Origin of the sequence: Microbacterium sp. USTB-Y (genome assembly GCF_023703415.1) — a bacterium.
Lineage (GTDB): Bacteria > Actinomycetota > Actinomycetes > Actinomycetales > Microbacteriaceae > Microbacterium.
In genome coordinates this window covers 56,762-112,593 of the sequence record NZ_JAGMTU010000001.1, presented here as the reverse complement: position 1 = coordinate 112,593, position 55,832 = coordinate 56,762, and the positions used below count along the sequence as shown (strand labels likewise).

Annotated in this window: 51 protein-coding genes (2 of these 51 running past the window's edge); 15 read left to right on the top strand and 36 right to left on the bottom strand. The window is 71.4% G+C overall.

What is annotated here, in order from left to right; all coding sequences use genetic code 11:
• The 4 genes from J8G10_RS00505 to J8G10_RS00490 form a co-directional block, all read left to right on the top strand.
• Positions 1–327, top strand: the final stretch of a protein-coding gene (locus J8G10_RS00505) for an ATP-binding cassette domain-containing protein (RefSeq protein ID WP_251438520.1). It extends 507 nt beyond the left edge of the window; 327 of the gene's 834 nt are visible here — the last part of the coding sequence; its start codon lies beyond the left edge, outside the window; it ends in the stop codon at positions 325–327.
• 68 nt (positions 328–395) lie between these two features.
• Positions 396–983 carry a TetR/AcrR family transcriptional regulator gene (locus J8G10_RS00500; protein ID WP_251438519.1) on the top strand — a complete coding sequence of 196 codons (588 nt, stop codon included), beginning with the start codon at positions 396–398 and terminating at the stop codon, positions 981–983.
• Between the two features lie 46 nt (positions 984–1,029).
• Positions 1,030–1,755, top strand: a complete 726-nt coding sequence (locus J8G10_RS00495; protein WP_251438518.1) for an alpha/beta fold hydrolase — start codon at positions 1,030–1,032, stop codon at positions 1,753–1,755.
• A gap of 184 nt (positions 1,756–1,939) precedes the next feature.
• Complete coding sequence (locus tag J8G10_RS00490; protein ID WP_251438517.1) at positions 1,940–2,923, top strand: methyltransferase dimerization domain-containing protein; 984 nt, start codon at positions 1,940–1,942, stop codon at positions 2,921–2,923.
• A 262-nt stretch (positions 2,924–3,185) separates the two neighbouring features.
• On the opposite strand, the gene J8G10_RS00485 is transcribed toward J8G10_RS00490, so the two are convergent.
• A complete protein-coding gene (locus tag J8G10_RS00485) occupies positions 3,186–4,511 on the bottom strand; it encodes an amidohydrolase (RefSeq protein WP_251438516.1) in 1,326 nt (441 codons plus the stop codon).
• A 272-nt stretch (positions 4,512–4,783) separates the two neighbouring features.
• On the opposite strand from J8G10_RS00485, the gene J8G10_RS00480 reads away from it, so the two are divergent.
• The 3 genes from J8G10_RS00480 (at position 4,784) to J8G10_RS00470 (ending at position 8,130) form a co-directional block, all read left to right on the top strand.
• Positions 4,784–6,238, top strand: coding sequence for a glyceraldehyde-3-phosphate dehydrogenase (locus tag J8G10_RS00480; protein ID WP_251438515.1), 1,455 nt, complete (start codon positions 4,784–4,786; stop codon positions 6,236–6,238).
• Positions 6,239–6,410: 172 nt separating this feature from the next.
• Entirely contained in the window at positions 6,411–7,079 is a 669-nt protein-coding gene (locus J8G10_RS00475; protein WP_251438514.1) for a response regulator transcription factor, read from the top strand.
• 31 nt (positions 7,080–7,110) lie between these two features.
• Positions 7,111–8,130, top strand: coding sequence for a sensor histidine kinase KdpD (locus J8G10_RS00470; RefSeq protein ID WP_251438513.1), 1,020 nt, complete (start codon positions 7,111–7,113; stop codon positions 8,128–8,130).
• Here J8G10_RS00470 and J8G10_RS00465 read toward each other — a convergent pair.
• Genes J8G10_RS00465 through J8G10_RS00455 form a run of 3 tightly spaced genes read right to left on the bottom strand, consistent with a single transcriptional unit; the run spans position 8,114 to position 11,001 of the window.
• On the bottom strand, positions 8,114–9,007 hold the full coding sequence (locus tag J8G10_RS00465) for an FAD:protein FMN transferase (protein ID WP_251438512.1): 894 nt from the start codon (positions 9,005–9,007) through the stop codon (positions 8,114–8,116). The two genes, J8G10_RS00470 and J8G10_RS00465, sit on opposite strands and share 17 nt — an antisense overlap.
• A complete protein-coding gene (locus tag J8G10_RS00460; RefSeq protein ID WP_251438511.1) occupies positions 9,004–9,555 on the bottom strand; it encodes an FMN-binding protein in 552 nt (183 codons plus the stop codon). Before J8G10_RS00460 ends, J8G10_RS00465 begins: the two co-directional genes overlap by 4 nt.
• Positions 9,556–9,588: 33 nt before the next feature.
• On the bottom strand, positions 9,589–11,001 hold the full coding sequence (locus J8G10_RS00455; protein ID WP_251438510.1) for a ferric reductase-like transmembrane domain-containing protein: 1,413 nt from the start codon (positions 10,999–11,001) through the stop codon (positions 9,589–9,591).
• Positions 11,002–11,127: 126 nt separating this feature from the next.
• Between J8G10_RS00455 and J8G10_RS00450 the strand changes: the two genes are divergently transcribed.
• Entirely contained in the window at positions 11,128–12,198 is a 1,071-nt protein-coding gene (locus tag J8G10_RS00450; protein WP_251438509.1) for a winged helix DNA-binding domain-containing protein, read from the top strand.
• Between the two features lie 223 nt (positions 12,199–12,421).
• Here J8G10_RS00450 and J8G10_RS00445 read toward each other — a convergent pair whose 3' ends face one another.
• Positions 12,422–13,861, bottom strand: coding sequence for a helix-turn-helix domain-containing protein (locus J8G10_RS00445; RefSeq protein ID WP_251438508.1), 1,440 nt, complete (start codon positions 13,859–13,861; stop codon positions 12,422–12,424).
• Between the two features lie 110 nt (positions 13,862–13,971).
• On the opposite strand from J8G10_RS00445, the gene J8G10_RS00440 reads away from it, so the two are divergent.
• Positions 13,972–15,840, top strand: coding sequence for a phosphoenolpyruvate carboxykinase (GTP) (locus J8G10_RS00440; RefSeq protein ID WP_251438507.1), 1,869 nt, complete (start codon positions 13,972–13,974; stop codon positions 15,838–15,840).
• A gap of 106 nt (positions 15,841–15,946) precedes the next feature.
• Here J8G10_RS00440 and J8G10_RS00435 read toward each other — a convergent pair whose 3' ends face one another.
• From J8G10_RS00435 to J8G10_RS00395, 9 genes are all read right to left on the bottom strand, one after another.
• Positions 15,947–17,059, bottom strand: a complete 1,113-nt coding sequence (locus tag J8G10_RS00435) for a ring-opening amidohydrolase (RefSeq protein ID WP_251438506.1) — start codon at positions 17,057–17,059, stop codon at positions 15,947–15,949.
• Positions 17,056–18,348 (bottom strand): hypothetical protein, encoded by a 1,293-nt coding sequence (locus tag J8G10_RS00430; protein WP_251438505.1) that lies wholly within the window; start codon positions 18,346–18,348, stop codon positions 17,056–17,058. Before J8G10_RS00430 ends, J8G10_RS00435 begins: the two co-directional genes overlap by 4 nt.
• Positions 18,349–18,451: 103 nt before the next feature.
• Positions 18,452–19,582: a sugar phosphate isomerase/epimerase family protein gene (locus tag J8G10_RS00425; RefSeq protein ID WP_251438504.1), complete on the bottom strand. Its 1,131-nt coding sequence runs from the start codon at positions 19,580–19,582 to the stop codon at positions 18,452–18,454.
• Positions 19,582–20,406, bottom strand: coding sequence for an ATP-binding cassette domain-containing protein (locus J8G10_RS00420; RefSeq protein ID WP_251438503.1), 825 nt, complete (start codon positions 20,404–20,406; stop codon positions 19,582–19,584). Before J8G10_RS00420 ends, J8G10_RS00425 begins: the two co-directional genes overlap by 1 nt.
• On the bottom strand, positions 20,403–21,431 hold the full coding sequence (locus J8G10_RS00415) for an ABC transporter ATP-binding protein (protein ID WP_251438502.1): 1,029 nt from the start codon (positions 21,429–21,431) through the stop codon (positions 20,403–20,405). Before J8G10_RS00415 ends, J8G10_RS00420 begins: the two co-directional genes overlap by 4 nt.
• An 8-nt stretch (positions 21,432–21,439) precedes the next feature.
• The gene (locus J8G10_RS00410; protein WP_251438501.1) at positions 21,440–22,312 is read right to left on the bottom strand and encodes an ABC transporter permease; all 873 of its coding nucleotides are present in this window, start codon (positions 22,310–22,312) and stop codon (positions 21,440–21,442) included.
• Positions 22,313–22,324: 12 nt separating this feature from the next.
• Positions 22,325–23,365, bottom strand: a complete 1,041-nt coding sequence (locus tag J8G10_RS00405; RefSeq protein WP_251438500.1) for an ABC transporter permease — start codon at positions 23,363–23,365, stop codon at positions 22,325–22,327.
• A gap of 5 nt (positions 23,366–23,370) precedes the next feature.
• Positions 23,371–24,963, bottom strand: a complete 1,593-nt coding sequence (locus J8G10_RS00400) for an ABC transporter substrate-binding protein (protein ID WP_251438499.1) — start codon at positions 24,961–24,963, stop codon at positions 23,371–23,373.
• A gap of 219 nt (positions 24,964–25,182) precedes the next feature.
• Positions 25,183–26,427: a M24 family metallopeptidase gene (locus J8G10_RS00395; protein ID WP_251438498.1), complete on the bottom strand. Its 1,245-nt coding sequence runs from the start codon at positions 26,425–26,427 to the stop codon at positions 25,183–25,185.
• Positions 26,428–26,965: 538 nt separating this feature from the next.
• On the opposite strand from J8G10_RS00395, the gene uraD reads away from it, so the two are divergent.
• The 3 genes from uraD (at position 26,966) to J8G10_RS00380 (ending at position 29,599) form a co-directional block, all read left to right on the top strand.
• Positions 26,966–27,505 carry a 2-oxo-4-hydroxy-4-carboxy-5-ureidoimidazoline decarboxylase gene (uraD, locus tag J8G10_RS00390; protein WP_251438497.1) on the top strand — a complete coding sequence of 180 codons (540 nt, stop codon included), beginning with the start codon at positions 26,966–26,968 and terminating at the stop codon, positions 27,503–27,505.
• A gap of 84 nt (positions 27,506–27,589) precedes the next feature.
• A complete protein-coding gene (locus tag J8G10_RS00385; RefSeq protein ID WP_251438496.1) occupies positions 27,590–28,555 on the top strand; it encodes a hypothetical protein in 966 nt (321 codons plus the stop codon).
• 9 nt (positions 28,556–28,564) lie between these two features.
• A complete protein-coding gene (locus tag J8G10_RS00380) occupies positions 28,565–29,599 on the top strand; it encodes a S66 peptidase family protein (RefSeq protein ID WP_251438495.1) in 1,035 nt (344 codons plus the stop codon).
• 30 nt (positions 29,600–29,629) lie between these two features.
• Here J8G10_RS00380 and J8G10_RS00375 read toward each other — a convergent pair whose 3' ends face one another.
• The 7 genes from J8G10_RS00375 to J8G10_RS00345 are packed head-to-tail and all read right to left on the bottom strand — an operon-like array spanning position 29,630 to position 35,525.
• Positions 29,630–29,833, bottom strand: a complete 204-nt coding sequence (locus J8G10_RS00375) for an AsnC family protein (protein WP_251438494.1) — start codon at positions 29,831–29,833, stop codon at positions 29,630–29,632.
• 44 nt (positions 29,834–29,877) lie between these two features.
• Positions 29,878–30,330: a hypothetical protein gene (locus J8G10_RS00370; protein ID WP_251438493.1), complete on the bottom strand. Its 453-nt coding sequence runs from the start codon at positions 30,328–30,330 to the stop codon at positions 29,878–29,880.
• A gap of 49 nt (positions 30,331–30,379) precedes the next feature.
• Entirely contained in the window at positions 30,380–31,861 is a 1,482-nt protein-coding gene (locus J8G10_RS00365; RefSeq protein WP_251438492.1) for an aldehyde dehydrogenase family protein, read from the bottom strand.
• Entirely contained in the window at positions 31,858–33,105 is a 1,248-nt protein-coding gene (locus J8G10_RS00360; RefSeq protein ID WP_251438491.1) for a M20 family metallopeptidase, read from the bottom strand. The genes J8G10_RS00365 and J8G10_RS00360 overlap by 4 nt, the downstream gene beginning before the upstream one ends.
• A complete protein-coding gene (locus J8G10_RS00355) occupies positions 33,098–33,769 on the bottom strand; it encodes a DUF1028 domain-containing protein (protein ID WP_251438490.1) in 672 nt (223 codons plus the stop codon). The genes J8G10_RS00360 and J8G10_RS00355 overlap by 8 nt, the downstream gene beginning before the upstream one ends.
• On the bottom strand, positions 33,766–34,230 hold the full coding sequence (locus tag J8G10_RS00350; RefSeq protein ID WP_251438489.1) for a RidA family protein: 465 nt from the start codon (positions 34,228–34,230) through the stop codon (positions 33,766–33,768). Before J8G10_RS00350 ends, J8G10_RS00355 begins: the two co-directional genes overlap by 4 nt.
• The gene (locus J8G10_RS00345; RefSeq protein ID WP_251438488.1) at positions 34,227–35,525 is read right to left on the bottom strand and encodes an NAD(P)/FAD-dependent oxidoreductase; all 1,299 of its coding nucleotides are present in this window, start codon (positions 35,523–35,525) and stop codon (positions 34,227–34,229) included. The genes J8G10_RS00350 and J8G10_RS00345 overlap by 4 nt, the downstream gene beginning before the upstream one ends.
• Positions 35,526–35,650: 125 nt before the next feature.
• Here J8G10_RS00345 and J8G10_RS00340 point away from each other — a divergent pair, with 125 nt between their 5' ends.
• A complete protein-coding gene (locus tag J8G10_RS00340; RefSeq protein WP_251438487.1) occupies positions 35,651–36,574 on the top strand; it encodes a LysR substrate-binding domain-containing protein in 924 nt (307 codons plus the stop codon).
• Between the two features lie 511 nt (positions 36,575–37,085).
• Positions 37,086–38,429 carry an HNH endonuclease signature motif containing protein gene (locus J8G10_RS00335; RefSeq protein ID WP_251438486.1) on the top strand — a complete coding sequence of 448 codons (1,344 nt, stop codon included), beginning with the start codon at positions 37,086–37,088 and terminating at the stop codon, positions 38,427–38,429.
• A 394-nt stretch (positions 38,430–38,823) separates the two neighbouring features.
• Here J8G10_RS00335 and J8G10_RS00330 read toward each other — a convergent pair whose 3' ends face one another.
• The 10 genes from J8G10_RS00330 to J8G10_RS00285 form a co-directional block, all read right to left on the bottom strand.
• Positions 38,824–40,770, bottom strand: a complete 1,947-nt coding sequence (locus J8G10_RS00330) for a primary-amine oxidase (RefSeq protein WP_251438485.1) — start codon at positions 40,768–40,770, stop codon at positions 38,824–38,826.
• 25 nt (positions 40,771–40,795) lie between these two features.
• A complete protein-coding gene (locus J8G10_RS00325) occupies positions 40,796–42,343 on the bottom strand; it encodes an APC family permease (protein WP_251438484.1) in 1,548 nt (515 codons plus the stop codon).
• A gap of 169 nt (positions 42,344–42,512) precedes the next feature.
• Complete coding sequence (locus J8G10_RS00320; RefSeq protein ID WP_251438483.1) at positions 42,513–43,970, bottom strand: MFS transporter; 1,458 nt, start codon at positions 43,968–43,970, stop codon at positions 42,513–42,515.
• A 214-nt stretch (positions 43,971–44,184) separates the two neighbouring features.
• Positions 44,185–44,541, bottom strand: a complete 357-nt coding sequence (locus J8G10_RS00315; RefSeq protein WP_251438482.1) for a Fe-S protein — start codon at positions 44,539–44,541, stop codon at positions 44,185–44,187.
• A gap of 132 nt (positions 44,542–44,673) precedes the next feature.
• Positions 44,674–45,147 carry a 6,7-dimethyl-8-ribityllumazine synthase gene (gene ribH, locus J8G10_RS00310; protein ID WP_251438481.1) on the bottom strand — a complete coding sequence of 158 codons (474 nt, stop codon included), beginning with the start codon at positions 45,145–45,147 and terminating at the stop codon, positions 44,674–44,676.
• Entirely contained in the window at positions 45,144–46,433 is a 1,290-nt protein-coding gene (ribA, locus tag J8G10_RS00305) for a GTP cyclohydrolase II (protein ID WP_251438480.1), read from the bottom strand. The genes ribH and ribA overlap by 4 nt, the downstream gene beginning before the upstream one ends.
• Complete coding sequence (locus tag J8G10_RS00300) at positions 46,430–47,134, bottom strand: riboflavin synthase (protein ID WP_251438479.1); 705 nt, start codon at positions 47,132–47,134, stop codon at positions 46,430–46,432. The genes ribA and J8G10_RS00300 overlap by 4 nt, the downstream gene beginning before the upstream one ends.
• The gene (ribD, locus tag J8G10_RS00295; RefSeq protein WP_251438478.1) at positions 47,134–48,216 is read right to left on the bottom strand and encodes a bifunctional diaminohydroxyphosphoribosylaminopyrimidine deaminase/5-amino-6-(5-phosphoribosylamino)uracil reductase RibD; all 1,083 of its coding nucleotides are present in this window, start codon (positions 48,214–48,216) and stop codon (positions 47,134–47,136) included. Before ribD ends, J8G10_RS00300 begins: the two co-directional genes overlap by 1 nt.
• A gap of 283 nt (positions 48,217–48,499) precedes the next feature.
• Positions 48,500–49,375 (bottom strand): Fpg/Nei family DNA glycosylase, encoded by an 876-nt coding sequence (locus J8G10_RS00290; RefSeq protein WP_251438477.1) that lies wholly within the window; start codon positions 49,373–49,375, stop codon positions 48,500–48,502.
• Positions 49,376–49,503: 128 nt separating this feature from the next.
• Positions 49,504–50,073, bottom strand: coding sequence for a GNAT family N-acetyltransferase (locus J8G10_RS00285; RefSeq protein ID WP_251438476.1), 570 nt, complete (start codon positions 50,071–50,073; stop codon positions 49,504–49,506).
• Positions 50,074–50,499: 426 nt separating this feature from the next.
• On the opposite strand from J8G10_RS00285, the gene J8G10_RS00280 reads away from it, so the two are divergent.
• Positions 50,500–51,282 (top strand): hypothetical protein, encoded by a 783-nt coding sequence (locus J8G10_RS00280; RefSeq protein ID WP_251438475.1) that lies wholly within the window; start codon positions 50,500–50,502, stop codon positions 51,280–51,282.
• Between the two features lie 402 nt (positions 51,283–51,684).
• On the opposite strand, the gene trpS is transcribed toward J8G10_RS00280, so the two are convergent.
• The 5 genes from trpS to sdhA form a co-directional block, all read right to left on the bottom strand.
• Entirely contained in the window at positions 51,685–52,689 is a 1,005-nt protein-coding gene (gene trpS / locus J8G10_RS00275) for a tryptophan--tRNA ligase (protein WP_292881609.1), read from the bottom strand.
• A gap of 58 nt (positions 52,690–52,747) precedes the next feature.
• On the bottom strand, positions 52,748–53,641 hold the full coding sequence (locus tag J8G10_RS00270) for an exodeoxyribonuclease III (RefSeq protein WP_251438474.1): 894 nt from the start codon (positions 53,639–53,641) through the stop codon (positions 52,748–52,750).
• A gap of 9 nt (positions 53,642–53,650) precedes the next feature.
• Complete coding sequence (locus tag J8G10_RS00265; protein ID WP_251438473.1) at positions 53,651–54,868, bottom strand: YihY/virulence factor BrkB family protein; 1,218 nt, start codon at positions 54,866–54,868, stop codon at positions 53,651–53,653.
• A gap of 152 nt (positions 54,869–55,020) precedes the next feature.
• On the bottom strand, positions 55,021–55,794 hold the full coding sequence (locus tag J8G10_RS00260; protein ID WP_251438472.1) for a succinate dehydrogenase iron-sulfur subunit: 774 nt from the start codon (positions 55,792–55,794) through the stop codon (positions 55,021–55,023).
• On the bottom strand, positions 55,794–55,832 hold the 3' portion of the coding sequence (gene sdhA / locus J8G10_RS00255) for a succinate dehydrogenase flavoprotein subunit (protein WP_251438471.1). The gene runs 1,788 nt beyond the window's last position; 39 of the gene's 1,827 nt are visible here — the last part of the coding sequence; its start codon lies off the right edge, out of view; its stop codon occupies positions 55,794–55,796. Before sdhA ends, J8G10_RS00260 begins: the two co-directional genes overlap by 1 nt.

Here is a 55,832-nt window from a genome sequence, read left to right as displayed (position 1 = left end):
TGCGACGAGCCGGTCAGCGCCCTCGACCTCACCACCCAGGCGACGATCCTCGACCTCTTCATCGAGCTGCAGCGCGACACGGGCGTCTCCTATCTGTTCGTCTCGCACGACCTCGGCGTGGTGCGCCGGGTGTGCCACCGGGTCGCCGTGATGTACCACGGGGAGATCGTCGAGACCGGGGCGGGTGAGCAGATCACCCGCGCGCCGCGGCATCCCTATGCCGAGCGCCTGCGCCTGGCCTCGCCCGTCGCCGACCCCGTCAAGCAGCGGATCCGCCGGGCCGAGTGGCTGGCGCTGCGTGAGGCAGCGGATGCCCCGGTACGGTAGCAGGCAGCGATCCCGCAGCTGCGCGCCCCGGTGCGCGCCGTCGCCGGACGCCCCGTCGGAAGGAACCCATGCCGAAGATCATCGATCACGATCAGCGTCGTCGGGAGATCGTCGAGGTCGCCAAGGGGATCATCCTCAAGGGCGGGTTCGAGGCGGCGACCATGCGCAGCATCGCCGCCGAGGCGGGCTTCGCGAACGGGGCGCTGAAGCACTACTTCCCGGGCAAGGAGAGCATCGTCGCGGCGACGTTCGAGGCCGTGCTGCAGGAGCACGACCTGTGGCTGCAGGCGTCGATCTCGGCGGAGGTCGGTCCGGAGGAGATGCTGCGCCAGATGCTGGTCGGGACGCTCCCCAGCGAGCCCGAGGAGATCGCCAGCGGGCGCGTGCTGCTGGCGCTGTGGGAGTACGCGATGGCGAACGAGTCCCTCGCCGAGCTCTACCAGGTGCACCTGGCCCGCTGGAGGGCCATGCTCGTGGAGCGCATGGAGGCCGCCCGGGACGCCGGTGCGATCCGCGACCAGGACTACGTCGCCATGGCGAACGAGTTCATCTCGGTCGCCGTGGGCGCGACGGTGATCAACCTCATGTATCCCCAGGGCGATCGCATCCCCGACTATCAGGCCTACATCGACCGGTTCCTCGCGCGACTGCGCTGACCGCGTCGCCGGCGGCCTCCACCCCCGATCGAGAGGAGGGCGCCCGATGAGCGGTGCACCCGAGAACACCCTGTCCGTCACCCGGAGCGCCGGCTCCGGCCGCCCGGTCGTGCTGCTGCACGGCCTCGCGTCGCGGGCGACGCAGGACTGGCCCGCGCCGGTCTGGGAGGAGGCGTTCGCGGGTCGGCCCCTCGTCCGGGTGGACCTCCCCGCCCACGGCGAGAGCCCCGCGGTCGGCGTGCTCCCGACGACCGGCGTCGTCGACCTGCTCGCGCAGGCCGTCGCGGCCGTCGCCCCAGGGGAGGAGGTCGACCTCCTCGGCTACTCCCTGGGGGCGCGGCTGGCCTGGGCGCTCGCCGCGCACCCCGCGCTCGCGGTGCGGCGCGTGGCGCTCGGCGGGCTCAGCCCGATGGAGCCGTTCACGATGGTCGACCTGCCCGCGGCCCGCCTCGCAGCCGCGGGGGGACCGGCGCCGGCGGATCCGATCACGGGCATGATCCTGGGCATGACGACCCTCCCCGGCAACCGTCCGGAGGCGCTGCTCGACCTCATCGAGGGCCTCGCCGCCGAGCCGTTCGATCCCGCCGTCGGCGCGCCGGCCCAGCCCGTGCTGCTGCTCGGCGGGGTCGAGGATCCCATGGCGCAGGGGATCGACGCGCTCGCGGCGGCGCTGCCGGACTCCCGGGTCGTCCGCGTCCCGGGCGACCACCTCGGGGCCCTGCACGCCCCGGAGTTCCGCGCCGCCGCCGCCGGGTTCCTCGCCGAGGACTGACCCCGGCTCCAGGCTCGTCGACCGGGCCGCCGACGCCGCCCGAGTCGAAACGCGGCCCCCCGACACGTTCGGGGTCGTTGAGCGAGGACGGCGGAGCCGCCCGAGACGAAACGCGGCTTCCGAAGATTCCCTGGACACCCCTGTCGACTATTTCCTACAATTGTAGAAACAAGAAAGGCACACCATGACGACCACACCCGACGCCGCGCGGATCCTGGACATCGCGACCGGCTACATGGCCTCGAAGCAGCTCTTCGAGGCGAGCCGGATCGGCCTCTTCGCGGCGATCGCGGACGGCGCCGACACGGTCCCCGCCATCGCCGAGCGCACCGGCGTGAGCGAGCGCATCGCGCGCATCCTCGCCGACGCGATGGCGGGCAAGGGGCTGCTGACCCGCGCCGACGGCCGCTACGCCCTCGAGCCGGACTCCGCCGCGTACCTGGCCGGCGACGCCTCGGCCCTCGACCTCGCGCCGTTCCTCACCTTCCTCGGCGAGATCAGCTACCCGCACTGGCTGCAGTTCGCGCACACCGTCGACACGACCGAGCCCGGCGACCTGCAGATGGACGACGCGCGCTGGGGCACCTTCATGGCCGGCGTCATGACGTACAACGCGCTGCACGCGCAGGAGTTCGGCCGCCTCGTCGACCTCTCCGCCGCGACGAACGCGCTGGACTTCGGCGGCCTGTCGGCGGGCTTCGCGCTCGAGGCGATGCGGCGCAACCCGGGCCTGCGCACGACGTTCCTCTACGCCCCCGGGTTCGAGGACGGCATCGCCGAGGCCGTCGAGGCGGCCGGCGCGGCCGACCGCGTCACGGTCGAGATCGGCGACACGGCGACCGCGCAGCCCCAGGGCGCCTACGACGCCGTGCTCGCGAACCATGTGATCCACCGCTTCTCCGCCGAGGAGAACGCGCAGATCTTCCGCAACCTCCGGGCCGCGGCGGTGCCGGGCGCCACCCTGACCGTGCTCGATTTCTTCCTCGACGACGACGCGCAGCAGCGCGGCATCGACGCGCTGCACGCGGGGGAGTACCTCGTCATCGACGGCACGATCGTCTACCCCGAGGCGCAGGTGCGCGGCTGGCTGGCCGACGCGGGCTGGGACGTGCGCGAGAAGATCGCCCTCCCGGCGAGCCCGCGGGTGCTCATCGCCACGGCGGTGTGAGGCGGCGTCGCCCTGCCCTGCGGGGCCGGGCGACGCATCGGGATCCGATCCTGCGGACGGGAGCGGATCCGGGGCGGGCGACGAGCGGACACGTCGCCCGCCCCTTTCCCGTCGCGCGGGCGGGTCCGGGCCGCTGCGGAGCGCCTCAGAGCGCCGAGCGCACGGAAAGGTGTCGAGTGCACGGCGCGTTCGCGTGAAGTAGCCGTGTGCTCGGCAGGATCCGGTGCATTCGGCGCACCACGATCCGAGGTCGATCAGCGGATCAGCCCCGCTCGAACACCGTCCGGCCGTCGACGATCGTGCGGGCGACGCCGATGCCGGCGACAGGACGGCCGGGCTCGGCCGGATCCTCGTCCAGCACGGTGAGGTCGGCGACCTTGCCCACCTCGAGCGATCCCTTCCACGCGGACGCGCCGTCCTGGCGGGCGGGATCCAGCGTGATGCGGCGCAGCAGGGCGTCCCGGGTCGCCGCGTCGTCGCGGCCGAGGAGAGCGAGCGAGGCGTCCAGCCCGATGCGCCAGTCCGGCGTCGCGATCGGGGCGTCGCTCGTGATCGTGGTGAGGGCGCCCGAGTCGATCATGGCGTGCAGCGGCCAGGCGGCGGCGGTGCGCTCGGGCCCCAGCTGCGTCCCGGCCCACGCGCGCGTGTGCTCGGCGATGAGCGGCTGGACGGCGAACCCGGCGCCGACGGCGCGCATGCGCTCGATCTGCGCGGGGGTGGCGAGGTCGGCGTGCACGACGTAGTGCGGCGCGGCGGCGACGTGCGGGTGCGCCTCGAGCACGCGCAGGAACTCCTCGATCGACTGGTCGCCGGTGGCATGCACCGCGACCTGCTCGCCCCGCTCGACGGCGAGGCCGATCATGCGCCGGTAGGCGTGCAGCGCCCCCTCGGCGCCCTGCGGCAGCAGCTCGCCCGAGCTGCCGTCCGGGTAGGGCTCGCTGACCCAGGCGGTCGTCATCGGGGGGATCCCGTCGGCGAAGATCTTGACCCCGGTGACGGCGAGCCAGTGCGGATCCGTCTCGGGCTTCGGCGCGAGGATCCCCCGCTCGAAGTCCGCGAGGTCGGCCGTGCCGTCCAGCTCCCCGAACAGGCGCAGCAGCGTGACGCGGGCCGTCTGGGCGCCGGCGCGATGGAGGTCGAGGTAGGCGTCCATCATGGCGGTGCCGAAGCACCCCGTCTCGCCCCCGTCCTCGCCCGGCCCGATCCCGGGTTCGGTGTAGCTCGTGATGCCCAGCTCGGCGAGCAGGCGCCACGCGTTCCGCAGGGCGTCGCGGCGATCGGCGTCCGTGTGCACGAGCCGGCCGGCCGGCTGCTCGTGCGCCGGGATGTCGGAGAAGAACAGGTGCGGCCAACGGGCGCCGAGCCAGGCGGCGTGCAGGTGCGCGTCGTTCACGCCGGGGATCGCGGTGCGGCCCTCGAGGTCGACGGTCGCCGCAGCGGGGAGCGCGCGGGCGTCCGCGCCGACAGCGACCACGCGCCCGGAGCGGATCGCGAGCGCGTCGACGACCGATCCGTGCGGGTCGAGGGTGCGGATCCGGCCGCCGTGCAGGAGGAGATCGGCCGCGTCGCCGAACGGTGCGTTCTTCATTATTCCACCAGTGTAGACGAACGATTCTCTGGAGCGCGACGATTCGGGAGGGGGCGTGTCCTGCCTCTCCGTCGTGGCGGATCTGGCGCAATTTGCCTGCCAGCGGCTCGGCAGGACGGGGCCGTGCTTCAGCCTGGAGTCAAGAACAGCGGTTCTTGCGCGCCGGATCGGCCGGTTCGAGGGCGTGCCGACGCCTACCCTGGGAGAGGGCGGATCCGCCCCACCCGATTCCGCGCCACCGATCCCTGGCGCATCTGCTTGCAAGGACGCTGATGAACGACTTCGCCGCGCGCCGCGACGACTGGAAGGCCAGAGAAGAACTCGCCGAGCGGATGATCCCGCTGATCGGCGGGCTGAACCGAGATCGCGACGTGGTGACGTCGCTGCACGGGCACCGCCTGCTCGGGCTCTCCACGACCGAGATCCTCGAGGTGCACGAGCGCGTCGCCGCCCTCGGGCACGACGAGCTCGCGCTGGAGGACACGCTCGCGGTGCTCGAGGCGCTGCGCCGGCTCGCCCCGTCCGCCGCATCGCTCGACGTCGGCCGTCTGGTCGAGAACGTCCAGGGCGACGAGGCGACCCTCCTCGAGCGCCTGCGCGCCGAGCTCGCCCCGGCGCTCGGCGAGGCGTCCGAGGCCGCCGAGCCGACCGACGTCGTGCTCTACGGGTTCGGCCGCATCGGCCGCCTGCTGGCGCGGATCCTCATCGCGCACACCGGCGGGGGCAGCGGGCTGCGCCTGCGTGCGATCGTGGTGCGCAAGGGGGCCGAGAACGACCTCGTCAAGCGCGCCTCGCTGCTGCTGCGCGACTCCGTGCACGGGCGCTTCGAGGGCTCCGTCGACGTCGACGAGGAGAACTCGCAGCTCATCGCCAACGGCACCCGGATCCAGGTCATCTACTCCAACGACCCGGCGACGATCGACTACACCGCCTACGGCATCCACGACGCGATCGTCGTCGACAACACCGGTCGCTGGCGCGACGAGGCCGGCCTCAGCCGCCACCTGGAATCGACCGGCGTCGCGCGCGTGCTGCTCACCGCACCGGGCAAGGGCGACCTGAAGAACATCGTGCACGGCATCAACCACGACACGATCGAGGACGGCGACCGGATCCTGTCGGCCGCGTCCTGCACGACCAATGCCATCACGCCGGTGCTCAAGGCCGTCGACGAGGCGTACGGCATCGTGCGCGGTCACGTCGAGACGGTGCACTCGTTCACCAACGACCAGAACCTCATCGACAACTTCCACTCCGGCGACCGCCGCGGCCGCTCGGCGGTGCTCAACATGGTGATCACGGAGACCGGTGCCGCGAAGGCCGTCGCCCGCGCGCTGCCCGAGCTCGCCGGCAAGCTCACCGGATCCGCGATCCGCGTGCCCACCCCCGACGTGTCCCTCGCCGTGCTGCATCTGACGCTGGAGCGCCCCGCCGAGAAGGCCGAGCTCAACGACTACCTGCGCCGCGTCTCGCTGCACTCGAAGCTCCGTCAGCAGATCGACTACGTCGAGTCGCCCGAGGTCGTCTCCACCGATTTCGTCGGCTCGCACCGCGCCGGCATCGTCGACGGCCTCGCCACGATCGCGAACGGCACCGACGTCATCCTCTACGTCTGGTACGACAACGAGTTCGGCTACTCCAGCCAGGTGATCCGCGTGCTCGAGGTCATGGCGGGATCGCACCCCGTCGTGCTGCCCGTGCGCCGCGAGGTCACGCTGCAGGGCTGAACCCCGCTCCGTCTCCTCCTCCCCGGACGTCGGGCGAGCCGAGCCGTGGGCCGAGCTCGCCCGGCGTCCGCGAGGTCTCCGCTGCGCGGAGGCCGATCCGCGATCCGCGGCGCCGTCTTGGACTCGTCTGGGAGAGCCGGTGGTGAGATCGTGGTGAGGACAGGAGGTCCGCATGACCGATGCCCGCCCGCGGCTGCTCTACGTCGAGGACGATGCCGACATCGCCGAGATGTCCCTCGAGGTGCTCGGCGAGACCTATGCGGTCGACCACGTGACGGACGGCGCTGCGGCGCTGCGCCGTGCTCTCGACGAGCGCTACGACGTCATGCTCGTGGATCGTCGGCTGCCCGGGATGGACGGGGCGAGCCTCGTCGCGGCGATCCGCACGGCGCACATCACGACGCCGGTGCTCATGCTCACCGCCCTCGGCGCGGTGCCGGATCGTGTGGAGGGGCTCGACGCCGGCGCGAACGACTATCTCACCAAGCCCTTCGACTTCGATGAGCTGCTGGCGCGGCTGCGCGCGCTGCGCCGGGGATTCCAGGCGGAGGGGCGCCGCCGGGAGATCGGCGACTGGACCTTCATCCCCGACTCCTGGGTGCTGCATTCGCCCACCGGCGCCCGGGTGTCGCTGACGGCGACCGAGGCGGCGTTCCTCGAGTTCCTCTCGGCGAGCCCCGAGCGCGTGTTCAGCCGCGAGGAGATCCTGCGCGGCGTGTTCTCGTCGGCGGACGGCGTGGGCACCGTCGACACCTACGTGCACTACATCCGCCGCAAGACCGCGCCCGAGATGATCGACACCGTGCGCGGACGCGGCTATCGCGCGGGGGATCCGCGATGATGCGGCCGGCGCGACGGTGCGGGGCAGCGTCATGAGCGGATCCGCCGACCGCGAGCGGGTGCGCCGCTCCGCGCGTCAGATCGGCCTCTGGACCGGCGTCGCCTCGGCGGTCGTCATCGCCGCAGGCGTCGGGATCCTCGTCGCCGTGATCCTCGCCACCTCGCGGCCGCAGGGGGACGACCGCGTCACGGCGGGCCCCCGGCCCGGCGGCTTCGCCGTCGATAACCCGGATCACGTCGTCGTCGACGTGGACAGGGTGCTGCCGTGGGTGGTCGTGCTCGGCGTCGTCGGGGTCGCTCTGCTCGGACTCATCGCCTGGTTCACGGCGCGGCGTGCGGTCGCGCCCCTCGAAGGGGCGCTGCAGGCGCAGCGCGATTTCGTCGCCGATGCGAGTCACGAGCTGCGCACCCCGCTCACCGCACTGTCGAGCCGGGTGCAGATCCTGCAGCGTCGTGTCGCGCGCGGGGAGGACATCGGCGACGCCCTCGACCGGCTCCGCAGCGACACCGCCGTCATGGACGAGATCCTCACCGAGCTGCTTCTCGCCGCGCAGGCCGACCAGGCGCCCGTCCGGGCGGAGGCGTCCGACGCCGCGGCCGCGGTGCAGGGCGCGGTGGAGGTGATCCGGCCGATCGCCGAGGACGCGGACGTGGCGCTGCAGGCGGCGGTCGCTCCGGGGCTGTCCGTGGCGGTGCCCGCGGTGACGGTCACCCGGCTCTGCACGGCGCTCCTCGACAACGCCGTGCAGCATGCCCCGCGGCGCTCGTCCGTGACCCTCTCGGTCGCTTCGGGCGACGGCCCCGGCCGCGGTTCCGTGGAGTTCCGGGTCGTCGACCGCGGACCCGGGATCCGCGCCGAGGACCGGGAGCGCATCTTCACGCGGTTCGCCCGCGGCCCCGAGACCGGACGGCGTCGCGGGTTCGGCCTCGGTCTCGCGCTGGTCCGCGACATGGCGACGCGCTACGGCGGATCCGTCGGCATCGAGGACACGTCGGACGCGGGGACCACGTTCCTGCTGCGCCTGCCGGCCGCGGTCACGGCCCGGGGATGAGGAGCGCCGGGTCGTCCTCGGCGACCGCGACCTCGACCCCGTGCGCCCAGCGGCGGATGCGCCCGTCGGCGGCGACGAGCATGCCCGAGCAGTCGGGGGCGTCACGCAACCAAGTGAGGTCGTCGAAGCCCGCGACCACCGCGACCGTCGCCCAGGCGTCGGCGTCGCTCAGGTGCTCGGCGATCACGGTCGCCGTGGGGGCGCCGGCGATGGCGCGTGCGGTCCCCGGGGCTCGCGAAGGGCGCGGGTCGATGATGTGGGCGCCGCGCTCCGACGGTCCCGAGGTCGCCACGGCGCCCTCGCGCAACGGCACCCGTGCCAGCACGGCGCCGGGGCGGAGCGGGTCCGCGATGCCGACGTTCCAGGCCCAGTCCGCCCCGGGCGCGGTGAGCAGCTGCATGTCGCCCCCCGCGGTGAGCCCGGCCGCGACCACGTCGTCCTCGGCGAGCAGCGGGGCGAGGTGCCGGGCGCTCGCCTGCTCGACGGCCCAACCCTTGACGTACCCGGTCGGATCGAACCAGCCGTCCCGGTTCGCATCGAACCGCCCGCCGCTCGCCGCCGCGAGGCGGACGCAGGCCTCCGACACCTGCAGGATCCGCGGATCCGCATCCTCGGGGCGCAGCGACCCGTCGCGCAGCAGGGAGATCTGCGAGTCCGGGCGGAACGGCGAGAACAGCGCGTCCAGCTCATGCAGCTCATCCAGCGCGGCGGCCTGGGCGGCGGCGATCCGCGCGGCGACATCCGGCGCGGGGGAGCGGGAGGCGGTGAGCACGTGCGCGCTCGCGACCGTTCCCATCAGCTCGGCCGTGGCGACGTGGCGGTGCGGACCGGGGGTGCCGCCGGTGCGGTCCCCGGCGGCAGGCGGGGACCCGATCATGCCTTCGCCTGGTCGATCGCGCTCTGCAGCGACTGCGTGTAGCCGTCCGAGGTGAAGGTGGCGCCGGAGACCATGTCGATCTGTGCGGACTGGGCGCTCTTGGTCTCCGAGACGAGGATCGGGAGCGCCTGCGCGTTGATCTCCTCGTCGCGGCGCTCGGTGTTCGGGTACTGCGGCACCGACACATCGGTGATCTGCCCGCCCGACACGGTGATCGCGACCTGCACGGCGCCGTAGCGGGTGTCGGCCGCCTGACCGGTGAAGGTGCCGTCCTTGAGACCGCTCGCCGTCGTGGCGGACGCGGTCCCGGAGGATCCGGTTCCCGACGAGGTCGACCCCGACGTGGATCCGGACGCCGACCCGGATCCCGAGGCTGACGCCGACGAGGATCCGCTCGTGCTCGAGGCACCGGCGGATCCGGTCGTGCTCTTCGTCGTTCCGGAGGCCCCGGTCGCGGCCGGCGCGACCGCTTCGAGGGAGGTGCGGTAGCTGAACAGCAGCACCAGCCCGGTGACCGTGGCGAGGACGGCGTAGACGATCTTCTTCATGGTTCTCTCGCTTTCGGTTCCGTCGCCCGTCGCTCAGACGGCGAAGGCCTCGCTGTGGATGCGTTCGGCGGGGACGCCGGCGGTGCGCAGGTCCCGGCGGATGCTCTGCATCCACGGGATCGGCCCGCAGAGGTACACGTCGTACCGGGACAGGTCCCCGGCGATGCGCTGGAGCAGCTGCGCACCGTCCCAACCGGCGTGGGTCGCGGGCACCCAGCTCGTGCCCTCTTCGGCGCGGCGCCCGTGCAGCGTGTAGTGCACGAGCCCGCGGGACATCGCGAGCCGGTCGATCTCCGCGCGGCGCAGTCCGTGGGCGGCGGAGTGGTCGCGCGTGACGAGGATCGCCTCTCCGGGGGCGTACGGCTCGGATTCGAGGAGCGCCACGAGGGGCGCGACCCCCGCACCGGCGCCGAGCATGAGCAGGCGCGACCCGCTCCGGCGCTCGCCGGTCATGTGGCCGTAGGGGCCCTCCACCATGACCCGCGTGCCGGGGCGCAGCTCGGCGAGGCGGTCGGTCCCGTCGCCGACGCGGCGCGCGGAGAGCACGAGCTCGCCGCCGGCCGGATCGGCGGCCAGGGAGAACGGATGCCCTCGCGTCCAGCCCGGTCCGTCGAGGAACCGCCAGATGAAGAACTGCCCCGCCCTGGCGCCGAGGCGGCGCACGTCGCGGCCGGCCACGCGGACCGAGACGCCGTCCCGGCCGTCCGGGGCGACCGCGACCACGCGGAGGCCGTGCCGGGCGCTGCGCACGAGCGGGAGCGCGACCCGGAACCACAGCACGCACGCGGCGGTGGCCGCCCACAGCGCCCACCAGTAGAGGGTGGCGCCGGCCGACGCGGTGAAGTCCGCCCCGGTCCACAGCATGTGCGGGATCGCGAGGCCGACCCCGAGGTAGCCGTACAGGTGCAGCAGGTGCCAGGACTCGTACCGCAGCCGGCGCCGCGCCCGGCGGATCGACGTGACCACGACGAGGATCAGCAGGAGGGTGCCCGCCGTCGCGAGGAGCATGCCGGGGTAGTCCCAGACGAAGTCCCAGGCCTGCACGAGGACGTTGGTGCGCGCCGTCATCGCGTACCCGATCGTGATGAGCACGAGGTGCGCCAGCAGCAGCCAGAACGACCAGAAGCCGACGAGGCGGTGCAGCCGCGTGATGCCGTCCCGTCCGAAGCCGCGCTCGAAGACCGGCACGCGGGCCATCAGCAGCACCTGGTACAGCAGGAGGTTGGCGGAGACGAGCCCGGTGAGTCGTCCGAGCGTGGTCAGGGTGTCGCCGTCGAACGCCAGCAGGGACTGTATGCCGGCGCCGCTCACCCAGAGCGCGAGCACGAAGAGGCTCGTCGCCCAGATCAGCGTCACCGCGGCGAGACGCCAGAGCACGGGGCGCCGTCGGTGCGCCCGCGCCGCGACGAGCGGGCCGACCGGTGCGAGGGGGGTGAGCGTTGCCATGGCACCATCGTCGGAGGCCGCTTGACAGAGAAGGCCAAGAATCGACCGCCCTGAGCCGGGTCATAGGAAACTCATCGGGATCGCCGGGATCCGCGCACGTCCGCGGCGCACGGCATGATGGAGCCCATGACGGCACTCCTGAGCGAGCGGCTGCGCTCGCATCGGCTCACCGCCCCCGCGCGCACTCCGGTCGCCGCCGCCCGGCACCTGCTCGCCGTGCAGGGTCAGGAGTTCCTCGCCGGCCGCTGGGCGCTCGGGATCCGCTCCTCGGGCGCACCGACGCTCGCCGCGGTCGATGCCGCGTTCGACCGGGGCGAACTCGTGCGCACCCACACCATGCGCGGCACGCTGCACGTGATCCCCTCCGAAGACCTGCGCTGGGTGCTGTCGGTGACGGGGGAGCGGCAACTCCGCCAGGATGCGACCCGGCAGCGCCAGCTCGGCATCGACGACGCGCTCGTCGCCCGGGTCGAGGCGGCGTTCCGTGAGCGCCTTGCCGACGGCGGGCGCACCAGGGCCCAGCTCTTCGACGACCTGGTCGAGATCGGCGTCGACCCCGCGGGGCAGCGCGGCGTGCACCTCATCTATGCGCTCAACGTGCGGGGGATCCTCGTGCAGGGGCCCGTCGTGCATCGCGACGACGCGGTGTCCCGCGAGCAGCTGTTCGTCCTCGCCGACGAGTGGATCCCGGAGACCGCGCCGCCGGAGGATCCGCTCGCCGAGCTGTTCGTCCGTTACGTCGACGGACACGGCCCGGTGACGGTCGCGGACTTCGCGTGGTGGTCGGGACTTCCGATCACCACGGCACGCGAGGCGGCCGAACGCGCACAGGGACGGGTGACCGAGCGTGCGGAGGGCGTGTACCTCGGGGCCATGCGCCCGCGCCGCGCATCCGGCGCCGATGATGCGGCGACGCTCGCGCTCCCGATGTTCGACGAGTACTACATCTCCTACGCCGACCGGTCCGCGGTGGCCTCGGCGCAGAGCATGGCGCTGATCGGCCCCGGGAAGAACGGGATGGTGCGGGCGAGCCTGGTCACCGCGGGGCGCGTCGCCGGCGCGTGGACCCACTCCGCGGCCGTCGGACGGCACCGCGACGAGCCGATCCCCGAGCTCTTCGACGGAGAGCCGGCTCCCGATCCGGAGGCCGTCACCGCGGCCCTGCGTCGCTACGCCGACTTCGTCTCGGCGCACTGAGACGGCGCCCGTCGGACCGCAGACCGCTTCAGAGCTCGGCGGAGAACGCGCCGTCCGACTTGAGCAGCTGGCCGGACACCCAGCGGCCCGGGTCCGGGTCCCCGGCCACCCGGCCCGGATGCAGGATCAATCGACGAAGACAGGACGGAAACGGCGGATCCTTCCTGCATTCGTCGCAGGATCCTGCAGAGTTCCACGCCGGACCGGCCGGAGCGGGCCGCGCCTACTGGGCGGCGTGCCGGTCGAGGAAGGAGTACACCTCGTTGTCGTCGACGCCGGGGAAGGCGCCGCGGGGGAGCGGCGAGAACATGTGCGTGTGCACGCGGGCGCTCGGCCAGGCCTTGCTGCTCCACCGCTCGGCGATGCCCGCCGGGGCGCGACGGCAGCACGCCTCGTCGGGGCAGGTCGACTGCGCGCGGTCGCCGGTCTCCCGTCCGCGCCACCAGCGGGCGTCGTCGAACGGCACGCCGACCGTGATCGAGAAGCCGCCGCCGTCGGTGGATCCGGTCTGGGTCGAGCACCAGAAGGTCCCCGAGGGCGTGTCGGTGTACTGGTAGTGCTCGGTGGTGCGGTTGCGCTGGCTGAAGGCCGCCCTGGCCGAGAACTTGCGGCACACGGTGAGGCCCTCGACGGATCCGGTGACGTCGGTCGGCAGCGGCAGGTCGTCGTTCTCGTACACGCGGGTGAGCGCCCCCGACTCGTCGACGCGCAGGAAGTGCAGGCGCATGTCGAGGTGGGTGGTCATGAGGTTGGTCATGCGCATGCCCGCCGCCTCATGGGTCACCCCGAACGCGTCGCGGAAGTCCTCCACGGCGAGGTTGCGGTCCTTCTTCGCCTGCTGCAGGAAGGCGACGCCGGCCGTCTCCGGGATGAGGCAGCAGGCCGCGTAGTAGTTGATCTCGAGCCGCTGCTGCAGGAAGTCCGCGTAGTCCGTCGGGGGAGTGTGCCCGAGCAGCCGATGCGCCATCGCCTGCAGCGCCATGGAGCGCAGGCCGTGGCCGCCCGGGATCGACGCCGGCGGCAGGTAGATCCGCCCGTGCTCGAGATCGGTCACCGAGCGCGTGGAGTGCGGCAGGTCGTCGACGTAGAGCAGCTCGAAGCCGAGCTGCTCGGCCATGATGCTGACCGTGCGGTGCGTGAGCGCTCCGGAGGAGTGCCCGGCGGCGCGGAGCTGCTTCTCGGCGAGCGCCTCGATCTCCGGCAGGTGATTGTCCAGGGCGCGCATCTTCAGCCGCAGCTCCGTGTTCGCGCGGCGGGCCTCCTCCGGCGTGGCGATCGCCTCGCGCTCGCGCCGGTGCAGTTCGCGGTGCAGGCCGAGGATCGACTCGATGGTCTCGTCGGGCATGCCCTTGCTCACCCGCACCGGGGAGATGCCCAGCTGACGGAACACCGGGCTGGACTGCGCGCGATCCAGTTCGATCTCCAGCGCCGCGCGCCGGTTCGGCGGCTCGCCCGAGATCAGGTCGCTCACCTCGGTGCCCGTCGCGTCGGCGATCGCCTGCAGCAGCGACAGCTTCGGTTCGCGCTTCCCGTTCTCGATGAGGCTGAGCTGGGATCCGGCGACGCCGACGGCAGCGCCCAGCTCGTCCAGCGTCATGCCGGTGCGGGTGCGGTGATGACGGATGCGATGTCCGAGGGTGGTGAGCTCGAGTCCGGAGGCCATGGAATTGATACTAGCGAAAGAATTGAGTTTCTTGACGCCGCAAATGACACAAAGACTGGCAAATGCTGGCGCAAGATGGGTGTAACGCCCCACCCTTTAAGGAGCAGACCATGGCTATCGCCGAGACGTCCACCCCGCGGATCTCCCCCCTCGCCCCCGTGCGCGAGTACGGTGCGGCTCCCGAGTACGACACCCCGGCCTTCGCCGAGCTGTCGGCGTGGGTCGAGGAGATCCGTGCCCTGACCCAGCCCGACCGCGTGCACTGGATCGACGGCTCCGCGGCCGAGAACGACGCGCTGCTGCACGAGCTCGTCGACGAGGGCAAGCTCATCAAGCTGAACCCCGAGTGGCGCCCCGGCTCCTACCTCGCCCGTTCGCACCCCAGCGACGTCGCGCGCACCGAGGGCCGCACCTTCATCGCCTCCGAGAAGGAGATCGACGCCGGCCCCACGAACAACTGGGCTGACCCCGTCGAGATGCACGCGAAGATGACCGAGATCTTCGAGGGCTCCATGCGCGGTCGCACGATGTACGTCGTGCCGTTCTCGATGGGCCCGGTCGGCGGCCCCATCTCGCAGATCGGCGTGCAGATCACCGACAGCGCCTACGCGGTCGCCTCGATCGGCATCATGACCCGCGTCGGCGCGGCGGTGGTCCGCCAGATCGCGGAGGGGACGCAGTGGGTGCGCACCGTCCACTCGGTCGGCGCCCCCCTCGCCGAGGGCGAGGCCGACACCACCTGGCCGTGCAACGACGAGAAGTGGATCGTGCACTTCCCCGACACGCTCGAGGTCTACTCCTTCGGCTCGGGATACGGCGGCAACGCGATCCTCGCCAAGAAGTGCTTCGCGCTGCGCATCGCCTCCGTGCTCGCCCGCGACGAGGGCTGGATGGCCGAGCACATGCTGCTCATCCGCGTCGTCTCGCCCCAGGGCAAGGCCTACCACGTGGCGGCCGCGTTCCCGTCGGCGTGCGGCAAGACCAACCTCGCGATGCTCCGCCCGACGATCCCCGGCTGGAAGGTCGAGACCCTCGGCGACGACATCACCTGGATCCGCCCCGGTGCCGACGGCCGCATGCGGGCGATCAACCCGGAGGCCGGCTTCTTCGGCGTCGCGCCGGGCACCGGCGAGTCGACCAACGTGACCGCGGTCGAGACGCTCTGGGGCAACACGATCTTCACGAACGTGGCGCTGCGTCCCGACGGCGACGTCTGGTGGGAGGGGCTGACCGACGAGGCGCCCGCCAACCTCATCGACTGGGAGGGCAACGCGTGGACGCCGGAGAGCGGTCGCCCCGCGGCGCACCCGAACTCGCGCTTCACGGTCTCCGCGGCCCAGTGCCCGCAGATCGCGGAGGACTGGGAGGACCCGGAGGGCGTGCCCCTCGACGTGATCCTCTTCGGCGGCCGCCGCGCCACCAACGTGCCGCTCGTCGTCGAGGCGACGGACTGGAGCCACGGCGTCTTCCTCGGTGCGACCATCTCGTCCGAGCGCACGGCCGCGGCCGAGGGCACGCTCGGCGAGCTGCGCCGCGACCCGTTCGCGATGCTGCCCTTCTGCGGCTACAACATGGGCGACTACTTCGCGCACTGGCTGAAGATGGGCCGCAGCGTCCGCTTCGACAAGGCGCCGCGCATCTTCCAGGTGAACTGGTTCCGCCGCGGCTCCGACGGCCGGTTCCTGTGGCCCGGATTCGGTGACAACGCCCGCGTGATCGACTGGATCATCCGTCGCATCGAGGGCGAGGTCGGCGCCGTCGACAGCCCCATCGGCCGGCTGCCGAAGATCGAGGACCTCAACCTCGAGGGCGCGGATGTGACCGACGAGGACCTCGCGGAGCTGTTCCGCGTCGACACCGCGTCGTGGAGCCGCGAGGCCGACTCGACCGAGGAGTTCTTCGCGACCTTCGGCGACCGCCTCCCGGCGGCGCTGACGACCGAGCTCGCCTCGCTGCGCTACCGCCTCGCGAGCGCGTGATGACGTGATCCGGTGCCTCGCGCCGGATCCACCAGCCCGCGGCGGCGGGACGCAGGGGATGAAAAGCTGAGTGGTCCCCGGCGTCCTGTCGCCGCGTTCTTCGTTCTCAGCCCACATCGAGGACGATGGCCAGGGTGCCTCCTCCCGGGGGGCCCTGCTGGACCCCGCCCGCGGAGATCCAGATCATGTTGTCCTGCAGCATGGCGGAGAACGCGCTGGCGACCGCGGTCTTCAGGTTCTTGACGTACGTCGGATCCTCCGTGACCAGTCGCCGGCCGCGGAGGAGTCCGTCGACCGGCTCCTGGTACTTCACATAGGTCGCGAGGATGCGCGCGCGCACCTCCGGCGGCAGCGGGCCGTCGCCCACGGCGATGCCGGCGTCGCGCACGGCGCGGGTGACGGCGCCGATGTCGAGCAGGTCGGCGATGACGGCCCGGCCGACCCGGAGCCGGCCCCCCGCGCCGCGCCGGTTGCCGAGGGCGAGCAGGTGGGTCTGCGGACCCGCACCGCCCACCCCCTCCCAGATGTTCGACGAGACGGCGACCCTGTCGCTGAAGAGCGCGGGATCGGTGCCGATCGCCGCGTCGTCCGGAAAGGGTGCTCCCTCGACCGCGACGCGCACCGCCTGCGCGATGCTTCCGCTGGAGAACCGGAAGACCCCCTGCGGCGACAGCTCCGGGATCGGCGCGCCGGCCGCCCGTGCGGCGGCGATGTCCTCGAGCGCGGGGTAGTACGACTTGCCGATCACGAACTCGACGTCCTCCGGCGCCATCCCGGCGTCCGCGGCGGCGGCGCGCACCGCGTCCGCGTTGGCCCGCACATGCGCGGCCCCGCCGATCCACTCGGGGAGGATCGCCGCGGAGACGGCGCTCCCGATGGCGAGCCGCGGCAGGCCGTCCGCGGCCGGCTCCGCGACGGTGCGCGTGTACACGACGAGGTGCGGCGTCATGACGGTGCCGACACCGGCGCTGAAGGCCATCGGCAGTTCCTCGACGGCCCGGGCCGGGCGGCTCCCGTGGTCGAGCAGGAAGCGCCGCACGGCCTGGTCCGCGTCCACGCGGCTCGAGTCGTAGGTGTCGCCCCAGCCGCCGGTCTTGCCGGTGACGGCGACGATGTCGTCGGGCTCCAGGCGGCCGTCCGCGACGAGCGCCTGGAGCCCGGACACGTCCCGCAGGCCCGCCATGGGCACACGGAACGCGTCGACCGCGCGGGCGGTCACGGGCGGCTCGGCTCGCGCGTGCGCACCGACTCCCGCAGCACGGCCTCCGCCTGCTCCGGAGTGAGCCAGCGCGGGTAGTCGTCGATCGCGTCGATCGCGTCGTTGAGCGCCCGGTATCCGTGCTCGACGGCGGCGTCGTCGAGGTCCAGGCCGAGGTTCGCGGCGAGCTGGCGCACCATGGATCGCGTGCTGAGCCGATCCCACACCCAGCGGATGTCCGCACCGACGACGTCGGCGTGCACGCAGCCCGAGATCGGCGGGAAGGTCCGCACCCCGTCGCGCAGGGAGCTCAGCGCATCCATCGTCGTGCTCTTCAGGTATGCATAGCCGCCGGTGATCGGCTTGAGCGCCGGGTTGGGGATCCCAGTCTCCTCGTAGACGAGATCCGACAGCGCCTGCAGCCGGTCGAGCCTGATGCCGGTGTCGACGCCGTAGAGCACCTCCAGACTCGTCGCGACCTCCTCCAGCGGCGGGAAGCCGCATCGGTAGGAGACGCCGTTCACGGAGACGTCCGGTCCCGCCCCCGCGCCCGCGGCGGCGATCGCCGCCGCGGTGCCGAGTCCGAAGTCGTCGTGCACGTGCATCGTGAGCGGCACGGGCGTGGTGAGCCGGGAGCGGAAGCGACGGACGAACACCCGCATCGCCTCGGGTCCCAGGCTGCTCGTGGAATCCATCAGGTCGATCCGTGCGGCCCCGAGGGCGACGGCCTCGTTCGCGGCGCGCATCATCTTGTCGAAGTCGCGCCGGCCCGCCTGTGCCAGCGTCACGGTCCACTGCAGACCGTTCGCGGCGGCGTAGCCGGTGACCTCGGCGAGCTGGGCGAACTGGCGCGCCTCCGCCTCCGGGGAGGCGGCCTCGACGATGCCCGGTCCGATGACGGCGGCGCCGAGCTCGAGGAGCAGATCGACGGTCGAGCGGGGGTCGATCGCCGGGGTGCCCTCGCCGTTGCCGAGCAGGGTGTCGGCGTACACGTTGCAGGTGAAGCCGAAGCCTCCGGCCAGGATCTCGCGCACCAGCAGGAGCTCGCGCGCATTCGGCTCGTCGTCGCCCCACCAGTCCAGGTTGAGGCTCTCGTCGCGGATGCCGATGTCGTCGAGCGCCTGGGCGATCCGCAGGTATCCGTCGATCGTCGTGCGCGTGCCGGCCGTGTAGTTGGTCTTGCGGAGGGTGCTGTCGATCAGGCCCAGAGGTCGGGGGAAGTCGAAGTCGCGGGTGACCTCGTCCTCGAAGTTGACCGGGCTGACCCAGTGGCTCCCCTCGACCCGGAACTCGCGGTGGGGGTTGATCATCTCTCGTCCTTCGTCTTTCGTGCTCGTCGTTCGTGCTCGTCGGGGACCGGTCCGGCGGGCGTCGGGGACGCCCACCGGACCGGTGCGAGGCGGGGCGCTGTCCTCAGCGGCCCGCGCCCGCGGTCGCGGCGACCGGGGTGTGCAGCGGATAGCCGGCGTCGGCGATGATGGACCGGGCCATCCGGGCCCCGGTCCGGATCGTCTCGACCGCCTCGTCGTACTCGTAGGGCTGCGTCAGGTAGCGGCGCCAGTCCGGCACCTCGCCCGAGGCGATGCGCATCTCGTACGCATGCACCATGTCGAGGTAGGCGGCGAGCTCCTCCACGCCCAGGTCGGGATGACCGGCGAGGAACTCGGGTTCAAACGCCTCGATCACCCGCGGATGCGGAGCCGGCGCCTTGTCCGCGTAGGGCTGGGGCGGCTCGATCGTCACGTTCATCCGCGGGTTCGCGGCGATGATGATCGGCAGCAGCCCGGCGAAGTCGACGAGCCCGGTGCCGTAGGGCCGCAGCTGGTGGGCGAGCCCGCCCTCCTCGTGCGCCACGTACGCGTCCTTGAGGTGCGTCTGGCGCACGTACGGCGCGACGCGTCGCGCGGCGAACACCGGATGCTCCATGCGCTGCAGCACGTTGGACGTGTCGAACACGATGCCGGTCGTGTCCGGCCCCACGGCCTCCACGAGGCGCACCAGCTCGAAGCTCGTGACCTCTTCATGGGTCTCCAGGTTCATGTGGATGCCGAGGTCGCGGGCGATGGGGGCGAGCCGCTTGAGGAACTTCTCCGTCGCGGCGAGCTGATCCGCCCAGTCCGCGTCGGTGCGGAACCGGTCGTACGCGAGCCGTCCGAAGTAGTCGCCCTTGAAGTTGGCCGTGGCGACCCACAGCTCGCGGCAGCCGATGGCGGCGCTGGCCTCCATCATCCGCCGGAAGCCGCGCAGGATGTCCCCGTCTCCGATGGCCCGCAGCTCCGGCGCCTCCGGATTGGCATACGGATTCACCTTGCCGAGTCCGGTCTCCAGGTACAGATCCAGGTCGTCGGCGCGTTGACGCAGCTCGCGCAGCACGCCGTCGTCCAGCGTCGGGCTCATGTCGAGCACGCTGCGGAAGAACAGCCCGTCCATGCCCAGCTCGTGAGCATGATCGATCGTGGCGAGCGGCCCGCGCCGCGCGGCCTCGGGGATCTTCTTGCCGTCGACGCCCACCCGGATGCGGTGGGTCGATGCCGTGCCGGTCATCACGCCACCTTCTCCTCTTCGAGCCTCTCCCGCGCCCGTCGCCGGGCGACGGTCGGGTCGGGGTTGGGCACGGCGGCCAGCAGCGCCCTCGTGTAAGGGTGCGTCGGGTTCGCCAGCACGGTCTCCGACGGCCCCTCCTCGACGATCTGGCCGAGCTGGATGACCGCGACCTGCGAGCAGATCTGCCGCACCACCGCCAGGTCGTGCGCGATGAACAGCACGGTGAAGCCGAGATCCTCCTGCATGTCCTGCAGCAGGTTGAGCACCTGCGCCTGCACCGACACGTCCAGCGCGGAGACGGGCTCGTCGCAGATGAGCAGCTTCGGTCCCACCGCCAGCGCCCGCGCGATGGCGATGCGCTGCCGCTGGCCGCCGGAGAACGAGCGCGGGTAGCGGTCGAGATCCCGGTCGCTGAGGCCGACCTGCATGAGCAGCTCGGCCACGCGGGCCCTGCGCCGCTTGCGGTCCGGTTCGAGGTCGTGCACGAGCAGTCCCTCGCCGACGAGCTTCTCGACCGTCATCCGCGGGTTCAGGCTCGAGGTCGGGTCCTGGAAGACGAACTGCACCTCGCGCCGGATCCGCTTGAGCGTCGCGCCCTTGGCCTCGGGGATGTTGATCCCGTCGTACGTGACCGTGCCGCTCGTGGGCTTCTCCAAGCCCATGATGCTCTTGATGATGGTGGTCTTCCCGGATCCCGACTCGCCGACCAGGCCCGTGATCGTGCCCGCCTCCACGGTCAGGTCCACGTCGCGCAGGGCATGGACGGGCTCGCGTCCGAGCGCGTGGAACACCTTGTTCACATCGCGCAGCTCCAACAGGCTCATGCCGCCGTCTCCTCTCCGGCGAGGGGATAGAGGTGGCAGGCGACGACGCCGCCGTCCGGAGCGGGCCGCAGCTCGGGCACCTCCCGTGTGCACAGGTCGAACGCCTTGGGGCACCGCGGGTTGAAAGCGCAGCCCGTGGGACGGTTCGCCGGGTGCGGGGGCGCGCCCGCGATCGTGAGCAGACGGGGGACCGTCTGGTCGATGCGCGGCACGGCCTGCAGCAGACCCTGCGTGTAGGGGTGGGCCGGGCGGGCGAACAGGGTGTCCACCGTGCCCTCGTCCACCTTGCGGCCGGAGTACATGACCGCGACGCGGTCGGTGAAGCCGGCCACGGTGCCGAGGTCGTGCGTGATCAGCAGCACCGCGAGCCCGCGCTCCTTGGACACCTTGTCCATGAGCGTGAGCACCTGCTCCTGCACGCGCACGTCCAGGGCCGTGGTGGGCTCGTCCGCGATGATCAGGGACGGATCCGAGATCAGGGCCATCGCGAGGACGACGCGCTGTCGCATGCCGCCCGAGAACTCGTGCGGATAGGCCCTCATCCGGGCTTCGGCGTTGACGACGCCGAGCTCCTCGAGCACGGCCTTCGCACGCCGGGCGGCCTCTGCTCGCGGCACGCCGGCGATGCGCAGGGGCTCCATGACCTGGTCCCCGACCGTCATGAGCGGGTTGAGTGCGCCCATCGGGTCCTGGAAGACCATGCCGATCCTGTGCCCGCGGACTCCGACCATCTGCTTCTCGCTGAGCGCGAGCAGATCCTGGCCTTGGAATTCGACGGATCCGCTGAGGCGGAAGTCGGGGTCGAGGCGCATGATCGAGCGGGCCGTGACCGACTTGCCGGATCCGGACTCGCCGACGAGTGCCACGCGGTCGCCCGGGCGCATCTCGAGGCTGAAGTCCTGCACCAGGCGGACCGGGTCCTCCTTGGGCCCCGCGTCGATCGTGAGGTTGCGCACCGACAGGAGCGGGGCGGATGCCGGCGCGGTGCCGGTGTGCCCGGGACGGGCGTTCGTGAGAGTGTTCATTGCCGTGCTCACCTTCTGCGAAGGGCGGGATTGAAACGGACCTGGAGGATGTCGCCGAGCAGGCCGAAGGCGACGGCCGTGATGGCGATCGCGAGACCGGGTGCGAAGGCGGCCCATGGCGCGGTGGCGATGATGCCCTTCGCGCTGGTGACCATGGCGCCCCACTCGGCGCTCGGCGGCTGCGCACCGACGCCGACGAAGGAGAGCCCTCCGAGGATGAGGATCGTGTTGCCGATGTCGCCGGCCCACTTGACCACGAGCACGTCGAGCGAGTTCGGCAGCACGTGGTGCAGCATGAGCCTGGTCTTCGAGACCCCCAGCACGCGGGCGTTCTCGACGAACGGCTGGTTCATCGTCTCCTTCATGACGCCGCGCAGCACGCGGGCCGTGACCGGCCAGCCGGTGAGGATCATGGCGATGACGGCCGAGTTCAGGCTCGGGCCGAGCGCCGCGGCGACGCCGAGGGCGAAGATGATCGGCGGGAACGCGAGCGCGGCGTCGACGATCCGCATCAGCACCTCGTCGGCCCACTTGCCCCCGAGGGTGGCGAGGGTGGCGACGAGGATGCCGATGATCGAGAAGCCGGTCACGATGATCACCGAGCTCAGCAGCGACGACTGCGCGCCGGCGATGATGCGCCAGAACACATCACGGCCCTGCTCGTCCGTCCCGAACCAGTGCGCGGCGCTCGGCGGCTGCAGCGCGTTCAGGATGTCGGAGCGGTAGACCGCCTGGTACGGCGCGATCAGCGGGCCCACGATCGCGAGGATCAGCAGCAGGGCGACGACGATCGGGATCACGATCTGCATCCCGGAGATGCCCGTGATGGAGCGGACGGTTCGGCGCCGCAGGGGCGCGATCATTGCGAGGGTGTTGCTCATGGCTCTCTGCTCCTAACCCAGCTGCCCGGCCCGCAGACGCGGGTCTCGGATGAGCTGGAGGACGTCGACGATGTAGTTGCACACGACCACCAGGACGCCGATGACGAGCACCCCGCCGAGAACGGCGAAGGTGTCCTTCTGGGCGACCGCGTTGGTCAGATAGGAGCCGACCCCCACCAGACCGAACACGGACTCGACCAGGACGGCGGCGCCGACCATCGCTCCGAACTGGATGCCGACCAGGGTGATCGAGGGGCCGATGGCGTTCGGCAGCACATGCCGCCAGACGAGCTGCCGCTGCGGCACCCCCTTCGCCCGGGCGACGGTGAGGTGCTCGCGGGCGAGCACCTGGATGAGCTCGGCGCGCATGATCCGGTACAGCTGGGCGGCGAACGGCAGGGCCAGGACGATCGCCGGGAGGATCAAGTGCTGCACGCCGTCCCAGGCGGCCAGCGGGTTGCCGGCGAGCAGGGAATCCAGGATCACCGAGCCGGTCCGGGTCGGGACGTCGAAGCCCCGGGACAGGCGACCGGAGATCGGCACCAGCTGCAGCTTCGTGCCCAGGAGGTACTGCAGCAGCAGTGCCAGCCAGAACGTCGGGAGTCCGGCGCAGACGATCACGAGCGTCTTGATCGTGAGGTCGGCCGCGCCGTCCCGCCGCAGCGCCGAGAGGGTGGCCAGCGGCGTCACGCAGGTGACGACGATGATCACCGCCAGCAGCACCAGCTCGATGGTCTGCGGGAGCACCTGTCCGATGCCTTGCGTGACCGAGACGTGGGTCGTGATCGAGGTGCCGAGGTCGCCGCGCACGAGCCGTCCGAAGAAGGTCATCAGCTGCACGAGGAACGGCTGATCGAGGCCCAGGGCCTTGCGGACCGCCTCGACCTGTTCGGGACTCGCGTTCTCGCCTGCGGCCACGCGCGCCTCGTCGCCGGGGATGAGCTTGACCATGAGGAACACGAACGCACTCAGGCCGATGAGCGTGATGACCGAGGAGAGCGCCTTGCGCAGCAGGAAGGCCGTGGTCTGCCGCGCGGGATTATTGCCCGTCATCGCCCTCACCCCACGCGCAGGGTGAAGAACGAGATCGGCGTCGCCGACCAGGAGAAGTCGATGCCCTTGAGGTCGCTGCGGTAGCCGACCGGGAACGCCACCTGGAAGAGGTTCGCCTGCACCGAGTCGTCGCCCACGATCGTCTGCACCTGCTTGTAGAGGTCGCAGCGATCGCCGGCATCGGCCACGGTGCGCGCCTTCGTGAGCAGGTCGTCGACCTTCGGGTTGCTGTACGCGCCCTTGTTGGTGCCGCCGATGTTCGCGGAGTTGTAGAGCTTGTCCAGGCCCGCTCCGGGATCCGGGGTGAGGATGTAGTCGTTGATCAGGGTGAGGCCGGGGATGGTCGCCGGGTCCGCGAGGGTCTTGAGATAGTCGGGGAACGCGATCGGGACCAGGTTCACCGTCACGCCCAGGTCCTTCAGATTGGACTGGAACAGCGTCGCGATCTGGGTCTGGGTGGAGTCGACGGACTGATAGCGCAGGTCGAGCGAGGTCGCACCGAGCCCGGAGAGCAGCTCCTTGGCCTTCGCCTTGTCCTGCGCGGACGGCTTGGCGTCGGGGCGGCAGGTGAACGCGGGGGACAGGATCCCGCTCGAGATCGCGCCGTTGCTGTCGAGGATCTTCTGGAAGCCTCCGGAGTAGTCGAAGGCGAGCTTGAGGCCCTCACGGATCTTCGGGTCCGCCGTGGGTCCGGTCGAGGTGTTGAACCACAACTGGGTCTGGCCCGACGTCGGCACGAACTTGACCGAGACGTCGCTCTGCCCCTTCAGGGCGGCGGCGTCGACGGCGGACAGGCCGAAGGACACGTCGATGTTGCCGGCCTTGAGCTCGTCGCGGTTCGTGGCGCTCTCATCGATGCGGCGGAACACCATCTGCGTGGGGCGCTTGTCGTCGAATCCCCAGTACTTGTCGAACCGCTTGACCGTGGTTCCGTCGGCGGACGACGTGCCGGTGCCCTCGAACGGGCCGGTCCCGGCCTCGTGCGCCTGCAGCCAGCCCTGCGCGTCGTCGGCTCCGGCGTTCTTGGAGACCAGGTCGGCCTCCATGATGTAGACGTTCGCGAGGCCGTTGATGAAGAACGCGTTCGGCGCCTTGAGGTTGATCACGACGTGCGAGTCGTCGACCACGGTGGTCGAGTCGTAGCCCTGCAGCAGGGACGCGACGCCCTGCCCCAGCCGGATGTAGCGGTCGAAGCTGTACTGCACGTCCTTCGCGGTCAGCGGTGTGCCGTCGTGGAAGGCGACGCCGTCGCGCAGGGTGAAGGAGATCGACTTCGCGTCGTCGGCGACGGCGAAGTCGCTGGCGAGTGCGCCGACCATCTTGTTGTCCTGGGCGGCGTCGAACTTGATGAGCGGCTCGTAGACGATGTTGTCCACCATGTTGGTCTGCGCGTAGTCCGCGCGCAGCGGGTCCATGGTGTTGAACTCGTGCTTGAAGCCGACGACAACCGTCGTCGATCCGGCGGTGCTGCTGCCTCCGGCGGCACCGCCGCCGGAGGCTCCGCCGGCGGTGCAGCCGGCGAGGGAGGTGGCGACGAGCGGGATGGCGAGGAGTGCGGCGCCGAGGATGATCCGGCGGCTGCGGTTCTGAGATGACATGGAGTGACTCCTGGATGAGAAAAGGGTGATTTCTCAGGGCGCGGGCTTGCGCCCTGCTCGGGGTTCGGGCATCACCGCACAGAAGACCCTTGAGGGTGAGGGGCAGCCGTGCGATGGCTCTTGTGGAGTGCTCCGGTGTCTGATGTTGAGTTGTGCGATCCGGATCGGGATCCGGGTGAGGGCTGCGGGCCGCGTTGCGTCAGCCGCAGGGTGTGCGGATCAGATCTCCCAGATTCCCCTGGGCGATTCGGTGATCCAGACGGCCCCGTCATCGGTGACGAGGGCCATGTCGCCGGCGACGATGCAACCGAGACCGGGAACGGTGAAGTTGGGATGCACTTCGATCACCATTCCCTTCTCGATCAGGACGCCGGAGTCATCGAGGGACCTGTCCCGGAGGGGGTTGAGGTCCCGGGCCATCCCGGGCTCGACATAGGTCAGGCCGAGTCCGTGACAGCTCTGGAAGCGGAACGGATCCGTCTCCCGGGTGAAGGGGGCGTGCAGCGCGTACTGGTCCTCGATGACATCGATGACCCGGTGCAGCGGCTCGCCGGGACGCATCGCCGCGAGGGCGGCATCCTGGATCTGGAGGAGGATCTCGGCATAGGCGGTGAGCTTCGCGTCCGGCCGTCCGCGGACGCCCATGCGCAGGCACTGACCGAAATAGCCCTCGTAGGCCGTGGTCGTCCCCAGCTGAACGCGATCGCTGTCCGTGATCAGGTCGGGGAGCTCCATGAACTCGAAGTAGGTGGTCGGCGGCTCCTCGCCGATCGACAGCCAGCAGTTCGCCGAGTCGGCGCCGAGCAGTCGCCCGGTGTGCTCGATCTCGGCCATGACGGAGGGCCCGGAGGCGCCGGGCCGGGAGGACTCGGCGAACGCCGCCGCGATCATCGCATCCGAGATGCGCGCCGACGTGCGGAGCATGTCGACCTCCTCGGGCGCGCGTGTGAGGCGGAGCCGGTCCAGCAGGCCCTCCGCGGCCACGATCCGATACTCGCGGAATCTCTCCGTCAGCTCCTGGTGGGCCGGATGGCTGAGCTCGTCGATGCCGATCACGCCGATGCGCGCCCCGCGGGGGATGCCGGCCTCGGCGAGGATCCGGGCGGCGGCTTCGGGGTGCAGGCGCTGTTCGCCCGCCTGCACGATCTCGCCCAGCCAGGCCGACCGCCGGGAGAACTCGCGGTGCTCGTGCACGCCGAAGGCCAGCACCGCGGCGGCGCCCGAGGCACTGAGGAGCACCGTGGACGGGGTGGGCCGGGCCGAGTACCCGGCGAGGTACTGGACGTATCCGGCGGTCTTCGTCCGCGAGCCCAGGAGGCGAGGGCTACCGAAGACGATGAGCGCATCGAGGTCGTCGGCGATCATCGCCGTGCGGACGCGCTCGATGCGCGCTTCCAGGACCGGGACCGGCACCGTGCCGGTGAAGCGCTCCGGCGCGGCGACCACGGCCTCCGCGAGGCTCACGGGAGCCGGTCCGGGGAGGAGCCCGGGAGTGCCGGGGAACGGTGGCCGATTCCGGCGATCCGCGCGGGGGTGCGGAGCCGCGACGACGCGGTTCCTGCAGCCCCGGGTGCCGAACTCGCCTTCGGCACTCGAGCGTCTGAAGCAGCCATGATTCAGAGCCATTCCTTCTTGATTCAGGACCCCTCGGGTCGGGGTGACCTCACTGTAGGGCTTGGCCAATAGTTCCGCAAGAGGAGATCTTACTTTCACGATGTGAGATCTCTCGCAGCCAATCGCGCCCCCGCGGAAACGGTGTACGGAAATGGTGTACCAAAGTTCCCCTCTGCGCAAGAGTCTCTTCGCCGCGCATCGGCACCCCGGTTGGTACACCGCCTGCGATGACGGTGTACCAAAACCTTGACGCGATCGTCGGCGGATGCTTAGATCGAGCACGCGCGGGGCTCGATGGAAACAGATTCTCGTATGTCGGAATCAACTCTCACGGTTCCGCCACATCCTGGGCCCGCTGTCGCGTCCGAAGAAGTCAAGGGAGATCTCCATGTCCTCATCCCGGCCCGCGGCCGTGACCGCGCTCACGCTGGAGCAGATCAACGCCTTCGATCAGGACGACTTCGTCGCGGCACTCGGGCCCGTGTTCGAGAATTCACCGTGGGTGGCGCAGGGCGCGTGGCGGGCGCGCCCGTTCTCCGATGTGCGGGAGCTGCACCGGGCGATGTTCGCGGTCGTCGAGGCCGCAGACCGGCAGACGCTGGTCGACTTCCTCAACGCGCATCCGGCGCTTGCGGGGAAGGAGGCGCAGGCTGGCGAGATGACCACCGAGTCGGTGGGGGAGCAGGCCAGCGCAGGGCTCGACGCGCTCAGCCCCGAGGAGCTCGCGCGCATCGGAGAGCTCAACCGCACCTACCAGGACCGGCACGGCTTTCCGTTCGTGATCGCGGTGCGCGGTCACACCAAGGAGTCGATCCTCGCCGAGTTCGAGCGGCGCAGCGGTGCGGACACCGAGGCGGAGCTGCAGACGGCGCTCGCCCAGATCGCGCTGATCTCGCGCGGCCGGCTCGACCGCGCCGTCTCGGGCTGAGCGACGTCCCGCACGCCCGCCCACGCGGTGACCGACCCGCGTCGCGCACCTGCGCATCCCGGATCCACGGGGTAGCGTCGCGTCATGGACGTCATCGAGTACCTGATGCAGGGGGATCCCGCGATCCGGTGGCAGGTCCTCCGGGATCTGACCGATGCCGGGCCGGAGGCGGTCGCGGCCGAGCGGGCCCGGGTTGCGCGGGAGGGCTGGGGAGCACGCCTGCTCGCTCTGCAGGCCGAGGACGGCCTCTGGGACGGCGGCGTGTACCGCCCGGGCTGGGTCGACGAGGAGCGCCCGATGTACGACGCGTGGACCGCGACCCATTTCAGCCTGCAGCAGCTCGTCGACCTCGGCGCCGACCCCGCGGACCCGCGGATGCGGAGCGCCGTGACCCGCGTGCGTGAACGGGTGCGCTGGGACCAGGACGACGCGCCCCGGTACTTCGACGGCGAGACCGAGCCGTGCATCAACGGCGTCGTGCTCTCGATCGCGACCTACGTCGGCGAGTCCGGCGACGCGGTCGTCCGCACGATCCTCGACGGGCAGCTCGCCGACGGCGGATGGAACTGCTGGGCCGAGTACGGCGCCGAGGTCTCCTCGCTGCACTCCACGATCTGCGTGCTCGAGGGCCTGTGGGACTGGGAGCAGGCCACCGGCGGCACCGTCGAGTCGCGCACGGCGCGCCTCGCGGCCGAGGAGTATCTGCTGGAGCGCCGGCTGTTCCTGAGCAGGCGCACCGGAGCGGTCATCGACCCGCGGTTCACGATGGCCTCCTACCCGGTGCGCTGGTACTACGACGTCGTGCGGGGGCTGGACTACCTGCGCCGCTCCCGCCCGGAACCGGACCCGCGGTGCGACGAGGCGCTCGCCCTGCTGCGCGCGCGACGCCGCGCCGACGGTCGCTGGGCGCTGGAGAACGAGCACCCGGGCCCGATCCCGTTCGAGCTGGACGGCGAACGCGAGGGGTTCCCGAGCCGCTGGGTCACGCTCCGCGCCCTGCGCATCCTGCGCTGGGCCGGTGACGACATCGGGCGCACCCCCGCCGCCTAGGCTGGGGCGATGCAGCTCCCTCCCAAGGCCCGGCCCGGCGACCGGGTCGCGGTGCTCTCGCCGGCGTTCGCGGCGCCCGCCGTCTCCATCCCCGTCCACGAGCAGGCGATGCGGCGGCTGCAGGAGATCACCGGCCTCGTGCCGGTGGAATACCCCACCACCCGGCTCCTGGGTGCGTCCCCGCAGGCGCGCGCGGCGGATGTCAACGCCGCCTTCGCGGACCCGGCGATCCGCGCGATCGTCTCCACGATCGGCGGCGACGATCAGATCCTGGTGACCCCGCACCTCGACCCGGCCGTGGCGCGGGTCGACCCCAAGCCGTTCCTGGGATACAGCGACAACACGAACATCCTCGACTGGCTCTGGCGGCAGGGGATCGCGGCCTTCCACGGCGGATCCACGCAGGTGCACCTGGGGCCCGGTCCGCGGGTCGACGGGATCCACGTGCGCTCCCTGCGCGCCGCGCTGCTCGACGGCGGCGAGATCGAGCTCGACGAGCCGGGGGAGTCGGAGGACTTCGGCGTGCGCTGGCAGGAACCGGCCGCACTCACGCGGTACGGGGAGCGGGAGCCCGTCTCGCCGTGGGTCTGGGCGGGGCCGGCGGCGCGCGTCCAGGGACGGACCTGGGGCGGATGCCTGGAGGTGCTGTCCCAGCTCGCGCTCGCCGGCCGCTTCCCCCGGGACGAGCAGCTGGACGGCGCGATCCTGCTCCTGGAGACGAGCGAGCGGCTGACGCCCGCGCCTGCGGTGGCGGAGCAGCTGCGCGCCTACGGGGAGCGCGGACTGCTCGCCCGCGCGGCCGGGGTGGTGGTCGCGCGTCCGCCGGCGAGCACGCACGAGGTCGTCCCGTCCGTGGGGGAGCGCGCGGCGGCGCGGGCGGCGCAGCGCGACGCCGTGCTCGCGGCGATGGCCCGCTACAACCCCGAAGCGGTGGTGTGCGTGGGCGTGCCGTTCGGGCACACCCGGCCGCAGTGGATCCTGCCCTACGGGGGCCGGATGGTGCTCGACGGCGCGCGCCGGGTCATCACCGCCGACTACGCCTGAGGCTTCGGGGCCGGTGCGCCGCCGCTGCGGTCAGCGGCGACCGAAGCGGCGGTGCGCCGCCTGCCGGGTGATGCCCAGGGCGCTGGCGATCGCCTGCCAGGAGTATCCGGCGGCGCGCGCCCGGCGCACCTGCACCTCCTCGGCGCGGGCGATGTCGCGGCGCACCGCGACCAGCCGGTGCAGTTCGGCGAGGGGCTCGCCCTGCGGGTCCAGATCGTTCGCCGTCTTCGTCATGGCATCCTCCTGTATGTCAATGCTGGTTGACATGAGGGGCGGTGTCAATCGACGTTGACGGATCCCGTTCCGCTGTCGGCGAAGGAGCGGACGAGACGCCGCCGGCGCGCGATGCCGATGGCCACGGCCGCCGTCATGAGCAGCGCGAGCTCCGTGCTGCCGAGGGTCAGGGCGGCGCCGTGCAGGGCGTCGAGACCGGACGCGGTGCTCGGAGGCGCCGGATGCCGGTGCCCGCCGATCCCGGATCCGCTCGACGCCACGTGCAGCAGCAGCATGCCGGCCGACATCGCCAGCGCCCCGCCCCAGGCGGTGTCGGGCGGAGCGGTCCGGCGCGGGCGCAGGCACAGCAGGCACCCGGCGGCGAGGGCGAGCATCGCCAGGCCGAGGGGCGACGGCGCCGGCAGCAGCAGCGCGAGGTGCACGACGACGCAGCCGGCCGATGCGAGGAGCACCGCCCCCTGCAGTCCGGTCCAGGCGACCCGTGTCGTCGCTGCCATCCCCGTGCTCTCCCTTCCGTGATGCGCCGAGGCCCCGCGGGCGTGCCCCTCAGCCGTGCTGGAACCAGGTGGTCTTCCAGTCGGTGTAGTTGTCCACCGCATGCCGGGAGAGATCGCGGCCGAATCCCGACTGGCGGAACCCGCCGAACGGCGTGGTGAGCCCCAGGGCGTCGACGGTGTTGACCGACACGGTGCCGGCGACGAGACGCTCCGCCACCCGGTGCGCGCGACCGAAGTCGCTCGTCCACAGCGACGCGGCCAGGCCGTACTCCGTGTCGTTCGCGAGCCGGATCGCCTCGTCCTCGTCGTCGAAGCCCAGCACCGCCACGAGCGGACCGAACACCTCGACATGATGCAGGTCGTGGTCGGCGCCGAGACCGGTGACGATCGCGGGGCGCAGGTAGGCGTCGGATCCGGTGATCGTCACCCTGTCTCCGCCCGCCACGAGCTCGCCGTCCGCGGCCGCCCGCGCGATCGCGGCGGACACCTCGTCGGCATGCGCGCGACTGATCAGGCTGCCGTTCCCCTCGGCGCCCGCGAGCGGGTCGCTCGGGGCGTACTCCTGGGCCGCCGCGGCGAGAAGGGCGACGAACTCGTCGTGCACGGCGCGCTGCACCAGGATCCTCGAGTTCGCCGAGCACACCTGCCCCTGGTTGTAGAACGCGCCGAACGCGGCCTTCGCCGCAGCGGCCTCGAGGTCGGCGTCGGCGAACACGAGGTTCGAGCTCTTCCCGCCCGCCTCCAGCGCCACGCGCTTCATGTTCGAGGTGCCGGCGCTGATCATGAGCCGCTTCGCGACGGCGGTCGAACCGGTGAAGGCGAGCACGTCGATGTCGGGATGCTGCGCGATGCGCTCGCCGACGACGGATCCGCGACCCGGCACGACGTTCAGCACCCCCGCGGGAACTCCCGCCTCGAGTGCCAGATCCGCGAGGCGCAGCGCGCTCAGCGAGGTCTCGGTCGCGGGCTTGTGCACGACGCTGTTCCCGCTCGCGAGGGCGGGGGCGAGCTTCCAGGCCGCGATCTCGAGCGGGTAGTTCCACGGCGTGATCGCGCCGACGACGCCCAGCGGAACGCGCCGCACGAGGGCCGTGGATCCGGGCGGCGTGGCGGGGATCTCATCGAACCGCTTGTCGGCGAGCTCGCCGTACCAGCGGAACGTCTCGGCGGTGCCCGGCACATCGACCGTCAGGGTCTGCGCGATCGGCTTGCCCGAGTCGAGGGTCTCCAGCAGGGCGAGCTCTTCGAGGTTCGCCATGATCAGGTCGGCGAGCCGCACGAGCACCCGACCGCGGTCGGCCGCCGCCCGGCGGCTCCAGGATCCGGCGTCGAAGGCGCGCCGGGCGACGCCGACCGCCCTGTCGACGTCGTCCGTGGTGCCGGAGGCGAGGTCGGCCAGGTGGGCGAGCGAGCCCGGGCTCTGCACGGTGATCGTCGCGCCGTCGGACGCAACGACGCGGCGGCCGTCGATCACGGCGCGTCCGTCGATGCCGAGGCTGCGGCTGCGTGCGGTCCAGTCGATGGTGCTCATGCGGCGCTCTCCTTGAGGGTGGTCTGATCGTGCTGCGGGTCGTCGGAGTCGCGGTCGTGCGGGCGGTCCTCGGCGCCCCGGCCGGCCGGGGTGTCCGAGGCCCGCGGATCCGGGGCGAAGACGTCGATCACCGTCCACGCCATGAGGACGGCTGCGTCCCGCAGGGCCTGCTCCGCGACGGGGCCCACGCAGGCCGCCGCGAACTCCTTCTGATGGTTGCCGTACGGCAGCGATCCGACCCCGATGTAGGGGTGGATCGCGGGGACGAGCTGCGAGACGTTGCCCATGTCCGTCGACGCGCGGTTCATGCGGCCGGCGACCGCGGGATCGGCGAACACCCGCCCGCGGGCGAGCGCATTGCGGCGATAGGCGGCCAGGGCGCGCTCGTCGGTGCGGAACTCCGCGTAGGGCTTGCTCTCCGGAGTGATCCGCAGCGTCGCACCGCTGGCGAGCGCCCCCGCCTCGAAGCAGCGGTTCACCCGCGCCTCGAGCACCTCCAGCTCGGCGAGGGAGTTCGCGCGCACGTACCAGCGCCCCTCGGTCCGCTCCGGGATGGCGTTCGGCGCGTACCCGCCGACGGTCTGCACGCCGTGCACACGGGTGTCGGCGGGCAGCTGCTGGCGGAGCAGGCCGATGGCGACCTGCGCGACCAGGAACGCATCGTTCGCGTTGACGCCCTGATCGGGGTACGCGGCGGCGTGCGCGGAGACCCCGTCGTAGGCGATGTGGCTGTGCGAGACGGCGAACGGCCGCGCCTCGGCGACGTCGACGGGTGCGGGATGCACCATGAGCGCGAGGGCGAGATCCCGGAACGCCCCGGCCTCGATCAGCTCGATCTTGCCGCCGCCGCCCTCCTCCGCCGGTGTGCCGTAGACGCGCACGGTGAGCCCCAGCTCGTCGGCGAGCGGGGCGAGTGCGAGCCCCGCGCCGACCGCGCTCGCGGCGATCAGGTTGTGCCCGCATGCGTGCCCGAGGCCAGGGAGGGCGTCGTACTCCGCCATGATCCCGATGACTGTGGGACCCGAGCCGGCTTCGGCGAGGAACGCGGTCGGAAGCCCCAGGTATCCGGGCGTCAGGCGGAACCCGCCGGCGGCGAGGGCCTCGGCGACCCGGGCCGCCGAGCGGTGCTCCTGCCATGCGGTCTCCGGATCCGCGTGCAGCGCCTCGGAGAGCCGGATCAGGTCGGCGGATGCGGCGGCGACGACCGCGTCCGCCGCGTCCTTGAGCGCGCCGGTCTCACGCATCGCCGGGCACTCCGTACGCGGGGGCGGCCGAGGGATCCAGGCCCCGCGTGACGTAGTCGTCGCGCTGCGGGAGCCAGAGCTCCAGCAGGGTGCCGAGCTCGGCGATCGGATCCCCGTCCGTCCAGTCGACCCGGAGGTCCGTGACCCGCCAGCCGGCGTCGCGCACCACGGAGAGCCCGGCGGAGTGCACAGGGCCCTCCTCGCCGCCGGCGGCGACGGCCGCTTGCAGGGCCGCGAGCAGGCGCCGCTCGAGGTCGCCCTCGGCGGCGGCGAACGCGTCGACCATGAGCTGCGGGATGTCCGTCGAGGCGAGCATGTTGCCGCCCGCGGCGACCCCGGAGCCGGTGGCGGCGCCGACGTTGCCGAGCGCGCGCTCGCCCGAGTAGACGGCCGCGCGCCCCGCCGCATCGACGACGAGGAGCTGGCGGAAGGCGATGTGCGCCGTGCCGGCGACCGCGGCGGCCAGGGCCTCCTCGGACGACGCGCCGCCGCGCAGGGCGTCGAGCAGGATCGGTCCGAGGCGCGGATCCGTGATGTTCTGCGAGTTCACGGCCCCGACGCCGTCGGCCAGGTGCACGCAGCGGGCGGCGACCGCGGGCGAGGACGACGAGATCGCGGATCCGAACGCCCCTGTCTCGTCGCGGGCGACGATCGAGAACGTCATCGCGTCGCCTCGTCGAGGGCGGAGTCGCGGCCGTCGGCGCGGTCGGCCGGGGTGCTGATGACGGCTGTCGCGTCGATCTCGACGAGCCATTCCGGGCGGGCGAGGGCGCTCACGACCAGCCCCGTCGAGACCGGGAACACGCCGGTGAGCCAGCGGCCCATCACCCGGTAGACGGTCTCCCGGTAGCGGGGGTCGATGATGTAGACGACGACCTTGACGATGTCCTGGAGCGAGGATCCGGCCTCCTCCAGCAGCATCGCGATGTTGGCCATGGCCTTCTCCGCCTGGGCCTCGACGTCGCCGATCCCCACCGACTCCCTGGTGTCCAGATCCTGGCCGATCTGTCCCCGCAGGTACACGACGCCGTTCGCGACGACGGCCTGGCAGAGATCGTTGTCGAGGTTCTGCTCGGGGTAGGTGACCTTCGTGTTGAAGGGGCGGATGCGGGTGTGCGCGGTCATCGGGCGACTCCTGACGTGACGAGGGCGGGTTCCGAGGGCTCGGATGCGGGACGGTACGCGGTGTAGCCGCGCTGGATGCCGATCTGGTCGGCGATGTAGCGCGCATCGTGCCAGACGCCCCAGAGGAAGCTGGATCCGCGGCGGGACTGCCAGGGCAGGCCGAGGAAGTAGACCCCCGACTCGGCCGAGACGCCGCGCTGATGGCGGGGGCGGCCCCGCTCGTCGAAGGCCTCGGGGTCGATCTGCAGCCAGGAGTAGTCGAGCGCGAAACCGGTCGCCCACACGATCGAGGCGATGCCCGCGGCCTGCAGGTCGAGCGTGAGGATCGGGTGCGTGAGGCTCTCCGGATCCGGGCCGATCACGTGCGCCTCCGGCTCTTCGGGCAGGTCGAGCCCGTTGCGCCGCACGTAGGCGTCGGCCTCGTCCAGCACGGAGAGGTAGTTCGCGTCGCCCGCGGCGATGTTCGCGCGCAGGTCGGGGGCGATCGCGAGCACGCCGTCCTCAAAGGCGCCGGCGCGGCCGAGCAGGGTGACCCCGGTCGCGGCGAGGGCTCGGAAGTCGACCGTGCGCCCGCCGTGCGCGCCGCTCACGGCGATCGTCACGTGCTCGGCGCCCACCGGGGGAGCGGCCATGTCCCACTTGCCGAGCACGCCCAGCCACCAGCAGAAGTCCCGGCCGCGGTAGCTGCGCGGCGGCCGGTCGTGCGGACCCACCGCGAGGAAGACCTCGCGCCCGGAGCGGCGCAGCTCGTCGGCGATCTGCACGCCTGAGGATCCGGCGCCGACCACGAGCACCGCGCCCTCCGGGAGCTGTGCCGGATTGCGGTACTGGTTCGAGTGGATCTGGTGGATGCCGGCGTCCTCCGGCACGACGGCGGGGATGATCGGGCGCTGGAAGGGGCCGGTCGCGGCGACCACGTAGCGGGCGTCGATCGTGCCCTGGTCGGTCTGCACCCGGAAGCCCGGCCGGCCCGGGAGCCGGGTGACGCTCTGCACCTCGACGCCGGTGCGGATCGGCGCCTCGAACTTCTCGGCATAGGCGACGAGGTAGTCGGCGACCTGCTCCTTGCCCGCGAAGGCGTCGGGGTCCACGTCGAACTCGAGGCCGGGGAACCGGTCGTGCCACGCGGGCCCGTTGGCGACCAGCGAGTCCCAGCGCCAGGAGCGCCAGCGCTCCGCGATGCGATCCCGCTCGACCACCAGGTGCCCGATGCCGGCCCGGCTCAGGTGCTCGCTCATCGCGATGCCCGCCTGGCCGGCGCCGACGACCAGCACTTCCACCTCTTCGTGCGACATCCGTTCCTCCACTGCGCCGTTCTTCCTGCTCTGGTGCTGCTGCTCCTCCATGCTCCCGAGAACGCTGATATCTGTACACTTCACAGAATCGAAGACGTGCATCAATCTGATTGATACTGTGAGGCATGGCCAGACTGCACAGCGCCGACATGACCCTCGTCCAGCTGAGGTACTTCGTCACCGCCGCGTCCTACCGCTCGATGACCGAGGCGTCCGTCGACCTGCACGTCGCCCAGTCGGCGGTGTCGACGGCGATCGCCCAGCTGGAGCGGTCCCTGGGCGTGCAGCTGTTCGTGCGCCAGCGCAGCAAGGGCCTCGCGCTGACGGAGGCGGGCGAGCAGCTGCTGCACGACGCGCAGTCCCTGCTCGCGCAGGTGGAGGAGATGGCGGACACCGTCCGCGGCCGCCACCATCAGGTGCGCGGCACCCTGCGACTGGCGTGCTTCGTCACCCTTGCGCCGTTCGTGCTGCCGCGCCTCATCTCGCGCGTCGAGCAGGAGCATCCCGACCTGCGCATCGAGATCATCGAGGCCGACATGGAGGGCACGACCGAGCTGCTGCTCTCGGGCGCGGTCGAGGGTGGCATCGTCTACGACTTCGGGCGGGTGCACGACCTGGCCTTCGATCCGCTCTTCTCGGCGGCTCCGCACGTGATCCTCGCCGCCGATCACCCGCTCGCCGATCGTGCCGGGATCGCGCTGGCGGACCTCGCCGAGAGCGAGCTCGTGCTCCTCGACCTGCCGCACTCGCGGGAGTACTTCCTGGGCATCCTCGAGGACGCCGGCGTCGCGCCGCGGGTGCGCTACAGCTCGCACAGCTACGAGACGGTGCGTTCGCTCGTCGCCCGCGGTCACGGCTACTCGATCCTGAACCAGGTGCCGCTCGCCGCCACGACCTACGACGGGGGCGCGCTCCGGGCGCTACCGATCGCCGGTGAGGCGCCCCCGCTCGAGGTGTGCTTCGCCCGGGTCGCACGGGTGCGGCCGACCGCGCGGACGCGGGCGGTGGCCGCTCTCGCCCGCGAGCTGTTCGGCACCGATCCGCGCTGATGCCGCCGGCGGTCGAGGGCGTGTGGGTGTTCCTTCCGGGGTCGTTGGGCTTCCGGGGTCGTTGGGCGGGGGCGTGTGGGGGTTCCTTCCGGGGTCGTTGGGCAAGGGCCGTGGTGGGGGTTCCTTCCGGGGTCGTTGGGTGAGGGGCGTGTGGGGGATCCTTCCGGGGTCGTTGGGTGAGGGGCGTGTGGGGGATCCTTCCGGGGTCGTTGGGTGAGGGGCGTGTGGGGGTTCCCTCCGGGGTCGTTGGGTGAGGGGCGTGTGGGGGTTCCTTCCGGGGTCGTTGGGTGAGGGGCGTGTGGGGGTTCCCTCCGGGGTCGTTGGGTGAGGGGCGTGTGGGGGTTCCCTCCGGGGTCGTTGAGCGAGGACGCCGAAGGCGACCGAGACGAAACGCGGCTTCCCGCAGATCTCCGCCAAGCGTCGCCCGTGTTCCGGAGAATGCCTGTTCAGCGCGTGAATCTGGCTGTGGATAACTTTCGAAGATCTCTTCGATACCTGGTAGGATCGAGGCATGACCAGCACCCTTGATCCGCTCCTGGAGGCCACCCGGCTTCTGGCTGCGGCGTGGGGTGATGCGTCCTCTGGTGCAGGGTTGTCGCGGGCGCAGCTGGTCGTCGTGAATGAGGCGATCGGGTCGGCGAGACGGTGTCTGGACGCGGTGCATGCGGAGGTCGCGGCGGGCATCGCCCACGAGTCACGCCCGGAGCTGGGGCCGGAGTCGTTGGCGAAGCAGCAGGGGTTCCGGACCACGGCGCAGTTGATCGCGACGACCACGGGCGCGACCACCGGCGACGCCGCCCGGCTGGTGCGAGTGGGAGAGGCGACGGCGCCACGCACGAACCTGATCGGGGAGTCGTTGCCCGCGAAGTTCCCGGCCGTACGCGAGGCGCTGTCGGCGGGCCGGATCGGCGCGGCCGTTGCGAGCACCATCGTGACTTTCCTGGAGCGGGTCCGACGGACCGTGGGCGCTGCATGCGGTGGTGAGGCCGAGGAGTTCCTCACCGCGAGGGCTCCGGGCCTCTCGCACGACGAGGTACGGCGGATGATCACTCGCCTGGAGGCGCATCTGGATCCGGACGGGCTGGCCCCGCGGGAGGACGAGCTGCGGGCGAGGGCCTCGCTGTCGATGTTCGAGCGGGACGGGATGCTGCACCTGACCGCGACTCTGGACCCGGCCCGGGGCACGGCGGTGAAGACGGCGATCCAGGGATTCGTGTCGGCGGAGTTCGCCGCGAAACGAGACGGCCGTGATCCGCAGGCTCTCGATGCGGATCGGCGCCCGGTGACCGCGATCCAGGCGGACGCGCTCGTGCACCTCGCGGAGCATGCCTTGTCGTGTCTGAAGAACAAGACGTTGAACGGGGCGACGGTGATCGTCAGAGTGAACGCCGCGGATCTGGAGGCCGGGACCGGATCCGGACTCGTCGACGGGATCGAGCAGCCTGTCAGCATCGACACCGTCCGGCGCATGGCCGGCGGAGGCGGGACCATCCGGTGGGTGTGCGGGGAGGACGGGGAGGTCCTGAACTGGGGTCGGGACCGGCGCCTGTTCAGCCGCGCCCAGCGTCTTGCCCTGGCCGAACGGGACGGCGGATGCGCGTTCTGCGGCCTGCCGCCGGGGATGACGAAGGCGCACCACATCGAGTGGTGGAAACGCGACTGCGGGCGCACGGATCTGAACAACGGGGTGTTGTTGTGCGAGACGTGTCATCATCTGATCCACGACAACGGCTGGGGCATTCGCATCGAAGGGATCGGCGTACGCGCGAAGGTCTGGTTCCTGCCGCCACCGTCGACCGACCCGAATCGAACACCGCGCCTCGGCGGACGAGCACGCACGGAGATCGTGGCCTGACGGTCCGGTCGCACGCGCTGATGCCACCGCCGGCGGTCGTTGAGCGAGGGGCGTGTGGGGTTCCCCCGGGGTCGGCGAGCGAGGGCGTGCCGGGGGCGCCGCCGGGGTCGTTGAGCGAGGGGCGTGTGGGGTTCCCCCGGGGTCGGGGAGCGAGGGCGTGCCGGGGGCCCCGCCGGGGTCGTTGAGCGAGGGGCGTGTGGGGTTCCCTCGGGTCGGCGAGCGAGGGCGTGCCGGGGCCCCGCCGGGGTCGGCGAACGAGGGCGTGCCGGGGCCCCGCCGGGGTCGTTGAGCGAGGACGCCGAAGGCGACCGAGACGAAACGCGGTGCCCTCACGAGAGCACCGTGTTTCGTCTCGGTCCGGCTGCGCCGGCGCTCGCTCAACGACCCCAGGAGGTCAGCAGCGGCACTCGCCGTCGGGGCAGTGCGCGCAGGCGTGACCGCTCGGCGACGGCGGCGCGTCGAGTGCGGGGTTCTTGTCGAAGAACCCGGTCGGCTTGAGCGTGAAGCCGGTGTAGTCCACGGGCATGATCGGCCAGTCCTCGGTGCGCGGGAAGTGCGTCAGGCCGAAGCTGTGCCAGAGCACGATGTCCTCGCCGTCGATCCCGCGGTCCGCCTTCTGGAACTCCGGCAGGCCCGGGGATCCGACGCTCTGGTTCACGAAGTCCCCGGCGGGGTAGCGCTCGCCCTCCGCGTAGCGGGTGACCCACAGGTGCTCGGTCGCGAAGGCCGCCCGCCTGCTGATCGACGAGCCGTCGGCGGCGGCGAGCGTGGGCTGGCCCTCGGGGAACAGCGTGTAGGCGACGGGCTCGCCCACGACGTTGCGCTTCTCGGTGTTGACGACCTCCCATACCCGGCCGAGGGAGCCGTCGGCGCGGCGCCGGGCCTCCGACTCGGTGCCCAGCACCCGACGGGACCGGGTGAACGCGTTGCCGTGCGGGTTGCCCTCGCCCTGCGGCACCCGCTTCAGATCGAGCTCGTGAACGGCGTTGCGCTCGCCGTCGACGGCCATGTCGAGCCGCGCGCAGAAGAGGTGCTGGTGATAGGGCGCCGCAAGCCCCGGAGCGATCTGCGAGGCGTAGGGGTAGCCCTCGCCGGGGTAGCGCGCGGTGAACACGATGCCCGTCGCCTTGGCCTCGAACTGGATCGTGCCGTCCAGGGAGAAGTACCAGTAGAAGCCGTAGTCGTAGTTGCCGACGGTGGTGAAGAAGCTCACCACGAGCCGGCGCTGGCGGCGCGACGAGCGGTGCTGCGCCCACTCGTCGGTGTGCTTCCAGAGCAGTCCGAAGTCCTCCTCGTGGATGCAGATGCCCTGCGGGATCTCCCGGGGATTGCCGAAGTCGTCCGCGACCACGGGGGAGATGTAGGTGATCTCACCGAGGCAGTCGCAGCCGAGCTCGAGCGAGTTCGCGTCGCGGCCGACGAGGTACTCGCCGGTGTCGAAGTAGTTCTGCCAGGAGCGGTACGGAGCGGGATCCCCGTAGGGCACGACCATCTCCGCGATCGAGGCGCGCTCGACGATGGAGCGGCGGGTGCCGTGGTCGTCGAACCCGATCTGGCCGAGCACGAGCCCCTCCCGCGCATCGAAGCCGACGTGCAGGTCCCACTTCTGCCAGCGCAGCACGTTGCCGTCGAGGGTGAAGCTCGGGCCCTCCGGCTGGGTGATGTGCAGGGGCTTCAGATCGGTGCGGAGGGGACCGGTGATCTCCGGATCCTCGAAGTTGTCGTTCGCCATCGGGATCGCCGCCGGACCGTCGTCGATGATCCGCACGACTTTCCGCTCGATCATGTCGACGAAGGCGACCAGCTGATCCACCGGGTGGCCCCAGGCGTAGTCGTGCTCGTCCCGCTGCACGAAGGCGAGGCCGCGCAGCAGGCGCCTGCCCTCCTCGCCCTCGTAGTCGAAGATGCCCGCGCTCAGCGGAGCCACTCGCACATCATCCGGGGTGAGTCCGCGGGAGGCGAGCGCGGACCGCCAGCCCTCGTCGGCCTTGAGGATCCCCTCGATCGCGTCGAACTCCTCGAACAGCACGGGGGCCTGACCGCTCAGGGCGGGGTCGACGTCGACCGCCGAGATCGTGGTGCCGGCGCGGAGGTCGATCAGCACGTCGGTGGTCGCGCCGGTCGCGGTGTCGAGCAAGATGGCCCTGGCCTCGCGCGGCACCGGCCCGCCGGAGCGGAGCACGGACTTCGCCGGCTCGCGGAGCGAGAGGTACGCGACGCGCACGCTCTCGCCGAGGCGGCCCTCGGCGACGAGGTGGTCGCGCGCGGCGGTGATCTCGGTGGCGCTCAGCGGATCCAGCGGGTGGGTGGCGACGCTCGTCGCGGTCTCGGGAATGGTCACGGTGTCTCCTTTTGGCGGACCGGGGTCACGGGATGCGGGTGGCGGGGCGGTTCTCGTGGGCCGCGAGCGCGTCGACCTCTGCGGCCGACTCGGCGGCGGGATCCTCGGGAGAGTATCCCGGGCGGCGCCGTTCGTACAGGTAGCCGACGAGGGCGAGCAGGGCGATCACGACGAGGGTGCTGATCGTGAAGCCCTCGAAGGTGAGGCGATCGACCCCCCACACGTCGTGGAAGTCGTAATCGACGCCGAAGAGGGCCTCCAGCGTGCCGGGGAAGACGGCGACCCAGGATCCCAGCACGACCCAGGCGTAGATGACGACCGTGCAGATCCACAGCCCCGCGGTGCCGCCCGGCACGCGGAACGGGCGCGGGACGTCGGGGTGCTTCCGGCGCAGCGCGATGACCGTGGGGAAGATCACCAGGTACGACAGCAGCAGGGTGGAGATCGCCACCGTCAGCACGACCGTGAACGCGGCGGCGGCGCTGCCGCTGAGCAGCACGGTCGCGGCGATGCAGAAGACGGTGGCGACGATGCCGGAGAGCATGTTCATCCGCACCGGGGTGCCCAGGCGCGGCGAGAACCGGCCGAAGTAGCGGAAGAAGGCCCCGTCGGCGCCCGCCGCGGCCTGCACCCGGTCGGACGCGATCATCCAGGCGCTCGCCTGCGTGAGCACGACGAAGACGAAGACGATCGCCGCGAGCCACATGAGCGGGCCCGCCGCGGGGCCGTAGACCCGGAACACCTCCTTGAAGGCGTCCAGCAGGCCGGTGGCGCCCTGCACCTTGTCGGCGGGGAGCACGGCGAGGATGGCGAAGATCGGCACCAGGTAGCACAGGATCGAGATCAGGCCCGAGGAGGCCACCGCCTTGGGCACGTCCTTCTGCGGGTCGCGCATCTCCTCGGCGGCGCCGTTGGGGGCCTCGAAGCCGACGACCGCGAACAGGATCACGGGAGTCACGGCGAGGAAGCCGCCGAGGGTGGGAGAGAACTCGCCGGCCGCGTAGCCGTGCACGCCGTTCTGGAGGGCGTAGATCACCACCGTGACGACGAAGATCGCCAGGAGCGCCACCTTCGCGATGCCACCGACGGCGACGATGATCTTGCCGTAGCGCAGTCCGATGATCGCGACGAGGATCGCGAGCCAGATGAACCCGATCTTGAAGACGTAGTCGCCGATGCTGCCCGAGGGCAGAGGAGAGATGTAGGCGTCCCAGGTGGCCGCCGAGATGAACACGAGTGAGCCGCCCATCCAGAGCGGGTTGGTGATCCAGTAGAACATCGTGGCGATCGAGGCGGCGAGCTTGCCGAAGGCCAGACGGACCCAGACGAAGGGGCCGCCCTCCTCATGGAAGGCGCTGCCGAGCTCGGAGACGACGAAGGCATAGGGGAGCAGGAACGTCACGCCGATCACCAGCGTCCAGGTGAACGCCTGCGCCCCGCCTCCCGCGGCGATCTGGGCGACCGTGTCGATCGAGATGATGGCTGCGATCGACAGGAAGATGATGTCGAGTCGGCCCAGCGTCTTGCGGAAGTTCTCGGTGCGTATGGCGGATGTGGCGATCTCAACGCTCATCAGGACTCCTCTGTCCGTCTCGTGCGGATCTGCGCGGCGCTGTGCAGGGCTGCGACGGTGCTCTTCGGGTGATGGAGCCAGTCAACCCCGCCCGGGTTCGATCGCGCCAATACACAGTAAAGCGGCGCTGCATCAATTGAAATGATGCAGCGCCGCCGATGCCCCGGGCTCAGAGCAGAGCGGGGGCGCCGAGGTCGTCCTCGTACGCGTGGTCCTTGGTCTCCGGGATGAGGATGAGCGCGATCAGCGTCAGCACCGCCATCGCCGAGAGGTAGATCCCGACGAGCACGGGGGAGCCGTCGGCCAGCTGCCAGAGCCACACCGCGATCAGCGGGGCGACGGCCGCGCCCAGGATCGAGGACACGTTGTAGGCGACGGCGGACCCCGTGTAGCGGACGTTGGTGGGGAACAGCTCGGGCAGCAGAGCGCCCATCGGGCCGAAGGTCGTGCCCATGAGCAGGAAGCCCAGGATGAGGAACGACTGCGTGAGGACCACCGCGAAGGGCTCGCCGGCATGCCGGCCGAGGAACAGCGGGAACGTGAAGCCGAACAGGATGATCGCGACCGTGGTCCAGATCAGGAGCTTCCGGCGGCCGATCCGGTCCGCCCAGGGGCCGGACAGCAGGGTGAAGATGCCGAAGAAGACCACGCCGACGATCTGCATCACCACGAAATCGGTGTAGCCGAAGCCCTGGCCCGGATAGAACTGCGCGGCGAACGCGGCCGCATCGAACGGGGCGCCCTTGGCTTCGGCTGCCTTCTGCGCGGCGGCCGAGGCGACCTCCACCGACGACGGCTTGGTGCCGAACGAGAGCGTGAAGTTCGTCATCAGGTAGAACAGCACGTAGGTGGCGAGCATCACGAACGTGCCCAGCACGAGGTGCTTCCCGTGGTGGCGGAACACCGTCGCCAGCGGGAGCTTGCGGATCGCGCCGGTGTCCTCGGCCTTCTTGAACGTCTGCGACTCGACGAGGCGGAGCCGCACCCACAGGCCGATCACGACCATGACCGCGGAGAACAGGAACGGCACCCGCCAGCCCCAGCTCAGGAAGGCCTCGGACTTCTGCGTCGGATCCGTGGCGTGCGGCAGGAGCGCGTTGATGATGAGGAACAGGCCGTTGGCGATGATGAACCCGAGCGGTGCGCCCAGCTGCGGGAACGAGCCGTACCAGGCGCGCTTGCCCTCGGGAGCGTTCTCGGTCGCGACCAGGGCCGCGCCCGACCACTCACCGCCGAGGGCGAACCCCTGCGCGAGCCGCAGGATGAGCAGCAGCAGCGCCGCCCACCAGTTGATCTGCTGGAAGGTCGGCAGCACCCCGATCAGGAACGTCGCGATGCCCATGGTCAGCAGCGAGGCGACGAGCGTGGCCTTGCGCCCGTACCGGTCGCCGAAGTGCCCGAACACCATGGCGCCGATCGGGCGGGCGATCATCGCGGCGCCGAAGACGCCGAACGACGCGAGCAGCGCCGTCGTGTCGTTCCCGGTCGGGAAGAACAGGATCGGGAAGACCAGGACCGCCGCGGTCGCGTACACGTAGAAGTCGTAGAACTCGATCGTGGTGCCGATGAGGCTGGCGAGGATCACCCTCGATCGGGGATTCGCGGGTGCGGTCGTCTCGGTGCTCATGCGGTCCTCCGGTCGGTGCGTCGGTCAGTGCCCGTCAGGCCCCCAACCGCACGACGAGCACGGGGGAGTCTACGCCCGGCGTTCAGCGGATCCACAGGCGGACACGCGCGCACGGCGGAGTGTGACGCCGCCGCCGGGATCCGGAACGCGAGAACGCGGGATCCGACGGATCGGATCCCGCGTTCTCGCTGTCTCTGCGGAGGTCAGTGCGGCGTCACCAGATGGCGGCGATGCCCGCGTTCGCGGCGGTCAGGATGCCGACGAGCCAGAACATCGCCGGCGGGACGGCCTGGCCGCGCTTCTGGCGGGCCGAGCCGATGCCGATCAGGGCGCCGATGATCAGCAGGATCACGAGCTTGGTGCCGATCTTGGCGTAGTTCATGCTCACGCCTTCGGGGAGGCCCCAGGGCGCGGCGAGGGCGAGCCCGGCGACACCGGCGATCGCGAGGCCGGTGTTCATCAGGCTGGTCATCTGCTTCTTGCCGCCGAAGGCCTGCACGGCCCAGGCGCCGAACAGCGTGGCGAAGCCGAGGAGATGGACGAACAGCACGATGTGGCGCAGGGTTTCCATGACCTCAGGCTAGGCCCGGGCGGGTTCCGGCGCCAGGAAGGTGCACCTCTCCCACCGTCTCCAACTGCGAGTCGTGCCCCCGAGCACGCCCGCGAGCCCGGGGGCCGGGGGACGACTCAAGAGTCGCGGCGGTCAGCCGCGCAGGGAGCGGATGACCTGGGCCGTGCGCAGCGCGGCGTCGGCCGCCTCGGCGCCCTTGTCCTCCTTGGAGCCCGGAAGGCCTGCGCGATCGAGTCCCTGCTGCTCGTCGTCCAGGGTGAGCACGCCGAAGCCGACGGGCTTGCCGGCGTCGAGGGCGACCCGCGTGAGACCGTCGGTCGTGGCGGCCGAGACGTACTCGAAGTGCGGAGTCCCGCCCCGGATGATCACGCCGAGTGCGACCACGGCATCGGCGCCGCCGGCGAACGCCGCCTGCGCGGCGACCGCGAGTTCGAACGAGCCGGGCACACGCACCAGGCGGTGGTTCGCCCCGGTCTCCTCGAGCACGCGCTGCGCGCCCGCGATGAGACCGTTCGTGATCGTCTCGTGCCAGGTCCCGGCGACGATCACGACGTTCAGGCCGCTCGCGTCGAATCCGCCGGTCTCGGGTGCTCCTGCGCCGCTCATGCGCGGTCCTCTCCGTTGTCCGTACCGTTCGCGGCCAGGGCGGCGGCGAGTTCGGACTCGCCGATGATGTGACCCATGCGGTCGCGCTTGGTCTCGAGGTACTGGTGGTTGTTGGGGCCGACGCCGACGATCAGCGGAACCTGCTCGATCACATCCAGGCCGAGGTCGCGCAATTGCGCCACCTTGTCGGTGTTGTTCGTGAGCAGGCGCACCTTCCTGACGCCCAGATCGGTCAGGATCCCGGCCGCCGCCGCGTAGTCGCGGGCATCCGCGGGCAGGCCCAGCGCGAGGTTCGCATCGACCGTGTCGAGACCCTCCTCCTGCAGGGCGTAGGCGCGCAGCTTGTTGATGAGACCGATGCCGCGTCCCTCGTGGCCCCGCATGTAGATGACGATGCCGCCGTCCTGCTCGATGGCGTCGAGGGCCGCTTCGAGCTGAGGACCGCACTCGCACTTGAGGGATCCGAACGCCTCGCCGGTCAGGCACTCGGAGTGCACCCGCACGAGGGCCGTCTCCGTGGGCTCGCCCGAGACGACCGCGATGTGGTCGGTGCCGGTGATGCGGTCCTTGTACGCGAGGAAGCGGAACACGCCGTGCGTGGTCGGCACGGTCGCGTCGGCGCGCAGGCTCACCCTGCGGCGGGTGTTGCTCGCGACGCAGTCGGCCTCGTCGCGCGGATCGACCTCGTTGAGATGCGCGACGAGCTGCTCGATCGTGATCACCGGGATCCCGTCGCGCTCGCCGAGCTCCAGCAGTCCGGGCAGGCGCATCATGCTGCCGTCCTCGGCGACGACCTCGGCGATCGCGCCGACCGGGCGCAGGCCCGCGAGACGCATGAGCTCGACGGCCGCCTCGGTGTGCCCGCCGCGCTGACGCACACCGCCGTCGACCGCACGCAGCGGCAGCACATGGCCCGGGCGGATGAGGTCGGACGGGGTGGAGGAGGCATCGGCCAGCACGTTCAGCGTGCGGGCGCGGTCGGCCGCGCTGATGCCCGTGGTGACGCCGGAGGCGGCGTCGACGCTGATCGTGTACGCCGTGCCGCGGGCGTCCTCGTTGGCCTCGACCATGGGCGGGAGGTTCAGCGCGTCGGCGATGTCCGCGGGCATCGGCGCGCACAGGTATCCGGAGGTCCAGCGCACGGTCCAGGCGATCCATTCGGGAGTCGCGAGCTCGGCGGAGAGGATGACGTCCCCCTCGTTCTCGCGGTTCTCGTCGTCCGCGACCAGCACGGGGCGGCCGGCGCGGAGCGACTCCAGCGCCTCTTCGATGGTGGAAAGGCTCATCGGGAGCCTCCTTCCGTGGTGGCGGCGCGGTCGGCGCCGGGGCCTGCGGCCGTGTCTTCGGTGATGCCGGCGGCACGGAAGGCGAGCAGACGCTCGACGTGCCGGGCGAGGATGTCGGTCTCGAGGTTCACGCGGTCGCCGGCGACGCGGGATCCGAGCGTGGTCGCGGCGAGCGTCTCCGGGATCAGGGAGACCTCGAACCAGTCCGCCGCTTTCGCACCCGTCTGCGCGCCGGGCGCGGGAGGCGCGCTCACGCTGCTCACGGTGAGCGACGTGCCGTCGACCGAGATGGATCCCTTGTCGACGACCAGGGGGGCGAGGTCGTGCGGCAGGGAGATCCGCAGGACGCTCCACTGCGCTCCCGGGCGTACCTCGAGCACCTCGCCGACACCGTCGACGTGGCCCTGCACGATGTGGCCGCCCAGGCGCGCGCCGACCGGCATCGCCTTCTCGATGTTCACGCGCGTGCCCACGGTCGCGCCGCCGATCGCGGCGACGTCGAGCGTCTGCTTCATGACGTCGGTGTCGAACGTGTCGGCGGTGGATCCGACCACGGTCAGGCACACGCCGCTCACGGCGATCGACTCGCCGTGCACCGCGTCGGACGCGGCCTTCGGCGCACGCACGGTCAGCCGCCAACCGTCGCCCGCGGGCGCGATCGCGGTGATCTCGCCGATCTCCTCGATGATTCCGGTGAACATCAGGCAGCTCCTTCGTTCCGGGAGATGTACTCGTCTGCGGGGAGGGTCGACCCGGCCGTGTCCTCCGCGGCACCGGCCGGACGGGCGACCGCCAGCAGATCCGCCCCGAGCGGCAGCCACCGGTCGACGATCAGGCGCCGGGCCTCATCGATCGTGGTCACGCCGATGTCGCCGAGTGCGAGCTTCGGACCGCCGAGCAGCACAGGGGCCACATACGCCAGGACCTCGTCGGCGAGGCCGGCCGCGAGGAAAGCGCTGGCGAGCGTGGGGCCGCCCTCGATGAACACGCGCTGGATCCCGCGATCCCGGAGGTCCGCGAGGACGCCGTCGAGGTCGTGGCCGGGGTAGAAGAGCGGCGCCTGCGGATGCCGTCGCACGGCGGCGTCCGACGGGGTCTCCCGTGCGCCGATCACCACGGGAACCGGCTGGTGGGGATGCAGTGCGGCGCCGTCGCGCGCGGTGAGAGCGGGGTCGTCCGCGAGCACCGTCCCCGTGCCGACCACGATCGCGTCCGCAGCGGCACGACGGCGGTGCACGTCGGCCCGCGCCTCGGGACCGGTGATCCACTGACTCGATCCGTCTGCGGCGGCGGCGCGGCCGTCCAGGCTCTGCGCCCACTTCACGGTGATGTGCGGTCGGCCCAGCCGCTGCACCGTCAGCCAGTCGTCGATCAGGGCGTGCGCGGACGCGGCCTGCTCGCCGGCCACGACGTCGATCCCCGCGGCGCGCATCCGCTCCGCGCCTCCGCCGGAGACCGCCCCAGGGTCGTCCAGTGCGTAGAGCACGCGCGCCACGCCGGCGTCGATGAGCGCCTGCGCGCAGGGGCCGGTGCGCCCGGTGTGGTTGCACGGCTCGAGCGTGACCACGGCGGTCGCGCCGCGCAACTGGTCCGGGGTGAGCTTCGAGAGCGCGTCGACCTCGGCGTGCGGGGTTCCCGCGCCGCGGTGCCAGCCCTCGGCGAGCACGTCGCCTGCGGGGGAGAGGATGACGGCGCCGACCTGGGGGTTCAGCCCCCGGGGCCCGCGGCGGGCGATCTCGAGCGCATGGGTCATCGCCGCCCGCTCCGCCGCTGTCGCCGTCATGTCGCCTTCTTCGTCCTGGTCCAGATGCCGGGGGCGGGCGCACGACGATCGTGCGTGCTGCCTCTCATCCGGACTCGCAAGCCTTCGCTCGCATCACCGTCGGTCCCGGAATTCCACCGGATCGGCCTCGGATCCGTATCGGATCCTCGGTTCGCGGACTGTCACCGCCGGTTCGGATTCTCACCGACCCCGGAGCACGTTGTGTTGCTCTCAGCTTAGTCAACGCGCGGATGCCGGTTTCATTCCGATGGATGCGTCTGTGACTGCTCATGTCGGGCCGAGGTCACTTGAGCAGCCGGGACAGCCGGCGGTCGGCCAGCACCTTGCCGCCGGTCTGACACGTCGGGCAGTACTCCAGGGAGCGGTCGGCGAAGAACACGCTGCGCACGGTGTCGCCGCAGACCGGGCAGGGCTCGCCGCGGCGGGCGTGCACCTGCATGCCGCGCCGCTTCGCGTCCTTCAGGTCGGCGGGGGGCTTGCCGCTCGCGGCCGCCACCGCTTCGCGCAAGGTGGTCTGCATCGCGTCGTACAGCCGGGTCACGTCGTCCTCGTCGAGTCCGCCGGCGGGTGCGTAGGGCGACATCCGGGCCGCGTGCAGGATCTCGTCCGAGTAGGCGTTGCCGATCCCGCCGATGACGGCCTGGTCGCGCAGCAGCCCCTTGATCTGCGTGCGCCGGCCCGTGAGCAGCGCCGCGAACGCCCCCCGGGTGAACGCGGGGTCGAGGGGATCGGGTCCGAGCCGCGCGATTCCCGGCACGTCGTCGGGATCGCGGACGACGTACACCGCCAGCGACTTCTTGGTGCCGGCCTCGGTGAGGTCGAATCCGCTGCCGTCGTCGAACGCGATCCGCAGGGCGATCGGCGACTTGCCCGGCCGGATCAGCGTCGTGGGAAGCGCGTCGTACCAGCGCAGCCATCCGGCCTTCGCGAGGTGGAACACGAGGTGCAGGCGCGGCTCGGCTTCGCTCCGCAGCGTCAGATCCAGGAACTTCCCGCGCCTCGTCGCGCCGCGGATCGTGGATCCGGGCAGCGCGGTGACCGGCGGGTCATAGGTCTTGAGCGCCGAGATGGCCGATACCGACGCGCGCGTGATCGTCAGGCCGACCGCGCGCTCGCCGAGGAAGTCGACCAGCCCCTGCACCTCAGGCATCTCCGGCATGGGTTCATCCTGCCACCCGTGCCCGACATCGGGACAGGGCCGCCGGACTCGGGCCGCCGGGCTCGGGCCGCCGGACTCGCGCCGCCGCCGAGGCGCGCGCGGGCCGCGATCGGCGTCGAGGAGGGGAATCAGCCGAGGTCGATCGGCCAGGCGACCGGGGCGCGGTCGTCCGTGCGCAGGAGCCCCGCGAGCCATCCGTCGTCCTGCCCACGCGGGCTGGTGAGCAATCGGCGCTGCGTGCCCTCGAACCGGAAGCCGAGCCCGCGGGCGCTCCGCGCCGACGGGACGTTGCCCACCACGGCCCGCCAGGTGAGACGCGCGAGCCCGAGCTCGGCGAAGCCCCACTCGATCACGGCGCGGGCGGCCTCCGTGATGTAGCCGTTCCCCCGGGCCGGCGCGGCGACCCAGTAACCGAGTTCGGCGTCGCCGCCCGTCGGGTGATCGGTGATGTGGTGCAGCCCGATCGCGCCGACGAGGAGCTCGTCCGCGTACATCGCCCACACGGTCTGGGATCCGTCCGCCCACCACTCGCCGATGAGCCGGACGAAGTCCGCGGCGTCCGTGCGGGCGTAGGGACTCGGGACGGTCGTCCAGCGGGGGATCTCCGGATCCTGGCACGCCTCGGTGATCGCGTCGACGTCGGCGGACGTCGGGGCGCGCAGGATCAGACGGGGTGTGCGCAGCTCAACCGGTTCCATCGTCTCAGCCTAGGGCGACGGTCTCAGCCCAGGGCGACGGTCTCAGCCCAGGGCGACGGTCTCAGCCTAGGCGACGGTCTCAGCCCAGGGCGACGGTCTCAGCCCAGGGCGACGCCGGGGGGCTGCCCACCGCGCCGGCTCTCCACGGGTGGCTCTGCCGCCCCGCCCCCTACACAACGCAGGAGAAGAAGGGTCCAGATCCCCGATGAGCCCGGGCAGCGGCCTGTTCTCCTGCGTTGTGTTCGCGCGGGAAACCTGACCACGACTTCCTGCACAGGACATGCAACGGAGCATCTGTGCACCGATCACGCGGAGGCGCCTCCGAGGCGGTGCGCCCGCGGGAACGATCGCCGTATGGCTGTCGTCGACGCGTTTGGGATTCCGCTGGATCGCTCCGTCTCCTTCCAGGAGCTCAGGGGAGCGGGGATGACGCGCGTCCAGATCCGGGACGCGGTGCGCGAGGGCTGGCTGAGGCATGCGCGTCGCGACGTGTACCTCTCGGCTGACGTGCCGGAATCGGTGTTCCGCGCACAGCGGGTCGGCGGGCGGCTCGATTGCGTCTCCGCCCTCGAGCTGATGGGCGTGTACGTGCACGAGAGATTCCGCCTGCACGTCCAGGTGGACCCGCGGCATGCCCGGCTCCGCTCGCCCGTGTCACGTGCGAAGAGGCTGGGCAGCGACGGTGCGAGCGCTGTCGTTCATTGGCGCGACGTGCGCGGCGACGCGCACACGGTCGATCCCGTCAGCGCGATCGTGCAGTCCTTCGGCTGCCAGGAGCCGCGGCACGTCGTCGCATCCATCGACAGCGCCTTGCACCTCGGGATCATCGACCAGGACGACCTCGACGAGATCTTCGCACGCGTCCCTCGCCGCTTCCGACGTCTTCGACGCCTCGTGGACGGGCGTGCGGAATCCGGCCCGGAGACACTGGCGCGCCTGCTGGTGCGGCAGTTCGGCCGGTCCGTCGAGGTGCAGAAGACGATCGCGGGAGTCGGGCGGGTGGACCTGGTCGTCGATGGCTGGATCGTGATCGAATGCGACAGCCGCGCGCATCACTCCGGGTGGACCCAGCAGGAGCAGGACCGATTTCGCGACCTCGCACTCGCTGCGCGCGGGTATGTCAGCATTCGTCCCACCGCCAACATGATCCTCACCACACCGCGTGTGCTCACAGATGCCGTCCGGGCTCTTCTGGCCCTTCGCCGCTGAGGCGGAGAGACAGAACGCAGGAGAAACGGCACCGAAAGGGCCGGGGACGCCCGAGGGGAGCGGATTCTCCTGCGTTGTGTCGGTGCGCGGGGTGCAACCCGCGGGATCGGGCACCACGACGTCGGCCCGCCATGGCTCTCGGGTCGCGACCCGCGCCGCCGTCGCGACTCGCGCCGCCGTCGCGACTCGCGCCGCCGTCGCGACTCGCGCCGCGTCGGACCCGCGCCGGGTCGGGCCCGCGTCGTCGACCCAGACCCGCGCCGCGGTCGCGACCCGCATCGTTCCCCGCCGCGTCGGACCCGCGCCGGGTCGGGCCCGCGTCGTCGACCCAGACCCGCGCCGCAGTCGCGACCCGCGCCGCGTCGGCCCCGCGTCGTCGACTCAGACCGGCGGCGCCGCGTGTCAGACCCGGCGGAGCAGGCCGACCCGGTCGTACACGTCGGCGAGGGTCTTGTCGGCGACCTCGTCGGCACGGGCGGCGTTGGCCGCCAGGATCCGATCCAGCTCGGCGGGATCGGCGAGCAGCTCGTTCGCGCGCTCGCGAACCGGGCCGAACTCGTCCACCACGACTTCGGCGAGCCCCTTCTTGAAGTCGCCGTAGCCGCGGCCCGCGTACTCGTCCTCGATCGCCGGGATCTGGCGGCCCGTGAGCGCGGCGTAGATCGTCAGCAGGTTCGAGACGCCGGGCTTGTTCTCGCGGTCGTATCGGACGGATCCCTCGTTGTCGGTCACGGCGCGCATGATCTTCTTCGCCGACTTCGCCGGGTCGTCCAGCAGCCACAGCACGCCCGCATCCGTCTCGGCCGACTTCGACATCTTGGAGGTCGGGTTCTGCAGGTCGTAGATCCGCGCGGTGTCCTTCTGGATCACCGGGATCGGCACGACGAACGTCTCGCCGAAGCGCGAGTTGAATCGCTCCGCGAGATCGCGGGTCAGCTCGACGTGCTGCTTCTGGTCGTCGCCGACCGGCACGACGTCGGTCTGGTAGAGCAGGATGTCGGCCGCCATCAGCACCGGGTAGGTGAACAGCCCGACCGACGTCGCGTCCGCGCCGAAGCGCGAGGACTTGTCCTTGAACTGGGTCATCCGGCCGGCCTCGCCGAAGCCCGTGATCGTGCTGAGGATCCAGGCGAGCTCGGCGTGCGCGCGCACGTGCGACTGCACGTACAGCGTCGACTGGGAGGGCTCGATGCCCGCGGCGATGTACTGCGCCGCGGTGCGACGGGTCTTCTCGCGCAGCTCGGCCGGATCCTGGGGAACGGTGATGGCGTGCAGGTCGACCACGGAGAAGAACGCGTCGTAGGAGTTCTGCAGGTCCCGCCACTGCAGCAGCGCTCCGATGTAGTTGCCGGCCTGGAGGGAGTCGGCGGAGGGCTGCATTCCGGAGTAGAGGCGGGGTTTCGTCACGCGTCAATCCTACGGGGGCGGAGCACCGCCCCCGACGCGAGCGGCCGGCGGGAGCCGATCAGAGCGTGTAGTCGACGATCACCGGGGTGTGGTCGCTCCAGCGCTCGGCATAGGTCGCGGCGCGGGCGACGCGGTAGTTCGTGGCCCGCTCGGCGAGCGGGGCCGTGGCGAGGTGGTAGTCGATCCGCCAGCCCGAGTCGTTGTCGAACGCCTGGCCGCGCATGGTCCACCAGGTGTAGGGGCCGGCGACCTCCCCGGCCGCCGCGCGTCCGACGTCGACCCACCCGAGGCCCGTGCCGTCGCCCTCCGCCGCATAGGGGCGCGTGTCGCTGAGCTGGCCGACCATGCCCCGGCCGATGCCCTCCTGGCCGACGACGGGTTCGCCCGCGGCGCCGAGGAACCGATCGAAGTAGGCGCGCTCCCGCGCCAGGAAGCCGGACTTCTTGACGTTGCCCTTCCAGTTCAGGATGTCGAGCGGGCGATGGCCGACGTTGAGATCGCCGGTGACCAGCGCCATCGCGCCGTCGGCGCCGAGCTCGCGCATCCGGAGGGTCATCGCATCGAGGAACTTCCACTTCTCGTCCTGCTTGGGCGTGTCGGCCTCGCCGCTGTGCACGTAGGCGCTGACGACCGTGAGCGGGGTGCCACCGAGGGAGAAGTCGGCCTCGAGCCAGCGGCCCTTCGAGTCGAAGTCATCGGGGCCGAGTGCGGTGCGGGACGCGACCGCGGGCTCACGGCTCAGCACGGCGACGCCCGCGCGTCCCTTCGCGGTCGCCTCATCGTGCAGGATCGACCAGCCGGGGAACGCCTCCTCGAGGTGGGCGTCCTGCGCGCGCACCTCTTGAAGGGTGAGGACGTCGACTCCGGCATCGTCGAGCCAGCCGTGCATCCCGTTGCGGACCGCGGCGCGGATCCCGTTGACGTTGACCGTGGCGATACGCAGGTGAGGCATGGATCCAGCCTAACGAGCGTCTCCGACATCGGTTTCCGGGCCCGGCGCGGCCAGAGCGCGCAGCCGCCGCGCGATCGGGGTCTCCGCGCTCGCGGCGCGTTCGGCCTCGACCTCGGCGCGACGGCGGGCGGCGATCGCCAGGTCGTCCTCGGCGTCCTGCAGCGCGCGGGCGGCGCGCCGCCGGCGGTACCAGGGCGTGGCGCCCAGCACCGCGGTCGCCTCGCGCACGCGGATCGCCGCGTCGGCCTGAGCCTCCGCCAGCTCCCCGAGACGACGCGCGAACTCGTCCTCCGGCACCAGCGCCTGATCCCGGTCCGATGCGGTCACCGCGATCCAGGCGGCGGCGACGAGGATCACGATCGCGACGAGGCGGAACCACAGCAGGAAGCCGATGATGACGGAGAACGTGGCCAGCAGCGGGTTCGTGGGGGAGTAGAGGAAGAGCAGCCCGGCGCCGACCTGGAGGATCGCGAGAGCCGCGCCGCCCAGGAGCGCCCCGGGCCAGATCGTGCGCCAGGGCAGTCTCGTGCCGGTGAGGAAGCGCACCAGCATGGCGAGCGCCGCGGCGTTGACGCCGAAGGAGAAGAGCAGCGACCCGGCCTGACTGAGCACGTTGACCCACATCGACGCGTCCTGGGCGCCGACCAGCCGCAGGATGCGTCGCAGCGCGCCGGTGCCGATCGCGCCGAGCGCGGCGGCGAGGATCTGCGCCAGACCGAACAGCAGCGCCGCGACCAGGTCCCGCGCCTTGAGCAGCACGTAGTTGCGCCGGTCGAACGGCAGTCCGAAGATGTCGCGCACCGCCCGGCGGGCGAAGGTGACGAATCCGATCGCTGTCCACAGTGCGACGAGCAGGGCCACCGCACCTGTCGCGAGCAGCACGCTGGCGTTCTTGGTGGCGATGTCGGCCACGGCCTCGGGAGTGGCGAGACCGTGCTCGCTGATGAGGTGAGGGATCGCGCCGTTGATCAGGTCGATCATGTGCGCGATGGCCGCGTCGCTGGCGCCCAGCCAGAGCCCCACGATCGCGAAGGCCGTGTAGAGGACGGCGAACACGGTGAACAGCGACTGATAGCTCAGACTGGCGGCCAGCAGGAAGCCGTTGTTCTGCAGGAAATGCCGCCACACCCGGATGGGGAAGGCGCGCATCGTGCGCCGGGTGATCGCGGCGGCGCGCCCGATCGGCGCCTCGAGGCGCGCACGCAGGTCGGGCCCGGAATCCACCACGCTCTCACCCTAGCGATTGCGTTCGGCGGGCGATGTCCGTCCCGGACGGACGGGATCCGGCGCGTGCATCCCGCGCCGCGAGCGGATCCCCGCGCCGGGACGACGACGGCCGCCTCGCGGATGCGGGGCGGCCGTCGTCGACGGGGAGCGGGTCAGGGGCGACCGCGCAGGATCGCCTGCTTGACCTCGGCGATCGCCTTCGTGACCTCGATGCCGCGGGGGCACGCCTCGGTGCAGTTGAAGGTCGTGCGGCAGCGCCACACGCCCTCCTTGTCGTTGAGGATGTCCAGGCGCACGTCGGCGCCGTCGTCGCGCGAGTCGAAGATGAAGCGGTGCGCGTTCACGATCGCGGCGGGGCCGAAGTACTGGCCGTCGGTCCAGAACACGGGGCAGGACGAGGTGCACGCGGCGCACAGGATGCACTTGGTGGTGTCGTCGAAGACCGCGCGGTCGGCGATCGACTGCACGCGCTCCTTGCCCTTCTCCGGCTCGCTCTTGGCGAGCAGGAACGGCTTGACCTCGCGGTAGGCCGCGAAGAACGGATCCATGTCGACGACGAGGTCCTTCTCCAGCGGCAGGCCCTTGATCGCCTCGACGTAGATCGGCTTGGAGATGTCCAGGTCCTTGATCAGCGTCTTGCAGGCGAGGCGGTTGCGACCGTTGATGCGCATCGCGTCGGATCCGCAGATCCCGTGCGCGCAGGAGCGCCGGAAGGTGAGGGATCCGTCGACCTCCCACTTGATCTTGTGCAGGGCGTCGAGCACGCGGTCCGTGGAGTAGAGCTCCACGTCGTAGTCGACCCAGTGCGGCTCGCTGTCGACCTCGGGGTCGAAGCGGCGGATGTTGAACGTGACCAGGAACGACTGCACGCCGGTGTCCTCGACGACGGACTCGGCGACGACTTCCTCCACGACCTGAGCGGACATCAGTACTTCCTCTCCATCGGCGGGTAGTTCAACTCGCC

What these genes read in the sequence shown, in the direction of transcription:
- J8G10_RS00500 (WP_251438519.1), top strand. Translation starts at nt 396, where the DNA reads ATGCCGAAGATCATCGATCACGATCAGCGTCGTCGGGAGATCGTCGAG.
- J8G10_RS00495 (WP_251438518.1), top strand. Translation starts at nt 1,030, where the DNA reads ATGAGCGGTGCACCCGAGAACACCCTGTCCGTCACCCGGAGCGCCGGC.
- J8G10_RS00490 (WP_251438517.1), top strand. Translation starts at nt 1,940, where the DNA reads ATGACGACCACACCCGACGCCGCGCGGATCCTGGACATCGCGACCGGC.
- J8G10_RS00485 (WP_251438516.1), bottom strand. Translation starts at nt 4,511, where the DNA reads ATGAAGAACGCACCGTTCGGCGACGCGGCCGATCTCCTCCTGCACGGC.
- J8G10_RS00480 (WP_251438515.1), top strand. Translation starts at nt 4,784, where the DNA reads ATGAACGACTTCGCCGCGCGCCGCGACGACTGGAAGGCCAGAGAAGAA.
- J8G10_RS00475 (WP_251438514.1), top strand. Translation starts at nt 6,411, where the DNA reads ATGACCGATGCCCGCCCGCGGCTGCTCTACGTCGAGGACGATGCCGAC.
- J8G10_RS00470 (WP_251438513.1), top strand. Translation starts at nt 7,111, where the DNA reads ATGAGCGGATCCGCCGACCGCGAGCGGGTGCGCCGCTCCGCGCGTCAG.
- J8G10_RS00465 (WP_251438512.1), bottom strand. Translation starts at nt 9,007, where the DNA reads ATGATCGGGTCCCCGCCTGCCGCCGGGGACCGCACCGGCGGCACCCCC.
- J8G10_RS00460 (WP_251438511.1), bottom strand. Translation starts at nt 9,555, where the DNA reads ATGAAGAAGATCGTCTACGCCGTCCTCGCCACGGTCACCGGGCTGGTG.
- J8G10_RS00455 (WP_251438510.1), bottom strand. Translation starts at nt 11,001, where the DNA reads ATGGCAACGCTCACCCCCCTCGCACCGGTCGGCCCGCTCGTCGCGGCG.
- J8G10_RS00450 (WP_251438509.1), top strand. Translation starts at nt 11,128, where the DNA reads ATGACGGCACTCCTGAGCGAGCGGCTGCGCTCGCATCGGCTCACCGCC.
- J8G10_RS00445 (WP_251438508.1), bottom strand. Translation starts at nt 13,861, where the DNA reads ATGGCCTCCGGACTCGAGCTCACCACCCTCGGACATCGCATCCGTCAT.
- J8G10_RS00440 (WP_251438507.1), top strand. Translation starts at nt 13,972, where the DNA reads ATGGCTATCGCCGAGACGTCCACCCCGCGGATCTCCCCCCTCGCCCCC.
- J8G10_RS00430 (WP_251438505.1), bottom strand. Translation starts at nt 18,348, where the DNA reads ATGATCAACCCCCACCGCGAGTTCCGGGTCGAGGGGAGCCACTGGGTC.
- J8G10_RS00425 (WP_251438504.1), bottom strand. Translation starts at nt 19,582, where the DNA reads ATGACCGGCACGGCATCGACCCACCGCATCCGGGTGGGCGTCGACGGC.
- J8G10_RS00420 (WP_251438503.1), bottom strand. Translation starts at nt 20,406, where the DNA reads ATGAGCCTGTTGGAGCTGCGCGATGTGAACAAGGTGTTCCACGCGCTC.
- J8G10_RS00415 (WP_251438502.1), bottom strand. Translation starts at nt 21,431, where the DNA reads ATGAACACTCTCACGAACGCCCGTCCCGGGCACACCGGCACCGCGCCG.
- J8G10_RS00410 (WP_251438501.1), bottom strand. Translation starts at nt 22,312, where the DNA reads ATGAGCAACACCCTCGCAATGATCGCGCCCCTGCGGCGCCGAACCGTC.
- J8G10_RS00405 (WP_251438500.1), bottom strand. Translation starts at nt 23,365, where the DNA reads ATGACGGGCAATAATCCCGCGCGGCAGACCACGGCCTTCCTGCTGCGC.
- J8G10_RS00400 (WP_251438499.1), bottom strand. Translation starts at nt 24,963, where the DNA reads ATGTCATCTCAGAACCGCAGCCGCCGGATCATCCTCGGCGCCGCACTC.
- uraD (WP_251438497.1), top strand. Translation starts at nt 26,966, where the DNA reads ATGTCCTCATCCCGGCCCGCGGCCGTGACCGCGCTCACGCTGGAGCAG.
- J8G10_RS00385 (WP_251438496.1), top strand. Translation starts at nt 27,590, where the DNA reads ATGGACGTCATCGAGTACCTGATGCAGGGGGATCCCGCGATCCGGTGG.
- J8G10_RS00380 (WP_251438495.1), top strand. Translation starts at nt 28,565, where the DNA reads ATGCAGCTCCCTCCCAAGGCCCGGCCCGGCGACCGGGTCGCGGTGCTC.
- J8G10_RS00375 (WP_251438494.1), bottom strand. Translation starts at nt 29,833, where the DNA reads ATGACGAAGACGGCGAACGATCTGGACCCGCAGGGCGAGCCCCTCGCC.
- J8G10_RS00370 (WP_251438493.1), bottom strand. Translation starts at nt 30,330, where the DNA reads ATGGCAGCGACGACACGGGTCGCCTGGACCGGACTGCAGGGGGCGGTG.
- J8G10_RS00365 (WP_251438492.1), bottom strand. Translation starts at nt 31,861, where the DNA reads ATGAGCACCATCGACTGGACCGCACGCAGCCGCAGCCTCGGCATCGAC.
- J8G10_RS00360 (WP_251438491.1), bottom strand. Translation starts at nt 33,105, where the DNA reads ATGCGTGAGACCGGCGCGCTCAAGGACGCGGCGGACGCGGTCGTCGCC.
- J8G10_RS00355 (WP_251438490.1), bottom strand. Translation starts at nt 33,769, where the DNA reads ATGACGTTCTCGATCGTCGCCCGCGACGAGACAGGGGCGTTCGGATCC.
- J8G10_RS00350 (WP_251438489.1), bottom strand. Translation starts at nt 34,230, where the DNA reads ATGACCGCGCACACCCGCATCCGCCCCTTCAACACGAAGGTCACCTAC.
- J8G10_RS00345 (WP_251438488.1), bottom strand. Translation starts at nt 35,525, where the DNA reads ATGTCGCACGAAGAGGTGGAAGTGCTGGTCGTCGGCGCCGGCCAGGCG.
- J8G10_RS00340 (WP_251438487.1), top strand. Translation starts at nt 35,651, where the DNA reads ATGGCCAGACTGCACAGCGCCGACATGACCCTCGTCCAGCTGAGGTAC.
- J8G10_RS00335 (WP_251438486.1), top strand. Translation starts at nt 37,086, where the DNA reads ATGACCAGCACCCTTGATCCGCTCCTGGAGGCCACCCGGCTTCTGGCT.
- J8G10_RS00325 (WP_251438484.1), bottom strand. Translation starts at nt 42,343, where the DNA reads ATGAGCGTTGAGATCGCCACATCCGCCATACGCACCGAGAACTTCCGC.
- J8G10_RS00320 (WP_251438483.1), bottom strand. Translation starts at nt 43,970, where the DNA reads ATGAGCACCGAGACGACCGCACCCGCGAATCCCCGATCGAGGGTGATC.
- J8G10_RS00315 (WP_251438482.1), bottom strand. Translation starts at nt 44,541, where the DNA reads ATGGAAACCCTGCGCCACATCGTGCTGTTCGTCCATCTCCTCGGCTTC.
- ribH (WP_251438481.1), bottom strand. Translation starts at nt 45,147, where the DNA reads ATGAGCGGCGCAGGAGCACCCGAGACCGGCGGATTCGACGCGAGCGGC.
- ribA (WP_251438480.1), bottom strand. Translation starts at nt 46,433, where the DNA reads ATGAGCCTTTCCACCATCGAAGAGGCGCTGGAGTCGCTCCGCGCCGGC.
- J8G10_RS00300 (WP_251438479.1), bottom strand. Translation starts at nt 47,134, where the DNA reads ATGTTCACCGGAATCATCGAGGAGATCGGCGAGATCACCGCGATCGCG.
- ribD (WP_251438478.1), bottom strand. Translation starts at nt 48,216, where the DNA reads ATGACGGCGACAGCGGCGGAGCGGGCGGCGATGACCCATGCGCTCGAG.
- J8G10_RS00290 (WP_251438477.1), bottom strand. Translation starts at nt 49,375, where the DNA reads ATGCCGGAGATGCCTGAGGTGCAGGGGCTGGTCGACTTCCTCGGCGAG.
- J8G10_RS00285 (WP_251438476.1), bottom strand. Translation starts at nt 50,073, where the DNA reads ATGGAACCGGTTGAGCTGCGCACACCCCGTCTGATCCTGCGCGCCCCG.
- J8G10_RS00280 (WP_251438475.1), top strand. Translation starts at nt 50,500, where the DNA reads ATGACGCGCGTCCAGATCCGGGACGCGGTGCGCGAGGGCTGGCTGAGG.
- J8G10_RS00270 (WP_251438474.1), bottom strand. Translation starts at nt 53,641, where the DNA reads ATGCCTCACCTGCGTATCGCCACGGTCAACGTCAACGGGATCCGCGCC.
- J8G10_RS00260 (WP_251438472.1), bottom strand. Translation starts at nt 55,794, where the DNA reads ATGTCCGCTCAGGTCGTGGAGGAAGTCGTCGCCGAGTCCGTCGTCGAG.